General features: G+C 66.2%; 52 protein-coding genes and 1 tRNA gene (2 of these 53 running past the window's edge). 23 read left to right on the forward strand and 30 right to left on the reverse strand.

The genetic code is table 11. From position 1 onward, the window contains the following. From ASC92_RS28865 to ASC92_RS01520, 8 genes are all read left to right on the forward strand, one after another. Window positions 1-338: the 3' end of a hypothetical protein gene (locus tag ASC92_RS28865; protein WP_162245693.1), read on the forward strand. Its footprint begins 379 nt before the window's first position; only the last 338 of its 717 coding nucleotides appear in the window; its start codon lies beyond the left edge, outside the window; its stop codon occupies window positions 336-338. Window positions 339-464: 126 nt separating this feature from the next. Beyond that, a complete protein-coding gene (locus ASC92_RS01490) occupies window positions 465-1,118 on the forward strand; it encodes a response regulator transcription factor (protein ID WP_235505641.1) in 654 nt (217 codons plus the stop codon). 199 nt (window positions 1,119-1,317) lie between these two features. Continuing rightward, on the forward strand, window positions 1,318-1,935 hold the full coding sequence (gene petA / locus ASC92_RS01495) for a ubiquinol-cytochrome c reductase iron-sulfur subunit (RefSeq protein ID WP_056509624.1): 618 nt from the start codon (window positions 1,318-1,320) through the stop codon (window positions 1,933-1,935). A gap of 14 nt (window positions 1,936-1,949) precedes the next feature. Continuing rightward, window positions 1,950-3,386, forward strand: a complete 1,437-nt coding sequence (locus tag ASC92_RS01500) for a cytochrome b (RefSeq protein ID WP_056509626.1) — start codon at window positions 1,950-1,952, stop codon at window positions 3,384-3,386. Between the two features lie 35 nt (window positions 3,387-3,421). Beyond that, complete coding sequence (locus tag ASC92_RS01505) at window positions 3,422-4,198, forward strand: cytochrome c1 (RefSeq protein ID WP_056509630.1); 777 nt, start codon at window positions 3,422-3,424, stop codon at window positions 4,196-4,198. 95 nt (window positions 4,199-4,293) lie between these two features. Next, window positions 4,294-4,905 carry a glutathione S-transferase N-terminal domain-containing protein gene (locus ASC92_RS01510; RefSeq protein ID WP_007835362.1) on the forward strand — a complete coding sequence of 204 codons (612 nt, stop codon included), beginning with the start codon at window positions 4,294-4,296 and terminating at the stop codon, window positions 4,903-4,905. Between the two features lie 41 nt (window positions 4,906-4,946). Continuing rightward, complete coding sequence (locus tag ASC92_RS01515; RefSeq protein WP_056509633.1) at window positions 4,947-5,522, forward strand: ClpXP protease specificity-enhancing factor; 576 nt, start codon at window positions 4,947-4,949, stop codon at window positions 5,520-5,522. Between the two features lie 51 nt (window positions 5,523-5,573). Then, window positions 5,574-5,649: transfer RNA gene (locus ASC92_RS01520), tRNA-Thr, on the forward strand. A gap of 88 nt (window positions 5,650-5,737) precedes the next feature. Here the strand turns inward: ASC92_RS01520 and ASC92_RS01525 are convergent. The 8 genes from ASC92_RS01525 to ASC92_RS01560 form a co-directional block, all read right to left on the reverse strand. Beyond that, window positions 5,738-10,387: a rhamnan synthesis F family protein gene (locus tag ASC92_RS01525; protein WP_162245694.1), complete on the reverse strand. Its 4,650-nt coding sequence runs from the start codon at window positions 10,385-10,387 to the stop codon at window positions 5,738-5,740. An 11-nt stretch (window positions 10,388-10,398) separates the two neighbouring features. Further along, window positions 10,399-11,085: a class I SAM-dependent methyltransferase gene (locus ASC92_RS01530; RefSeq protein WP_082519446.1), complete on the reverse strand. Its 687-nt coding sequence runs from the start codon at window positions 11,083-11,085 to the stop codon at window positions 10,399-10,401. Window positions 11,086-11,194: 109 nt separating this feature from the next. Next, window positions 11,195-11,959 carry a WbqC family protein gene (locus ASC92_RS01535; protein ID WP_056509644.1) on the reverse strand — a complete coding sequence of 255 codons (765 nt, stop codon included), beginning with the start codon at window positions 11,957-11,959 and terminating at the stop codon, window positions 11,195-11,197. A gap of 8 nt (window positions 11,960-11,967) precedes the next feature. After that, complete coding sequence (locus ASC92_RS01540) at window positions 11,968-13,158, reverse strand: DegT/DnrJ/EryC1/StrS family aminotransferase (RefSeq protein WP_082519448.1); 1,191 nt, start codon at window positions 13,156-13,158, stop codon at window positions 11,968-11,970. Then, a complete protein-coding gene (locus ASC92_RS01545) occupies window positions 13,148-14,296 on the reverse strand; it encodes a methyltransferase (RefSeq protein ID WP_056509647.1) in 1,149 nt (382 codons plus the stop codon). The genes ASC92_RS01540 and ASC92_RS01545 overlap by 11 nt, the downstream gene beginning before the upstream one ends. 40 nt (window positions 14,297-14,336) lie before the next feature. Then, window positions 14,337-15,302 carry an NAD-dependent epimerase/dehydratase family protein gene (locus tag ASC92_RS01550; RefSeq protein ID WP_056509651.1) on the reverse strand — a complete coding sequence of 322 codons (966 nt, stop codon included), beginning with the start codon at window positions 15,300-15,302 and terminating at the stop codon, window positions 14,337-14,339. A 606-nt stretch (window positions 15,303-15,908) separates the two neighbouring features. Continuing rightward, entirely contained in the window at window positions 15,909-17,720 is a 1,812-nt protein-coding gene (recJ, locus tag ASC92_RS01555) for a single-stranded-DNA-specific exonuclease RecJ (protein ID WP_056509653.1), read from the reverse strand. After that, the gene (locus ASC92_RS01560) at window positions 17,717-18,679 is read right to left on the reverse strand and encodes a hypothetical protein (protein WP_056509654.1); all 963 of its coding nucleotides are present in this window, start codon (window positions 18,677-18,679) and stop codon (window positions 17,717-17,719) included. The genes recJ and ASC92_RS01560 overlap by 4 nt, the downstream gene beginning before the upstream one ends. Window positions 18,680-18,734: 55 nt before the next feature. Here ASC92_RS01560 and ASC92_RS01565 point away from each other — a divergent pair, with 55 nt between their 5' ends. The 3 genes from ASC92_RS01565 to ASC92_RS01575 all read left to right on the forward strand — a co-directional run bounded on the left by ASC92_RS01565 (window position 18,735) and on the right by ASC92_RS01575 (window position 21,526). Further along, window positions 18,735-19,991: a lipoprotein-releasing ABC transporter permease subunit gene (locus tag ASC92_RS01565; protein ID WP_056509656.1), complete on the forward strand. Its 1,257-nt coding sequence runs from the start codon at window positions 18,735-18,737 to the stop codon at window positions 19,989-19,991. Then, the gene (lolD, locus tag ASC92_RS01570) at window positions 19,984-20,661 is read left to right on the forward strand and encodes a lipoprotein-releasing ABC transporter ATP-binding protein LolD (RefSeq protein ID WP_056509658.1); all 678 of its coding nucleotides are present in this window, start codon (window positions 19,984-19,986) and stop codon (window positions 20,659-20,661) included. The genes ASC92_RS01565 and lolD overlap by 8 nt, the downstream gene beginning before the upstream one ends. A 265-nt stretch (window positions 20,662-20,926) precedes the next feature. Continuing rightward, window positions 20,927-21,526 (forward strand): ATP-dependent Clp protease proteolytic subunit, encoded by a 600-nt coding sequence (locus ASC92_RS01575; protein ID WP_056511755.1) that lies wholly within the window; start codon window positions 20,927-20,929, stop codon window positions 21,524-21,526. A gap of 9 nt (window positions 21,527-21,535) precedes the next feature. Here ASC92_RS01575 and ASC92_RS01580 read toward each other — a convergent pair whose 3' ends face one another. After that, window positions 21,536-21,925 carry a RidA family protein gene (locus ASC92_RS01580; RefSeq protein WP_056509661.1) on the reverse strand — a complete coding sequence of 130 codons (390 nt, stop codon included), beginning with the start codon at window positions 21,923-21,925 and terminating at the stop codon, window positions 21,536-21,538. A 188-nt stretch (window positions 21,926-22,113) separates the two neighbouring features. Here ASC92_RS01580 and ASC92_RS01585 point away from each other — a divergent pair, with 188 nt between their 5' ends. The 9 genes from ASC92_RS01585 to ASC92_RS01625 all read left to right on the forward strand — a co-directional run bounded on the left by ASC92_RS01585 (window position 22,114) and on the right by ASC92_RS01625 (window position 31,958). Continuing rightward, complete coding sequence (locus ASC92_RS01585; protein WP_056509663.1) at window positions 22,114-23,691, forward strand: ABC transporter substrate-binding protein; 1,578 nt, start codon at window positions 22,114-22,116, stop codon at window positions 23,689-23,691. Window positions 23,692-23,704: 13 nt separating this feature from the next. Continuing rightward, window positions 23,705-24,646, forward strand: a complete 942-nt coding sequence (locus ASC92_RS01590; RefSeq protein WP_056509665.1) for an ABC transporter permease — start codon at window positions 23,705-23,707, stop codon at window positions 24,644-24,646. 3 nt (window positions 24,647-24,649) lie between these two features. Next, window positions 24,650-25,489 (forward strand): ABC transporter permease, encoded by an 840-nt coding sequence (locus ASC92_RS01595; RefSeq protein WP_056509666.1) that lies wholly within the window; start codon window positions 24,650-24,652, stop codon window positions 25,487-25,489. A 290-nt stretch (window positions 25,490-25,779) separates the two neighbouring features. Then, the gene (locus ASC92_RS01600; RefSeq protein ID WP_056509669.1) at window positions 25,780-26,817 is read left to right on the forward strand and encodes an ABC transporter ATP-binding protein; all 1,038 of its coding nucleotides are present in this window, start codon (window positions 25,780-25,782) and stop codon (window positions 26,815-26,817) included. 157 nt (window positions 26,818-26,974) lie between these two features. Then, window positions 26,975-27,958: an ABC transporter ATP-binding protein gene (locus ASC92_RS01605; RefSeq protein ID WP_056509672.1), complete on the forward strand. Its 984-nt coding sequence runs from the start codon at window positions 26,975-26,977 to the stop codon at window positions 27,956-27,958. Continuing rightward, window positions 27,955-29,256, forward strand: coding sequence for an amino acid deaminase (locus ASC92_RS01610; RefSeq protein ID WP_056509676.1), 1,302 nt, complete (start codon window positions 27,955-27,957; stop codon window positions 29,254-29,256). Before ASC92_RS01605 ends, ASC92_RS01610 begins: the two co-directional genes overlap by 4 nt. A 10-nt stretch (window positions 29,257-29,266) precedes the next feature. Further along, window positions 29,267-30,178, forward strand: coding sequence for a MurR/RpiR family transcriptional regulator (locus ASC92_RS01615; RefSeq protein ID WP_007837465.1), 912 nt, complete (start codon window positions 29,267-29,269; stop codon window positions 30,176-30,178). Next, a complete protein-coding gene (locus ASC92_RS01620) occupies window positions 30,175-31,683 on the forward strand; it encodes an N-acyl-D-amino-acid deacylase family protein (protein ID WP_056509680.1) in 1,509 nt (502 codons plus the stop codon). Before ASC92_RS01615 ends, ASC92_RS01620 begins: the two co-directional genes overlap by 4 nt. Before the next feature lie 89 nt (window positions 31,684-31,772). Further along, complete coding sequence (locus ASC92_RS01625; RefSeq protein ID WP_007837463.1) at window positions 31,773-31,958, forward strand: hypothetical protein; 186 nt, start codon at window positions 31,773-31,775, stop codon at window positions 31,956-31,958. Window positions 31,959-31,981: 23 nt separating this feature from the next. On the opposite strand, the gene ASC92_RS01630 is transcribed toward ASC92_RS01625, so the two are convergent. After that, complete coding sequence (locus ASC92_RS01630; protein WP_056509683.1) at window positions 31,982-32,905, reverse strand: LysR family transcriptional regulator; 924 nt, start codon at window positions 32,903-32,905, stop codon at window positions 31,982-31,984. A 115-nt stretch (window positions 32,906-33,020) separates the two neighbouring features. Between ASC92_RS01630 and ASC92_RS01635 the strand changes: the two genes are divergently transcribed. Both ASC92_RS01635 and ASC92_RS01640 read left to right on the forward strand, forming a co-directional pair. Continuing rightward, entirely contained in the window at window positions 33,021-33,917 is an 897-nt protein-coding gene (locus ASC92_RS01635) for a transporter substrate-binding domain-containing protein (protein WP_056509685.1), read from the forward strand. 3 nt (window positions 33,918-33,920) lie between these two features. Then, window positions 33,921-35,216 (forward strand): aminotransferase class V-fold PLP-dependent enzyme, encoded by a 1,296-nt coding sequence (locus tag ASC92_RS01640; protein ID WP_056509686.1) that lies wholly within the window; start codon window positions 33,921-33,923, stop codon window positions 35,214-35,216. Window positions 35,217-35,319: 103 nt separating this feature from the next. Here the strand turns inward: ASC92_RS01640 and ASC92_RS01645 are convergent, their stop codons facing one another. Next, complete coding sequence (locus ASC92_RS01645) at window positions 35,320-35,655, reverse strand: sodium-independent anion transporter (protein WP_235505642.1); 336 nt, start codon at window positions 35,653-35,655, stop codon at window positions 35,320-35,322. A 17-nt stretch (window positions 35,656-35,672) separates the two neighbouring features. Between ASC92_RS01645 and ASC92_RS01650 the strand changes: the two genes are divergently transcribed. Continuing rightward, the gene (locus ASC92_RS01650; RefSeq protein WP_056509691.1) at window positions 35,673-36,287 is read left to right on the forward strand and encodes a DUF4337 domain-containing protein; all 615 of its coding nucleotides are present in this window, start codon (window positions 35,673-35,675) and stop codon (window positions 36,285-36,287) included. Window positions 36,288-36,342: 55 nt separating this feature from the next. Here the strand turns inward: ASC92_RS01650 and ASC92_RS01655 are convergent, their stop codons facing one another. From ASC92_RS01655 to paaK, 19 genes are all read right to left on the reverse strand, one after another. Beyond that, window positions 36,343-37,863 carry a tripartite tricarboxylate transporter permease gene (locus tag ASC92_RS01655; RefSeq protein WP_056509693.1) on the reverse strand — a complete coding sequence of 507 codons (1,521 nt, stop codon included), beginning with the start codon at window positions 37,861-37,863 and terminating at the stop codon, window positions 36,343-36,345. Between the two features lie 31 nt (window positions 37,864-37,894). Continuing rightward, entirely contained in the window at window positions 37,895-38,317 is a 423-nt protein-coding gene (locus ASC92_RS01660; RefSeq protein ID WP_414820385.1) for a tripartite tricarboxylate transporter TctB family protein, read from the reverse strand. A gap of 190 nt (window positions 38,318-38,507) precedes the next feature. Then, on the reverse strand, window positions 38,508-39,338 hold the full coding sequence (locus tag ASC92_RS01665; RefSeq protein ID WP_056509697.1) for a ChbG/HpnK family deacetylase: 831 nt from the start codon (window positions 39,336-39,338) through the stop codon (window positions 38,508-38,510). Further along, window positions 39,331-40,911, reverse strand: coding sequence for an ArnT family glycosyltransferase (locus ASC92_RS01670; protein ID WP_056509698.1), 1,581 nt, complete (start codon window positions 40,909-40,911; stop codon window positions 39,331-39,333). The genes ASC92_RS01665 and ASC92_RS01670 overlap by 8 nt, the downstream gene beginning before the upstream one ends. Then, on the reverse strand, window positions 40,908-41,960 hold the full coding sequence (locus ASC92_RS01675) for a glycosyltransferase family 2 protein (protein WP_200935930.1): 1,053 nt from the start codon (window positions 41,958-41,960) through the stop codon (window positions 40,908-40,910). Before ASC92_RS01675 ends, ASC92_RS01670 begins: the two co-directional genes overlap by 4 nt. Continuing rightward, complete coding sequence (locus ASC92_RS01680; RefSeq protein WP_056511761.1) at window positions 41,957-42,553, reverse strand: phosphatase PAP2 family protein; 597 nt, start codon at window positions 42,551-42,553, stop codon at window positions 41,957-41,959. The genes ASC92_RS01675 and ASC92_RS01680 overlap by 4 nt, the downstream gene beginning before the upstream one ends. 159 nt (window positions 42,554-42,712) lie before the next feature. Beyond that, entirely contained in the window at window positions 42,713-43,162 is a 450-nt protein-coding gene (locus ASC92_RS01685; protein ID WP_056509700.1) for a hypothetical protein, read from the reverse strand. Between the two features lie 92 nt (window positions 43,163-43,254). Continuing rightward, window positions 43,255-43,815, reverse strand: a complete 561-nt coding sequence (locus ASC92_RS01690) for a methyltransferase family protein (RefSeq protein WP_056509702.1) — start codon at window positions 43,813-43,815, stop codon at window positions 43,255-43,257. Window positions 43,816-43,855: 40 nt separating this feature from the next. Then, window positions 43,856-45,916, reverse strand: coding sequence for a phenylacetic acid degradation bifunctional protein PaaZ (paaZ, locus tag ASC92_RS01695; protein ID WP_056509703.1), 2,061 nt, complete (start codon window positions 45,914-45,916; stop codon window positions 43,856-43,858). Between the two features lie 151 nt (window positions 45,917-46,067). Further along, on the reverse strand, window positions 46,068-46,799 hold the full coding sequence (locus tag ASC92_RS01700; RefSeq protein ID WP_056509705.1) for an ABC transporter ATP-binding protein: 732 nt from the start codon (window positions 46,797-46,799) through the stop codon (window positions 46,068-46,070). After that, a complete protein-coding gene (locus ASC92_RS01705; RefSeq protein ID WP_056509707.1) occupies window positions 46,796-48,700 on the reverse strand; it encodes an ABC transporter permease subunit in 1,905 nt (634 codons plus the stop codon). The genes ASC92_RS01700 and ASC92_RS01705 overlap by 4 nt, the downstream gene beginning before the upstream one ends. Continuing rightward, complete coding sequence (locus ASC92_RS01710; protein ID WP_056509709.1) at window positions 48,697-49,725, reverse strand: branched-chain amino acid ABC transporter permease; 1,029 nt, start codon at window positions 49,723-49,725, stop codon at window positions 48,697-48,699. Before ASC92_RS01710 ends, ASC92_RS01705 begins: the two co-directional genes overlap by 4 nt. A gap of 167 nt (window positions 49,726-49,892) precedes the next feature. Continuing rightward, complete coding sequence (locus tag ASC92_RS01715; RefSeq protein ID WP_056509710.1) at window positions 49,893-51,041, reverse strand: ABC transporter substrate-binding protein; 1,149 nt, start codon at window positions 51,039-51,041, stop codon at window positions 49,893-49,895. A 34-nt stretch (window positions 51,042-51,075) separates the two neighbouring features. Next, the gene (gene paaE, locus ASC92_RS01720; RefSeq protein ID WP_056509712.1) at window positions 51,076-52,161 is read right to left on the reverse strand and encodes a 1,2-phenylacetyl-CoA epoxidase subunit PaaE; all 1,086 of its coding nucleotides are present in this window, start codon (window positions 52,159-52,161) and stop codon (window positions 51,076-51,078) included. Window positions 52,162-52,164: 3 nt separating this feature from the next. Further along, the gene (gene paaD / locus ASC92_RS01725; RefSeq protein WP_157608962.1) at window positions 52,165-52,692 is read right to left on the reverse strand and encodes a 1,2-phenylacetyl-CoA epoxidase subunit PaaD; all 528 of its coding nucleotides are present in this window, start codon (window positions 52,690-52,692) and stop codon (window positions 52,165-52,167) included. Further along, on the reverse strand, window positions 52,689-53,462 hold the full coding sequence (paaC, locus tag ASC92_RS01730) for a 1,2-phenylacetyl-CoA epoxidase subunit PaaC (RefSeq protein WP_056509715.1): 774 nt from the start codon (window positions 53,460-53,462) through the stop codon (window positions 52,689-52,691). The genes paaD and paaC overlap by 4 nt, the downstream gene beginning before the upstream one ends. A gap of 140 nt (window positions 53,463-53,602) precedes the next feature. Continuing rightward, window positions 53,603-53,902, reverse strand: a complete 300-nt coding sequence (paaB, locus tag ASC92_RS01735) for a 1,2-phenylacetyl-CoA epoxidase subunit PaaB (protein WP_056509717.1) — start codon at window positions 53,900-53,902, stop codon at window positions 53,603-53,605. Continuing rightward, window positions 53,899-54,909: a 1,2-phenylacetyl-CoA epoxidase subunit PaaA gene (gene paaA / locus ASC92_RS01740; RefSeq protein ID WP_056509718.1), complete on the reverse strand. Its 1,011-nt coding sequence runs from the start codon at window positions 54,907-54,909 to the stop codon at window positions 53,899-53,901. Before paaA ends, paaB begins: the two co-directional genes overlap by 4 nt. A gap of 36 nt (window positions 54,910-54,945) precedes the next feature. Next, a protein-coding gene (gene paaK / locus ASC92_RS01745; protein WP_056509720.1) for a phenylacetate--CoA ligase PaaK crosses the window boundary here: on the reverse strand, window positions 54,946-56,199 show its 3' portion. The gene runs 57 nt beyond the window's last position; the window shows 1,254 of its 1,311 coding nt (coding positions 58-1,311); the start codon falls outside the window, past its right edge — the gene reads right to left on this strand; its stop codon occupies window positions 54,946-54,948.

Genomic DNA, 56,199 nt, shown 5'->3' on the forward strand with positions numbered 1-56,199 from the left:
GCGGAGAGCTTGAAAATCGTCATGCTGATCCCTTGAAGTTCGATGTTTATCGCAATGAGGTTAACAGCATCGCAAATGTGCCGCAACAATTCCCCCGCCTTGTACAGAGGGAGACGGACGCAGTCGTGACTTTCGCCCAGGCGTGTTTCGCGGTGCTACGTAACGCCTTCGATGCGCCCGACGTAACGACGATGGCGCGGCAAGCCCGCCGCTGCTGTTTGCTGCTTGAAATTCACACCGGCAGCATCGCATTTCTCAATGAAATCAAGGCATTCGACGTGGCGGAGGTACTTGCAATTCAAAGTGTTCCGCTTAGGCATTGTTCCTGCAATGGCTGAAACGAAAGTGGGCATTTCTAGTTCGGAGTTGTCGTCATGAGTGTTGTTTGTCATCCGTTGCTTTCGCCCAGGAATTCCTGCGGCAGCACTTTTCGCAGTGCGTTGATCGTCGAGGAAGACATCGCCATGGCCGAGCGCATGCGCCGCATCCTCGGCGGCCTTGCACCGGGGCGGCGCGTGGTGGTCGCGTCCACTCGAGCCGAGGCCCGCAACCTGCTGGCATCGCTGCCCTATGACCTGATGCTGATCAACATGAATCTGCCGAGCCGCGACGGGGTGTCGTTGATTCAACATGCCTGCCAGGCCTATCCGTGGATCGAGAGCGTTGCCATGTCGGCGGCCGACGACCGCGAACTGGTGGATGCCGCCATTGCTGCGGGAGCCGTGGGCTACTTGCTGACCGAGGCGGACGACGCCGAACTGGCTTTTCAACTGCGTTCGATCGAGCGTGGTGGCGCACCGATGGACTCGCGCGTCGCGCGCCGTCTGCTGGGCACGATCGCGGCATCGGCCAGGCCGAAGGGCACTGTTCCAGTCGTGGCCAGTCCGCCCCCGCAGCCCCGGCCGCAGCCGCAGCCGCCGTCCGGGTTGTTGTCGCCGCGGGAACTCAACGTGCTGCGGCTGATCGCGCGAGGGTGGAGCAACCGGCAGATTGCCGAGTCGGTCTTCCTGTCGATCAACACGGTCGAGTTTCATGCCAAGAGCATCTACCGCAAGCTCTCGGTGAAGTCCCGGACCCAGGCGGTTCACGAGGCGACGCAGCACGGCCTTCTGAACTGAGGCCGGTGCGCCTGTGCCGCCTGCTTGCGGGTGGCGGGCGGTCCCCACCATGGCGCGCAACGCCTGGTCGCGCGCCTGTGCGCCGCTTCCTCGGGTTGGGACCCGTTGAAAATCCATCCGGCGCCCCGCTACAATCCTTGGTTGACCTTGCTACGGTTAAGGTTGGCCCTGCTCCAGCGAAGAAGACAAGAGGATCCCCATGAGTGACATGACCTCCGGCTCGCCCCGGATCGACACAAGCAAGCGGACGTGGTTGATCGCATCCAGCTGTGCCGGCGTAGCGGGCGGCGTGGCCACCGCCATTCCCTTTGTGAGCACTTTCCAGCCTTCCGAGAAGGCCAAGGCTGCGGGTGCCGCGGTCGAGGTCGATATCTCGGCACTCAAGGTCGGCGAGAAAATGACCGTCGAATGGCGGGGCAAGCCAGTCTGGATCCTCAAGCGCACCCCCGCGCAGGTCGCGGAACTCCCCAAGCTGGATGGCCAGCTGGCCGATCCCCTCTCCAAGCGCCACCCCGACGAGTTCACCCCCAAGTACGCGCAGAACGAGCACCGCTCGATCAAGCCCGAAGTGCTGGTCGTGGTCGGCATCTGCACCCACCTGGGCTGCTCGCCGAGCGACCGCTTCCAGGCCGGCCCGCAGCCCTCGCTGCCCGCCGACTGGGAAGGCGGCTTCCTCTGCCCCTGCCACGGTTCCACGTTCGACCTGGCCGGCCGGGTCTTCAAGAACAAGCCCGCGCCCGACAACCTGCCGGTGCCGCCGCACATGTACCTGTCGGACACCAAGCTCCTGATCGGTGAAGACTCCAAGAAGGCCTGAGGCGGAACAAGAACATGGCTGAATTCCACGAGATTTCCCCCAACGCACCCGCCGGCGAGAAGCTGCTGAACTGGGTCGACAACCGCTTCCCCCTCACCAAGCTCTGGAACGACCAGTGGGGCAAGTACTACGCGCCGAAGAACTTCAACTTCTGGTACATCTTCGGCTCGCTGGCGATGCTGGTGCTGGTGATCCAGATCGTCACCGGCATCTTCCTCGTGATGCACTACAAGCCCGACGCGAACCAGGCGTTCGCATCGGTCGAGTACATCATGCGCGACGTGCCGTGGGGCTGGCTCATCCGCTACATCCACTCGACGGGCGCCTCGGCGTTCTTCATCGTGGTGTACCTGCACATGTTCCGCGGCCTCATGTACGGCAGCTACCGCAAGCCGCGCGAGCTGATCTGGGTGTTCGGCTGCGCGATCTTCCTGTGCCTGATGGCCGAGGCCTTCATGGGCTACCTGCTGCCCTGGGGCCAGATGTCCTATTGGGGCGCCCAGGTGATCGTGAACCTGTTCGCCGCCATCCCCTTCGTCGGCCCTGACCTGGCCCTGCTGATCCGCGGCGACTACGTGGTGAGCGACGCCACGCTGAACCGCTTCTTCAGCTTCCACGTGATCGCCGTGCCGCTGGTGCTGCTCGGCCTGGTGGTGGCCCACCTGATCGCATTGCACGAAGTGGGTTCGAACAACCCCGACGGCATCGAGATCAAGGCCAACCGCGGCCCCGATGGCCATCCGCTGGACGGCATTCCGTCGCATCCGTACTACACGGTGCACGACATCTTCGGCGTGGTGGTGTTCCTCACGATCTTCTCGGCGGTGATCTTCTTCGCCCCTGAAGCTGGCGGGTACTTCCTCGAGTACAACAACTTCATTCCGGCCGATTCGCTGAAGACGCCGAACCACATCGCACCGGTGTGGTACTTCACGCCGTTCTATTCGATGTTGCGCGCGACCACCGACGACATGGTCAACGTGTTCGCGCTGATCATCGCTGCAGCCGCCATCTGGAACTTCGTCAAGGGCAAGTCGGGCATGGGCCTGAAGATCGCCGGCGTGGTCGTTGCGGCAGTCGTGATCTTCCTGCTCAAGAATTTCGACGCCAAGTTCTGGGGCGTGGTCATCATGGGCGGCTCGGTCATCATCCTGTTCTTCCTGCCGTGGCTCGACCACAGCGAAGTCAAGTCGATCCGCTACCGTCCGGGCTGGCACAAGTACGTGTACGGCCTGTTCGTCTTCTTCTTCCTGATCCTGGGCTACCTGGGCATCCAGCCGCCCGGCGTCTGGGGTGAGCTGGCCATCGGCTCGTTCAAGCTGGACATCGCGCAGACCATCTCGCAGATCGGCACGCTCGTGTACTTCGGCTTCTTCCTGCTGATGCCGTGGTGGAGCCGCAAGGGCGAGTTCAAGACCGTGCCCCAGCGCGTGGTCTTCGCCGCCCATTGAGAACCACAAGCGCCAAGAGAGCTGAGAGAAACACGATGAAGAAGAAAAGCATTTCCGGCTGGCTCGCGGTCCTGGGTCTTGCACTGGGCCTGACCTTCTCCGCGGCGGCATCGGCCGAGTCCGAGGGCATTGCGTGGGACAAGGCACCCAACAAGACGACCGACGTGGCCGCCTTGCAGAACGGCGCCAAGCTGTTCGTCAACTACTGCCTGAACTGCCACTCGGCTGCCTTCATGCGCTACAACCGCCTGCAGGACCTCGGCATCACCGAGCAGCAGATCAAGGACAACCTCCTGTTCTCGACCGACAAGGTCGGCGAGACCATGAAGGCCAACATCGACGCCCGCCAGGCCAAGGAATGGTTCGGCACCACGCCCCCTGACCTGACGCTGGTCGCCCGCTCGCGCGCCGGCCACGGCGGCACCGGCGCCGACTACCTCTATACGTACCTTCGCACCTACTACCGCGACGACACCAAGGCCACCGGCTGGAACAACCTCGTGTTCCCGAGCGTCGCCATGCCGAACCCCCTGTGGGAACTGCAGGGCGAGCGCCGCCCGGTCTACACCAAGATCGAACAGCACGGCCACGAGGCCGAGGTGTTCAAGGGCTGGGAGCAAGTCACTCCCGGCACCCTGACGCCCGTGCAGTACGACCATGCGGTCGGCGACCTGGTGAGTTACCTGCAATGGATGGCCGAACCGGCACAGAACACCCGCGTCCGCATCGGCGTGTGGGTGCTGCTGTTCCTGGCCATGTCGGTGGTTTTCGTGTGGCGACTGAACGCCTCGTACTGGAAAGACGTCAAGTAGTTCCGTCCACGCCGACCGGGCGCCTCGTGCATCCGGTCCCACAGAGTGGGTTGCCAACGCGACCCACTCTTTTTGATTTTTAGGAGTCTCTCGCCATGATGGTCTTGTATTCAGGAACGACCTGCCCCTTTTCCCACCGCTGCCGCTTCGTGTTGTTCGAAAAGGGCATGGACTTCGAGATCCGCGACGTCGATCTCTACAACAAGCCCGAAGACATCAGCGTGATGAACCCGTACGGCCAGGTGCCGATCCTGGTCGAGCGCGACCTGATCCTGTACGAGTCGAACATCATCAACGAGTACATCGACGAGCGCTTCCCGCATCCCCAGCTGATGCCCGGCGACCCGGTCGACCGCGCCCGCGTGCGCCTGTTCCTGCTCAACTTCGAGAAGGAACTCTTCGTGCACGTCTCGACGCTCGAGAACCGCACCACCAAGGGCAACGAGAAGGCGCTGGAAAAGGCCCGCTCGCACATCCGCGACCGCCTCACGCAGCTGGCCCCCGTGTTCCTCAAGAACAAGTACATGCTGGGCGACAACTTCTCGATGCTCGACGTGGCCATCGCTCCGCTGCTGTGGCGCCTGGACTACTACGGCATCGACCTCAGCAAGAACGCGGCACCGCTCTTGAAGTACGCCGAGCGCATCTTCTCGCGCCCGGCTTACATCGAAGCACTGACGCCTTCCGAAAAGGTCATGCGAAAGTAAGTAAGCTTCGTGCCTGCTTCCATCGCTTTTCGCCGTCTTTCATGATCAACGCGCTCGAGTCGTCCTCCACCCGCCCGTACCTCATCCGGGCGCTGTACGAATGGTGCACCGACAACGGGTTCACGCCCTATGTCGCGGTGCAGGTCGACGAGACCGTCCAGGTGCCGCGCGAGTACGTGAAGAACGGCGAGATCGTGCTCAACATCAGCTTCGACGCGACCAGCTCGCTCAAGCTCGGCAACGATTTCATCGAGTTCAAGGCCCGTTTTGCGGGCAGTGCACGCGAAATCAGCGTGCCGGTGGGGCGCGTGATCGCGATCTACGCGCGCGAGAACGGGCAGGGCATGGCGTTTCCGGCGCCGGCGCCATCGCTCGGCACCGAGCAAGGCGATGTGCCGTCGTCCGCCGCATCGTCGTCGTCCCAGGGCCAGGCTCGCATGCCCTTGCGTGACGCCTCGCGCGGCACGGAAGGCGACGCGGGCAAGGTCGTCCATCTGGTGACGGGCGAGGACGCCGACGAAGCCATCGACACCGGCTTGCCCGCCGATCCCGACGACGAGCCGCCGCGCCCGCCGGCTGGTGGCGGGGCCCGGCCGTCGCTCAAGCGCATCAAGTAGCAGCGGCCGGCCACCCTGGCTGGCGCTACTAGAATCACGCATTGGAATTTCGCCGCTTTAGCTCAGTTGGTAGAGCACCCGCCTTGTAAGCGGAAGGTCGTCCGTTCGATTCGGACAAGCGGCACCACCCCCCTGTAATGCGCCCCATCCGGCGAACGACCTGGTGCCTTCGACGAGGCCGGTCGGTCCGGATTCAGCGCGGGTGTAACACCCGGCTAGCGCGTGACACCGTCCACGTGCGTCAGCACGACACGGGTCGATCGACCCTCGGCAACGAGGGGCAGCAATCTTTCGATGGCGTGCAGCATGGAACCGTCGTGGGGCAGGGGCTCGGACGGGTAGTCGGCCCAGTCCAGCTTCAAATCCACGAGGGGGCGTATCGCCTCGGTCCGGGCCCAGAACATCGATCCGACCGGAAACACAGGGTGCCGTGGCAATGCGCCCAAACCTAGCCGAGGGGCCAGTGCTTCGGCATGCGACTTGTTGGCGCCCCAGTCGACAATGTGCGGCTCATCGGGAAAGACCAAACCGATGGAAGGATCCGCCGCCATCCGGCCCGTGATGATGTCGGTCATGGGGGCCTTGCCGCCCAGCAGGTTTTCCATGAGGAAACGGTGCCACGTGATGCCGGTGGCCGCGTCGGCGATGTCCAGGGACTTTTTGGTGTGGATGTGGCCGACGATGTCGTAGTTCTCAACCAGTTCCTCGCCGAAAGCCGTAAGGAAGGGGCCAAGGTCGCGGCCCACGTTCGGGACCACGCGAATCTGGACGACATTCCCGGTGTATGTGCGCGCAAGGGCGCGGGCGGCCTGGGCACCCTCCTCGTTGGGCACGCTGATGAAAAGGTCCGGACGAGCCCGATTCGTGCCGAGGCGCTTCAGGATCTCCTGCAGCAACTCGGGGTAGTAGCCGTGCAGGTGCAACGCCGTCCGAAGATCGCCCGGGGTCGCGACGGCCCGATCTCCGGAGCGGATGAGTTCGAAGTTCCAAGGCCCCTCGGGTTGCCCGGCTTGCAGATAGGCCGCCAGGGGATCGAGACGGTTCTTGCCGGCTTCGTTTTTCTCCAGATAGATGCCCGGATGAAATCCCGGGAAGAGCTTGCGCTTGTCGATGCCCGTGGCCCAGGAGCGCACGTAGTCATGGCGCACGATGTCGCCGAGTGACCTGTCATCCTGGGGCGCGCGCAGGAAGAAATCCGGCTTCAACAGGTCTGACTTCGCAATGATCTTCGAGGACTCGAGTTCGCGAGCCAGGCGATCCCCTGCGCTCGACGCCAGCTGCTCCAGCTTGTGGATGTAGGCAGCCATGTCGAATTGCTCGTCGGCGAGCCGTTTCAGGCGCGCGCCCAGATCGTTCCTGGCTTGCGGTGAGCGCGCCAGCTTCAGGATCAGCTCGGCCATGGCTGCCGTGTCGTGATAGGGCGCGACGCAGGGCTCGCCAAGACCGTTCTGCTCCAGGATGTCGGCGATGCCCGATGCGTTGGCGAAGCAGACGACGGGCAGGCCATGCGTCATGGCGTCGATGGCGACATTGGGCAGCGGGTCCAGCCGAGAACTCAGCAGCAGGGCGCCGGCCATGGCGTAGGCGTCGTCGATGGCGGGCGTTTCTGTCATGAAGAAGAACCGGGTTTCCAAGCCCGACCTGTGCAACTGTTCGGCCAGGTAGGACGAGTACCCGATGTCCTTCTCCGGGTCGTAGCCGTTGCCGATCCAGACAAAGCGGCAGACTTCTCCGCCCGGTGACCGGATTACCCGCGCGGCGCATTCCATGAACAGGTCCACGCCCTTTCTGTATTGGACGGACCCTGCGCCGATGATGACGAAGCCGTTCTTCTCCTTCAATTCGTCCGGGCGAAGATATTTCGTCACCCGCGCGCGCTCCGCCGCCTGCCTGGCTGGATCGATCTCGGCGGCCGGGGGCACGCAGCGCCCCTGCGGAAGAATGTGGCAATGGGTGTGGGCCAGCGCCGGAAGCTCGGAGATGGCGTTCTCGTAGGTGATCCTCGTCGAAAACACCGTTTCGCCCGCCCATCGCATCGCAAAGGGGAACGCATCGCGCGGCCTCGTATAGGCTGCGAATTCGTGGATCAGGCAGACCGCCGGGACTGAAGATTTCGTCAGGCCGCGAAGAACGACCCGCGATTCGATGCTGTTGACGATCGCGAACTCGAAACTGGTGTGGGCACAAAGCGCCGCGATGACGAAGTCGGCGTCCTGGGGCGCACCCCTGACGGCCTCGGGCCCCGCTACGGAAGTCGCGGCCCCGCAGAAATCAGCAACCAGTTCGCCGCCGCCCAGCAGCAGGACGACGACGTTGTAGCGCTTCTGCAATTCGCTTGCGATGTTCAAGCTCAGGATCGGAGCGCCCGTGCGTGAAGCCTCGTGGCTGACGACCAGCACCGAACGCCTGGTCGGGTCCACGGCGTGCGCGCCCTGCTGGATCCTGGGTTGGGGCCTCGCCGCGACCCGGCCTTCGGCGCGCCCATGGTTGATGAAATGCTCGTAGGGCGGCATGCCGGCATCGCGAATATCGGGATATCGGTGCAAGTAGTAGGCCTCGTCGAAGTCGGGATCGACGAAAAGGGCCGAGGCGTCGGCGCTGGAAACTGATGCGCTCGCCATATTCAGGCTCAGGATCGGCGCGCCCGTGCGCGACGCCTCGTGGCTGACGACCAGCGTCGAACGCGTGGCCGGGTCCACGGCGTGCGTGCCCTGCTGGATCCCGGGTGGGGGCCTCGTCGCGACCCGGCCTTCGACGCGCCCGTGGTTGACGAAATGCTCGTACGGCGGCACGCCGGCATTGCGAACGTCGGGATACCGTTGCAGGTAGAAAGCCTCGTCGAAGTCGGGGTCGACAACGAGAGCCGGGGCCTCTGCCCGGGAAGCTGGTGTGTCGGCCAGCACCGTCTGCTCGCGGTTGGTACTGTCGGCAACGGCCGGGGGGCGAGCGCCCAGCCGGCCTTCGGCGGCCCCGCTCAGGACGAAGTGCGAGTAGGGATCGACCCCTGCTTCGACCACATCCGGATAGCTTTCGAGATAGAAGGCCGCGTCGAAGTGCTCCCGGGCAGGGATGGCCGTTCCGTCGGGCGTCGCCATCGGGCGCGGCTCCGGCAAAGGGGGCATTGCGGGCGACGCCGCGGGTCGTTTCGCGAGCACGCGTTTGCCGCGGCGCGCCAGCTGGCCGAAAAAGCGCAGGGGGCGCGTTATGCGCCAGGACTGCGAGCTCCTCAGCGCATCGACCTCGACACCGCGCTGCGCAAGTTGCCGCTGAAGCTCCGCGGCGTCTTCGTCCTGCTTGGCCACTTGGTGGTGCAATGCGCCGAGCTGGTGAGCCAGCATGCCGATCCGGTGGTCGCGCGTCGCGACCCCGCCGTCCAGCGCGCTGACTTGCAGATCCAGCGCTTCGACCTGTTGATCCAGCGTTTCAACTTGTTGATCCAGCACGCAGACCTGTTGATCCAGCGTTTCGACCTGTTGATCCAGCGCGCCGATCTGGCGATCCTTCTCGGCCATCTGCACATGGAGGTCGGCGATGAGCATGTTGCCGTCGACCAGCCGGCCATCGCGCTCGGCGATGTTCTTGCCGGCCTCGGCCAGCATGGCATTCCTGTCCAAGAGGGCCTGGGTCAGTTCTCTGATCTGGTCGTTGCGCCTGCCGGCCTCGGCGTCCCGTGCCTGTACCTCCCCCGTCAGTTGGACGATCGTGCCGTCGTGCGCGGAAAGCTTTCGGTCCAAGTCGAGGATCAACTGGTCGCGCTCGGCGACGCCGAGGTTGAAATTCTTCAACTGCTCGGCGTCTGACGAGAGTTTCTCCTGTATCTCGCCGATCTGCCGGCTGCGCTCCGCAGCAAGCTTGTTCAGCTCGGACAATTCCTCCAGCGAGAAAACGTCGTGACGGCCCGTCAATTCCATCAGGTTGCCGATGTCGAAATCGTAGGCGGCCTTGATGGATTTCGACCTGACAGGATCGATCAATGCCTCCTGGATCAGATTGAGCGAAAAAAGCTGTGCAAAAGGTCGAATCGCGACTTGCAGCGACGCCAGGCCCAGCGCAAACAGGATGTCGGTGTGATCTTCGCGATAGTATTTGCGTGCCTCGGGAAATATCTTGCACAGATCCTCGAAATTTTCGATCGACCGGTAATTGTCGAGCATCCTGTGGTACTCGTAGAAATTGCGGATGCGGGCCGTCCGGTAGTTTCCGCTGACATTGGCTTCGTTGTTTCGCACGCGAAAGCGTGTAAGCTTTTCCGGCAAAACGTGAATTTCATATTTCATCAGAAGCCGGATCCACATATCGAAATCATCGATTTGCCACAACCACGGGCGGTAATAGCCGCACTCGTTGAAGCATTGCTTGCGGATCAATGCGCTCGGATGGCACAAGGCGTTGCCGTGGTTGAAAAAATGGCGAAGCCATTCCTGCCGCGTGCGATTGGGCTGCGAAAATATTCCGCTGTAGAAATGCCCCTCGATGGGCAAGCTCTCTTCCGAAATCGCTCCGGCATCCGTGAATACGGCTCCAGTCTCCGGATGGGTGTCCAGGTAGGCGACCTGTTTGCTTAGTTTCTCCGGCTCCCATATGTCGTCGGAATGATGGACCGCGATGTATTCGCCCGACGCGACGTTGGAAATGACATCGATCACCCTTGACGTGATTTCGCCCTTCTTCGAATTGCGAATTGCCTTGATCCTGGGGTCGGTGTTGCTCTTGCTCTTGATGATCCACCAGGATTCATCGGTCGAAGCGTCATCTAGGATCAGGAGTTCGAAATCTCTGAATGTCTGGCTCAATACGCTGTCGATCGCTTCGCCAATGAACTGCGCGTGATTGAACGATGTGAGGAGAATGGAAATCTTGGGCATCGAAGCGGATGTCATTTTTCAAGCAGAACATCGAATCGGTAATAGGACGTCACCATCGATGGTTTCTGGGGCACGATGGTGGCCTTGAAGCCCCGATCATTTGCAGTCGTGGAGATTTCCGGACGCAACCACCACTTGCCCATATGCGGGCGTCCTTCGCGTTCGCGGCTCTCGTAGAACGCGAGCTTTTCGGGCGTGTCATAGTAGATTTCGAGTTTTTCCCGATCCGGTATTCCACCGAAATAGATCAGCGAGCCGCTTTCGAGCCGGGTCATTTTTTCGAGCAACAGGCCGAGATCGCTCTTCGAAAAATGCTGCAGCGATTCGTTCATCAGGATCTTCCTGGTTCCGGAGAAATATTTTTCATCCAGGTTCAAAACGTCGCCATGCGCGTATTCGATGTTGCTTGCACTCGAATTCTTTTGGGCCACCTCGATGAGACCCTCCGACAAATCGACGCCCCATGCCTTGTCTACCAAGGGTGCAATGCGCTCGGTAATGACGCCGTTGCCACAGCACAGATCGATGAACAAGTCCTGCGACGTCAGTTTCAGGGCCTCGGCGGCGCTGCGGGCAATCAGTTCGACCTGATCGTCGGGAAGCGCCTGCCCGTTCAATGTTTTTCCGACCTGCTCCAGAAGCGAGCTGCCCGGTCTTCTACTCACTGTGTCGTAGAGGTTTTTCCAGTAGTCCTTCATCTCAAGCTCCGCTGTATCTGAGTTCTGGTGATCCGGACGCCCTGGGCCGTGCACGACGTCCACGAAGTGCGCGATCGCCCGGTCCCCCGGCTGCGATCGTGCGGCGTGGCTAGCCTGCTGTTTCCGGTGCCTCGCGCGCAAGGTAGGTGTTGTTTTCGGACAGGTCGAAACGGCTCAGGGTGGGTTCCGCCAAGAGACGGCGGGTTCCTTCCATCCCATTGAACATCATCACGTCGATGATCGAAAGGGCCGGCTCGAAAGGCGCGCTGCCCTGCCCATAGACCTCCGTGGGCGGGTGCAGTGCACTCAGGCCGATCTTGTGAGCCGCCAATTTCCTGGGGCTCTGCAGGGAGATGCCGTTGAGCGGATTGATGATCTCGGTCGCGCCCAACTGCAGCGCATGGGCCAGCGCCCAATCGCCCGGCTCGGCCACACCGGCGTAGTCGAATCCGTGTTCCGACGAGACGATGATCTCGCTGCGAATCGACAGCGCCTCGCACACCAAGCGAACCACGCGGCAATTGAGCGCCCCGATGCTGTGTTCCCGGCTTCCCAGCAGGCAGGCTTCGACGAGTTCCATCGTCTCGGCGAAATGGGGCGCGGTGGATCTGTAGTGCGCGAGCTTGTTCAGAACCCTGTGTTGCCACTCTGCGTCTGGCGCGATCCGCACATCGTGGATCGTCGCCTCCATCGGATGCCTGGCGACAGGGACCTGGATGTACTGCCAGCCGCCGCCCTGCTTCAGAACGCGGTTGCGATTGACCCAGCCCTGCTTGATGTACTGGGCCTCGTCGAACAGCACGAAGCAGTCGACCGCGCCGATGAGTTGCCAGTAACCCAGGTACGGGAAGAAGTAAGGCTGCATGCCCGCCATCCGCTTAGTCATGGCCGTCGGCGTGCTGATGCAATCAGGCTCACGACGCGCTCGACCTGGTCGTCGCGCAATGCCGGGTGGATGGGAAGGCAGATCACTTGTGCGGCCGCTTCCGTGGCCACGGGCAGGTTCTCTTCGCGCGAGGACGCTAGCTGGCTGTACATCGGGAAGCTGCTGATCAGCGGATAAAAGTAGCGCCGCACGAGTACGCCGTTGTCGCGCAGCGCGTGGTACAGCGCGTCGCGGGTCATGGGGTATCCGGGGCGGACCAGGATCGGGAAGTAGGCGTGGTTGGCGAGCGCCTCGCCCGAGAACCCGACGCATTCGATGCCCTCGACGGCGCCCAGCATGTCGCGATAGCGCCGGTCGATTTCGCGCCTGCGGTCGATGGCCCGGTCGACGTCCTTGAGCTGCAGCAGGCCCAGCGCGGCGTTGAACTCGCTCATCTTGCCGTTGATGCCGGGCGTAACCACCGTGACGTCGTCGACGAAACCGAAGTTCTTGAGCTGGTCGACATAGAGCTTGGTCTGCGCGTCCGGCGACACGATGGCGCCGCCCTCGAAGGTGTTGAACACCTTGGTTGCATGGAAGCTCAGCACCGACAGGTCGCCGTGCTTCAGCAGGTTGCCTGCGGGCAGGCGCACGCCGAAGGCATGGGCCGCGTCGTAGATCACCTTCAGACCGTGCTTGTGCGCGATGCGTTCGATTGCCTCCACGTCGCAGGGATGGCCATAGCAGTGGATCGCCATGATGGCGGTGGTCGACGCAGTGATGGCCGCTTCGATGCGTTCGGGGTCGATGTTCAGCGTGTGGGGGTCGATGTCGACGAACTTGGGCGTGATGCGGTTCCACAGCAAGGCATGGGCCGTTGCGACGAAGGAGTAAGGGCTGGTGATCACTTCTCCCTGGATGTCCAGCGCTTGCAGGGCCGTGACCAGGCCGATCGTACAGTTCGTAAAGAGGGAGATGTGTTCGACACCCAGGTATTCGGTCAATGCCGTTTCGAAGCGCTGATGGAACGGGCCGCCGTTGGTCAGCACCTTGCTGTCCCAGATCTCCTGAAGAGAGGGAAGCAGATCTTCGAGCGGCGGTAGCACCGGCTGCGTCACGAGGATGGGCTCGTGCGCAACGCTGCGAATAGCGTCGCTGTCCGCACCCGGAGGGAGGCCAGCGCCCAGTTCCGAAGCCCTATTTCGCATGGCAATGCAGGAGCGCCCAATGGCCTCTTCGCCGATGGTCGCTGCTGTGCGCCGCGAACGGGGTGACTTTGGAGAGCGCAAGTCCGCTGCGCTCGAGCAGTGCCCGGTACTCGTCCCGGCTGCGCTCCAACCCGCCCGTGAGCAGCAGCATCGAATAGTCGTTGGCCACCGTGGATGGGGAATCGAGTACCGACGCGGGCATCGTTTCCTCGATCAGGAGGAGTTCGCTGTTGCCGCGCATGGCTCGGGCGCAGTGACGAAGGATCGATTCAGCCTGCGCGTCGTTCCAGTCGTGGATGATGTTGGAAAGGATATACATGTCGGCGCCGGCTGGATAGGGGCCGGAAAACAGGTCTCCTTCGACGAAGCCGACGCGCGAGGCCGACGCCGTGCCGGCGAGCTGTCGACGGGCCTGCGCGATGACTGTGGGCGTGTCGAAGATCGTGCCTGAACTCCCCTTCGTGTTCGCCAGGATGGCCGACAGCAGTGCACCGGTACCGCCACCAAGATCGACGATGTGGCGGGCATTCGAGAAGTCGTGTGCGCCCAGCACCCCTGCAACGCGCGCCTCGACGGCCCGCCGCATGAGTCCGTTGAATGCCCGGCCAAGCTCGGGTTGTTGCGCCAGGTGATCGAAGAAGGGCATGCCAAAGACATGCTCGAACGCGGTTTCGCCCGTGCGCAGCGAATGGATGGCTGCGCTGGCCACTGGGTAGTTGACGGCTCCGATGTAGGCGATGCGCTCGCGCATGGATTGGGGATGGTCACTGCGCAGGAGTTGCCCGGCGTCGGACAGGCAGAAGGTCTCCGGGCCCACCTGCACCAAGAGATCGAGCACGACCATCATTCGCAGAAATCGGTTGAGCGCGCGCACGTCGAGATGCAGTGACTGGCCGATCTCCTCGGCCGTGCAGTTCTTCTCGCCCATGAAGTCCGCTATGCCGGCCTGCACGGCCGTATGGAGGATCTGGGTCATCGCGAAACCGCCAGCCATCCTCGACACGGCCTCGGCAGGCGATTCGCTCGCTGCGCGCACATGCTGCTGCGAAGGGTGATTCTCGACCAAGCCCTTGTTCTTGGTGCTGCTGGAGTCAACGATCATTTCAAGGCGAGCGCCTTCGACGGTGGTGGCTGGCATAGAGGAATGACCGAGCGTCGCTCCATTGTTAGCGGCTCTTTCAAGCTAGTGCAAGCTCTTCCGGCGGCTTGATTCCCAGCAGGTCGCAGTAGAGCGAGCAGCCTCTCTCCAACGAGTACTCGGGTTTCCAGCCAAGTTCCTCTCTCGCCAGGCTGACGTCCAGGTAGATGCGCTCGACGTCGAATTTCCGATGAGGCAGGTACCGAACCGTGCCGGTGAGGCCGGTGCGTTCCTGAAGAATCCGCAGGATGTCGCTGACTCTGTGCCCGACCCCGCTGCCGATGTTGAAGGTGCCCGACTTCTGGCGTTGGCCCGCCAGCAAAAGAGCCCTGCTGACGTCTGTGACGTAGACGTAATCGCGCACCATCGATCCGTCGCCCCAGATCTCGATCGGCTCGTCTTTTATCAACCGGTCCAGGAAGGTCGAGATGACGCCCTGCGTGCCGATGCGCGTCTGGTGCGCCCCGTAAGGGTTCGAAATGCGCAGCACATTCGAGACCAGACCATGCAGCTTGGAATGAAGTCCGAGATAGTGCTCGATGGCGACCTTGACCACGCCATAGGAGCAGATCGGGCCCAGCGGATGGTTTTCGGGCACCGGAAGCGCGTAAGGATTGCCGTAGATCGTGCCGCCCGACGACGCGTACACGATGCGCTTGACTTCCGCAGTGCGCATCAGACTCAGAAGGCGCAGCGTGCCCAGCAGGTTGCTGTTGACGTCGCCGATCGGGTCCGCATTCGAATCGCTGGGGACCGTGGTGCTGATCAGGTGAAACACAACATCCACTCCGACAAGCGCTTGCGCAAGACCTTCGCCGCGGATGAAGTCCCCTTCGAACACTTCGACCGTCGGCGGGCAGCCCTCACGATCAACGGCGCAGCGGTGCGGCCGGTCGAAGATCCGGACCGAGCATCCCTCCTTGACGAGGAGATCGACCAAGTGACGCCCGAGAAAGCCGCGTCCACCGAGCACCAAGACCTTAGAGCCAGCAATACCAAGAGCCATTTGAGAGTCTTTGAGTAAGCGTTGATCGAAGTGAGTTGGCGTGAGCAAAAGCGGACCCCGGTTCTACTGCCGCAACAGAATCAATCGGAGCACGGCGTGTCCATCCACTCGAAGATGCAAATCGCATGACGTCTGCGCCTCCCGGTGAGCTTGCGCAGGCGCAATGTGTCTTTGTTTTTCACATTTGTAACCAATTTGTAGTCCACATAGTACTTTTTATTGACGTTTGTCGCAATATTCTTCTGATTTGGTGAAAAAATGCACAAAACAAGGACTAAATGGCGTTCCGGTTTGGCTGGTGATTCCGCATATGTCCCCTGTAGGGCTTTCCGCAGGGTCGAAATGCTGTGACTTCTGTTTGGGCACTGCACTGCAGGAACAGTGCCGACGCGAAGGACTACCAAGGCAATGGCCCCGCCATTGCATGTAATCCTTTGATTTCAATAGAAGAAGTGCGTCTGGCCGAGAGTGCGGCGCCTCTCGGAAAGGGCCCTTGCGAGCCCGGTTTTGCCATTTGTTACGGACGCGCGAACGTAGGCGTTACGTAACAACGCCTGTCTGTGGCCCGCCATGGCATGCGATTGCCGGCTTTTTCAGGGACAGCCGCTAAAACTCCGCCCCTTCGACCAGCAACCGCAGCCGCCGCACGCCCTGCCATTCGTCCGCATCGAGCCGGAACGCGAGCTTCACGCGCGGCGGCAGCGGCTCGGTGTGGCTGAACCAGATCGCATCGATCGGCTGGCCCTGGTGCCTGAGTTTCAGCGACAGGTGCTTCTCGCCCACCAGCCGCTGCGACACCACTTCCACCTCTTCGCTGAAGGTCGGCGGCGCGAAGCCCTGGCCCCACACCTCGCGGTGCAGCGTGTCGACGAGGTCGATGCGCATGTACTCGCGCGAGATCGGCCCGTCGGTCTCGATCTGCCGCGTGAGCGCGGCCTCGGCCAGCCATTCGCCGGCGACCTGCGCGAAGCCCTTCTCGAAGGTCTCGAAGTGCTCGCGCGCGACCGTGCAGCCGGCCGCCATCGCGTGGCCGCCGAAGCGCAGCAGCACGCCCGGGTGGCGCTTGGCCACGAGGTCGAGCGCATCGCGCAGGTGGAAGCCCGGAATCGAACGGCCCGAGCCTTTCAGCTCCTGCTCCTTGCCGGGCGCGCCGCTCGCGGCGAAGACGAAGGTCGGCCGGTGGAAGCGGTCCTTGATGCGCGAGGCCACGATGCCCACCACGCCTTCGTGGAAGCCCGCGTCGAACACGCTGATGGCTGGCGGCGGCGCTTCGATGCCCTCGCCGTCGGTGGCGAACAGCGACTCCGCCAGCAGCAGCGCCTGGTCGCGCATGCCGCCTTCGATGTCGCGCCGCTCGCGGTTGATGCCGTCGAGCATGCGCGCGAGTTCCTCGGCGCGGCCCGCGTCGTCGGTCAGCAGGCATTCGATGCCCAGCGTCATGTCGGCCAGCCGGCCGGCGGCATTGATGCGCGGGCCGAGTGCGAAGCCGAAGTCGAAGGTGGTGGCCACCGATGCATTGCGGCCCGCGGCCTTGAACAAGGCGGCCACACCTGCTGGCATCGCACCGGCGCGGATGCGGCGCAGGCCCTGCGCCACGAGGCGGCGGTTGTTGGCATCGAGCTTCACCACGTCGGCCACGGTGCCGAGCGCGACCAGCGGCAGCAGCGCGTCGAGCTTGGGCTGCGGTTTGCCTGCCCCCCGGCTTGCCACTTCGTGTGCTTCGCCACCCCCCGAGGGGGAGGCTGGCCCGCCTTGGGGCGGCCCGGCGGCGGGCGCAGGCGTGTCGAACACACCACGCCTGCGCAACTCGGAGCGCAGCGCAAGCAGCACGTAGAACATCACGCCGACACCGGCGATGCTCTTGCTCTCGAATTCGCAGCCGGGCTGGTTCGGGTTGACCATCACGTCGGCTATCGGCAGCTCGGGGCCGGGCAGGTGGTGGTCGGTCACCAGCACCTGCAGGCCGCGCACCTTGGCGGCGGCCACGCCTTCGACGCTGGCAATGCCGTTGTCGACGGTGATCAGCATGTCGGCGCCGCTGTCGGCCACGCGCTCGGCAATGGGTGGCGTGAGGCCGTAGCCGTCGACCACGCGGTCGGGCACGAGGTAGCTCACGTGCTTCGCGCCCAGCAGGCGCAGGCCGCGCACGCCGACCGCGCAGGCGGTGGCGCCGTCGCAGTCGTAGTCGGCGACGATGCACAGGCGCTTGTCCTGCGCGATGGCGTCGGCCAGCAGCACCGCGGCCTCTTGTGTGCCGCGCAGCGTGTCCGGCATCAGCAGGCGCGCGAGGCCGTCGTCGAGCTCTTCCTTGGCACGCACGCCACGGGCGGCGAACAGCCGGGCGAGCAGCGGATGCACGCCGGCCTGCTCCAGCGCCCAGACGGTGCGTGGCGGGATCTCCCTGGCGATGATTTTCATAGCGACTCCAGCGCGGTCGATGCGCGCTTGCGGTCGAACAGGCTCTTCGCCCAGCGGGCCAGACCGCGCGGCTGCACGGTGTAGCGCTGCGCGGCGCGGTCGCCGCACAGCGTGAGGGATACCTGGGCGCCTCGCGTGTAGTCGGCCAGCAGAGAGGCGACAGGCCCCGCGTCCAGCGCCTGCCAGGCGGTGGCCCAGCCGATGCCGTCGTCGCGCAGGGCGGCGACGCGAAGCTCATCGCTCACTGTCGCAGCCGCTGCGGGCTCGACTTCATTCTTCAGCGCACCGGTCCCGCTGAGCCAGAAGGAGTTGATCGGCGGCACGCCGCGCGCGGCGCGGTCGTCGTTCACGCGCTGGGTGTACAGCAGCATCTGCATTTCGTTCTGCAGGCGGCGCAGCGGCCGTGCCGAGTCGCCGAGCGGCGACCACTGCGAGATCGGGTAGCCCACCGCGCGGTCGATGGAGGCGGTGGCCAGACCGTCGAAGATGGGCGCGCGCGCCAGCCATCGGCCGGGCGCGGAGGAGGGGTGCAGCGCGATGCCGTCTTCCTCGAAGAAGGGGCGCGCGGCTTGCAGCAGCGCGGCCGATTCGGCGGCGTCGATCTCGATGGCGGACGGGTCGCCCAGCACCACGTCGTCGATGCCGACCTGCCAGTTGCACAGCGTGACGAGGCCCCAGGCTTCATGGTCGTTGGGCGCGGCGATGCCCAGTTGCCGTGCTTCGAGCGCGGCCCAGGGGATGCAGCCGTCGGCCGAGGCGATGCCCATTGCCCGGGACAGCGCGCGTTCGTGCGGAGGCGAGCGGGTGCTTTCGTCCTGCGTGTCGGTATCGGCCAGTGTGAGCCGCGTCAGCAAGGTTTCGAGATTGGGGAGCCGCAAGGTGGGCAGCGCCGCGCGGCATGCCGGGGAACCGCGGCCGGCAAAGGGAATCAACAGGTGACGTGGGGAGGTTTCGGCCATTCCCCTATTGTCCGGGAAGCCCCCAGGGAATCCGGGATGCCACAATTCCGCCCCTATGCGACTTCCTTATGAACTGCAGCTCGGCTGGCGCTACACGCGCGCGGGCCGGGCGACTCGGCGCAACGGCTTCATCTCCTTCATCTCCGGTGTCTCGATGCTCGGCATCGCGCTGGGCGTGGCGGCGCTGATCATTGTGCTCAGTGTGATGAACGGCTTCCAGAAGGAAGTGCGCGACCGCATGCTCGGCGTGGTGTCGCACATCGAGATCTTCTCGCGCGACGGGCAGGCGCTGCAGAGCCTCGACGAGATCATGGCCGCGGCGCGCAAGAACCCCGAGGTGGTCGGCGCAGCGCCCTTCATCAACACGCAGGCGCTCATTGCGCGCGGCGAGGACATGAAGGGCACCATCGTGCGCGGTATCGATCCCAAGCTCGAGCCCGAAGTCACCGACACCAACGGCATCGCCACCAAGGGAACCTTCGACAAGCTGGTGCCGGGCGAGTTCGGCATCGTGCTGGGCGCGGAACTCGCGCGCTCGCTTTTCGTGCAGCCGGGCGACCAGGTCACGCTGGTGGCGCCGGGCGGGCAGGTCACGCCGGCGGGCGTGGTGCCGCGACTGAAGCAGTTCACCGTGGTCGGCACTTTCGACTCGGGCCACTACGAATACGACTCGGCGCTCGCCATGGTCCACGAGCAGGACGCGGCCAAGGTGTTCCGCCTGGAAGGGCCAACGGGCATCCGCCTGAAGCTCAAGAACCTCAACGAGGCGCGCGACGTGGCCGATCAGCTCGCAGTAACCCTGCCGGGCGAGTTCCTCATCCGCGACTGGACGCGCCAGAACAAGACCTGGTTCGCGGCCGTGCAAGTCGAGAAACGCATGATGTTCATCATCCTCACGCTGATCGTGGCGGTGGCGGCCTTCAACCTCGTTTCCACGCTGGTGATGACAGTGACCGACAAGCGCGCCGACATCGCCATCTTGCGCACGCTGGGCAGCTCGCCGCGCAGCATCATGGGCATCTTCGTGGTGCAGGGCGCGATGGTGGGCGTGATCGGCACCGTGGCCGGCCTTCTGCTGGGGCTGGGCATTGCCTACAACATCGACGTGATCGTGCCCTTCCTCGAGCAGCTGTTCCACGCGAGCTTCTTGCCGAAGGACATCTACCTGATCAGCAAGATGCCGAGCGATCCGCAGCAAAGCGACATCGTGCCGATCGCGATCATTTCCCTGGTGCTGGCCTTCGTCGCCACGCTGTACCCGAGCTGGCGCGCCAGCCGAGTCAATCCGGCCGAGGCCTTGCGCTATGAGTGAAGTTGTATTGAAGGCCCGTGGACTGACGAAACGGTTCCACGAAGGCCGCCTCGACCTGACCGTGTTGCACGGCGTGGACCTCGACGTGCATGCCGGCGAAACGCTCGCCATCGTCGGCGCCTCGGGCTCCGGCAAGAGCACGCTGCTCCACCTGATGGGCGGGCTCGACGCACCCACGGCCGGCAAGGTCGAACTGCTGGGCAAGGACATCGCGCACGCCGACGCGGCGGAGCAGGGGCGGCTGCGCAACCAGCACCTGGGCTTCGTCTACCAGTTCCATCACCTGCTGCCCGAGTTCAGCGCGCTCGACAACGTGGCCATGCCACTGAAGATCCGCCGCGTGGAGCCGCATGCGGCCGCGCAGTCGGCGGCGAAGATTCTTGAAAGCGTGGGGCTGGGCCAGCGTTTGCACCACCGTCCGGCCGAGCTGTCGGGCGGCGAGCGCCAGCGCGTGGCGATCGCGCGTGCGCTGGTCACGCAGCCGGCCTGCGTGCTGGCCGACGAGCCCACCGGCAACCTCGACCGCAGCACGGCGGACACGGTGTTCGCGCTGATGCTCGACCTGGCGCACCGGCATCGCACGGCGTTCGTGATGGTCACGCACGACCAGGACCTGGCGAAGCGCTGCGACCGGGTGCTGCAGCTGGTGGCCGGGCGCCTGTCGGGCTGACTCCCGGCTTTTCTCCCTCCCCTTCCGGGGGAGGGCCGGGGTGGGGGCTCGACGGCGTTGAATGCCATGCAGCCTCGAAGGCCGCGCTGCCCCCATCCCAACCTTCCCCCAGAGGGGGAAGGAGCCAAGGCAGCAGCGCCGGGAATTGCGAGAGATCGCGTTCATGCTTGCCACAGCGGCCCCGATGTCACGAAACTGTGGACTTGTCCGCCAGGACAGTTCAACCACAGGAGCTTTCTGCATGTCCACGCTGCCCATGTTCTCAATGGAATCCGAAGACGACACCAAGCCCGCGGCCACCGCCGAGCCGCGCAACTCCTATCTGGAGGAGAAAGCGTTCAACTCGCGCACGCTGCTGATCTTCGGCTCCATCACCGACTCGGTGGCCGCCGACGTGACGCGCCGGCTCATTGCGCTCGATGCCGACAGCGCCGACAAGCCCATCGACATCCTCGTGAGCTCGCCCGGCGGCCATCTGGAGTCGGGCGATGCCATCCACGACATCGTGCGCTTCATCAGCGCGCCGGTGAACATGATCGGCACCGGCTGGGTCGGCAGCGCCGCCACCCATCTGTTTCTTGCCGCGCCGCGCGAGCGCCGCGTGTGCCTGCCCAACACGCGCTTCCTGATCCATCAGCCCAGCGGCGGCGCGGGCGGGCAGGCGACGGACATCGCGATCCAGGCGCAGGAAATCATCAAGGCCCGCCAGCGCATCGCGCACGAGATCGCGCGCGAAACCGGCAAGCCCATCGACGTGGTGCTGGCCGACATCGAGCGCGACCGCTGGCTGTCGGCCACGGAGGCCGTCGAGTACGGCCTGGTCTCGCGCATCATCCAGCGCAAGACCGAGTTGCGGCCCGCCTGATCGGCCTGATCAGGCCTTGGGCTTGTAGGCGACGACGTCGATCTCGACCTTGGCGTCGACCATCAGCCGCGCCTCGGTGGTCGAGCGCGCCGGCTTGTTCTCGCCGAAGTAGCCCATGTAGATGCGGTTGAAGGCACCAAAGTCGCGCGCGTCCTGCAGCCAGACGGTGCTCTTGCACACGTCGTCGAGCGTGGCGCCGGCCAGTGCGAGCACCGCCTTGAGGTTTTCCATCACCTGACGCGTCTGCGCCTCGATGCCGCCCACCACGATCTCGCCGTCCTTGTTCGCCGGCACCTGGCCCGACACATAGATGAAGTCGCCGGCGCGCACGGCCGGGGAGAAGGGGCGGGCCTGGCGGTCGGACGCGACGGGCGGGGCGCCGAGGTATTCGAGGGGCATGGAGACTCCTGAGAGGTGAAGTAGTGAAAGAAGGGATCTGCGAGTATCGCGCCCAATCTGAAAATCTCTTTCAAATTAACCTTCAATCAAGGGTTAACACGGATGATTTGGCATGAATACTGCTTCAAAGTCTAGGCCGAAGAGAAATTTTCTTTCACAAACTCGCACGCCCCATGAAGGAGTTCCCCATGCCCCACGTCGGTCCTGTTGTCCAGCGCCTGCCCAAGCTGTCGAAGCGCAGCCTGCTGGGAGCCTCCCTGCTCGCGATGCTGTGCGCCGCGCTGCCCCATCAGCAGGTCCACGCCCAGGGCCCGCGCAACTTCGCCACGCTGGCGATGGTGGCGGAGCCGCAGACGCTCGACCCGATGGCCTCCACGGCCGACCTGGTCGGAACCATCATGCAGCACGTGTACGAGACGCTCTACACCTTCGACGCCAAGTGGAACGTGGTGCCGATGCTGGCCGAAGGCATGCCGAAGATTTCGGCCGACGGCAAGACTTACGCCATCACCCTGCGCAAGGGCGTGATGCTGCACAACGGGCGCGAACTCAACGCCGACGACGTGGTGGCGAGCCTGCAGCGCTGGATGGACCAGTCGCCGCGCGGCAAGGCCGTGGGCAAGGAGGTTGCCAGCCTCAAGGCCAAGGGCCCGCTGGCGGTCGAAGTGGTGCTGAAGGAGCCCTACGCGCCGCTGCTCTCGCAGTTCGCGCTGCCCAGCGGCATGGCCGCCATCATGGCCAAGGATTCGATCGCCTCGCCGCTGAAGGACTTCGTCGGCACCGGCCCCTACAAGTTCAAGGAGCGTCGCCCCGACCAGTTCGTGCTGCTCACGCGCTTCGACAAGTACAGCGCGCGCAAGGAACCGGCGAGCGGCTACGGCGGCAAGCGCGAAGCTGCGATCGAGGAGCTGCGCTTCGTGCCCGTGCCCAACGCCAGCACGCGTGTCGAAGGCGCGCTGGCCGGCCAGTACGACTTTGCCGACCTGCTGCCGGTGGAAGCATTGCCGCGGCTGGAGAAGTCGGGCGGCAAGACGGTGCCGATCATGACGCCGTCGTTCGGCTTTCCCTACCTCGTGCTCAACACCAAGGAAGGCGTGGCCGCCAGCCAGCCGGTGCGCCAGGCGATCCAGACCGCGCTCGGCGAAGGCGAGATGCTCGCGGCCGGCTTCGGCGACACGCGCTTCTTCGTGGCCGAGGGCAACCACTTCCCGAAGGGCTCGCCGTTCTATTCGGCGGCCGGTGCAGACCAGTACAACCAGCGCAACGCCGCCAAGGCGAAGGAGGCTGCGGCCAAGGCCGGCTACAAGGGCGAGCCGATCCGCGTGCTCACCAGCCGCCAGTACGACTTCCACTACAACATGGCGCTGCTGATGGCCGAGCAGCTCAAGCGCGCCGGCTTCAAGGTCGACCTGAACGTGGTCGACTGGGCCACGCTGGTGCAGCGCCGCAACGACGCGAAGCTGTGGGACATCTACGTGACCCACTCGGGCCAGTTCCCCGAGCCCATGCTCTCGCCGCCGCAGCTCGGCGACGGTGCACCCGGCTGGTGGGACACGCCCGCCAAGAAGACGGCACTGCAGGCCTTCAACGTCGAGAGCGACCCGGCCAAGCGCGGCGCGCTGTGGGGCAAGGTGCAGCAGGTGGTCTACGACGAGGTGCCGTACATCAACGTCGGCAAGTTCAACGGCCTGTCGGCCAAGAGCCCGGCGCTCGATAACTACCAGCCCGCTACCTGGCCGTTCTTCTGGAACGCAAAAATCAAGTAGGCCTCGCCGCGACATGGTCCGCTATCTCTCCTCCCGCCTGGCCGGCATGCTGGTGGTGCTGGCCATCGTGGCCGTGCTCGTCTTCGTGCTCACGCGCGCCGCATCGGGCGACCCGGTCTCGGTGCTGCTGGGCGACCAGGCCACCGCGGCCGACATCGCCCGCGTGCAGAAGGAGTACGGCCTCGACAAGCCGCTGCCCGTGCAGTTCGGCTACTGGCTGCGCGAGGTGCTGCAGGGCAATCTCGGCACCTCGATCTTTCTTCAGCGCCCCGTGACGCAAGCGCTGTGGGAGCGCTCCGAACCCACCACGCTGCTCGCGCTGATGGCCGTGGCCATCGCGGCGCTGATCGGCGTGCCCTGCGGCATCGTCTCGGCCGTGTTCCGCGGGCGCGTGGTCGACCAGCTGTTCACCGGCATCGCGATGTTGGGCGCGAGCATTCCGAGCTTCTGGCTGGGCATCGTGCTGATCCAGATCTTCGCGGTGTCCTTCGGCTGGTTCCCGGTGTCGGGCTACGGCGCGCCCGATGCGGCGCTGGCCGAGCGGCTGCATGCGCTGGTGCTGCCGGCCACGGTGTTGGGCCTCTTGAACTCGGCGCTCATCATCCGCTTCACGCGCGCCTCGATGCTCGACGTGCTCGGCGAAGACTACGTGCGCACGGCGCGCTCCAAGGGCCTGAGCGAAAGCACGGTGGTGCTCAAGCACGCGCTGCGCAATGCGCTGGTGCCCATCGTCACGGTGATCGGCCTCACGGTCGCGCTGATGATCGGCGGCGCCGTCATCACCGAAACGGTGTTCGGCCTGCCCGGCGTGGGCAACTTGGTGGTCAGCGCCGTGCTGCGGCGCGACTACCCGGTCATTCAAGGTGCATTGCTCGTGATCGCCGCGATCTATGTGCTCATCAATTTCTCGATCGACCTGCTGTACGCAGTGGTCGATCCGCGCGTGAAGGTCTGAGCGATGCGCATGCCTCGAATGCTCCGCCAGCTGATGCATCGCCGCATCGTGATGGTTTCCGCCCTGGTGCTGCTGGTGATCGCCATCCTGGCGATCGGCGCACCGCTGTTCGCCTCCATCGACCCCAACGACACGGCGGTGCTGCAACGCCTGAAGGCGCCGAGCGCCGAGCACCTGCTCGGCACCGACGAACTGGGCCGCGACCTGTACTCGCGCATCGTGCACGGCGCGCGCTACTCGCTGGCCATCGCGGCGCTCACCGCGCTGGGTGCGGTCATCGCGGGCACGGTGCTGGGTTTGATGGCCGGCTTCTTCCGCCGGCTCGACGCGCCGCTGATGCGCGTGGTCGACGCGATGATGTCCTTCCCCGACATCCTTCTGGCCATCGCGCTGGTGGCGATCCTCGGGCCCTCGCTCATCAACACGGTGCTTGCGCTGGTGCTGGTCTACACGCCGCGCGTGGCGCGGGTGGTGCGGGCCTCGACGCTGGTGGTGCGCGAGCTGCTGTTTGTCGAAGCGGTGCGCGCGCTGGGTGTGCGCACCTCGCGCATCCTGTGGCGGCACATACTGCCGAACCTGATGTCGCCGATCCTGGTGCAGGTGTCGTTCATCTTCGCGTATGCGATCCTGGCTGAAGCTGGGCTCTCATTCCTCGGCGTCGGCGTGCCGCCCGAGATCCCGACCTGGGGCACGATGGTCGCGGGAAGCCAGCAGTACGCGCACCAGGCCTTCTGGGTGGTGCTGTTCCCGGGGCTTGCGATCATCTTCACGGCGCTGTCGCTGCAACTGCTGGGCGATGGTGTGCGTGACCTGCTCGACCCGAAGCTGAAGAAGACGGCATGACGAATTTGAGCTGCACGATTTGTTTTGTGCGCTGTTCAGGGCGCGCTCACGCCGACGGGGTACCTTGCTCCGCGAATGTCCCCCGCTTCGCTCCTCCTTTATTTCGCTGCGCAAGGCACCCCGCCGTCGTCTCGTGCACAGGGCACCGGGTGCTCCCCGCAGCGAAATAAAGGAGGAGCGAAGCGGGGGACATTCGCGCAGGGGAGTACCCGGTGGCCTGTGTACGCGCCCCGAACAACAACGCCACGAATACAAGCAGCCCGCCCAAAACCCACCCCGGAGCCACGCGCATGAATGACCATCCCAGCCAGCCGCGTCTCACGGTCAGCAACCTGAGCACCAGCTTCCCCACCGAAGACGGCCTCGTGCGTTCGGTGGCCGACGTGAGCTTCTCCATCCAGCCCGGCAAGACCACCGCGCTGGTCGGCGAATCGGGATCGGGCAAGTCGGTGACCAGCCTCACGCTGATGCGCCTTCTGCCCAAGACCGCGAACGCGCAGGTCAGCGGCAGCGCCTCGTTCGTGACGCGCGAAGGCAAGACGCTCGACCTGCTGCAGATCGGCGAACGCGAGATGCGCTCGCTGCGCGGCAACCAGCTGTCGATGATTTTCCAGGAGCCGATGACCAGCCTGAACCCGGTGTTCACCATCGGCGAGCAGATCGCCGAGAGCGTGCGCCTGCACAAGGGGCTCGACCGCAAGGCGGCGCTGGCCCATGCGCTGCGCATGCTGGAGCTGGTCGAGATCCCCGCCGCCGCGCAGCGCATCCACGAGTACCCGCACCAGCTTTCGGGCGGCATGCGTCAGCGCGTGATGATCGCGCTGGCCATGGCCTGCGACCCGACGCTGCTGATCGCCGACGAACCCACCACTGCGCTCGACGTGACCATCCAGGCGCAGATCCTCGAACTCATGCGCCGGCTGCAGGCCGAGACGGGCATGAGCATCCTGTTCATCACGCACAACCTCGGCGTGGTTGCGCACCATGCCGACGACGTGGTGGTGCTGTACGCGGGCCGCGTGGTCGAAAGCGCGCCCGTGCGGCCGCTGTTCGCGCAGCCTGAGCATCCGTACACGCAGGGCCTGCTGGCCTGCCTGCCGGGCAAGGCGCGGCTGCCCGGCCAGGCCAAGCCGAAGCGGCTGTTTGCCATTCGCGGGCAGGTGTCGAGCCCGCTGGCGCCGCCGCCGGGGTGTGCCTTCGAGCCGCGCTGCGACCTCGCGCTGCCCGAATGCAGCGCCGCGATGCCGTCGCTGATCGAGACGCACCATGGCCGAGAGGCGCGCTGCGTTCGCGTGCAGCCGGCGCAACCGCTGGTGAGAGCCGCATGAGAAGCGCACTGCCTGGCGTGTTGCTCCTTCCCCTTCCGGGGGAAGGCTGGGATGGGGGCAAGCGGCGTTCGTTCGGCGCAGTGCTTCATCCAGTGCCGTCGTGCCCCCACCCCAACCCTCCCCCGGAAGGGGAGGGAGCCAATACCCAAAGCCCACGATGACCACCGCAGCCCCCCTCATCGAAGTCCGCGGACTCAAGAAATACTTCGGCAGCAGCGATCGCCCCGTGCGCGCGGTCGACGACGTGTCGTTCGCGATCCAGCCCGGCGAGACGCTGGGCCTCGTCGGCGAATCGGGCTCGGGCAAGAGCACCATCGGCCGCACCGTGCTGCGCCTGCTCGAACGCACAAGCGGCCAGGTGCTGTACCGCGGCGACGACATCGGCACGCTGTCGGGCGAGCGCATGCGCAAGCTGCGCAGCAAGCTGCAGATCATCTTCCAGGACCCGTACGCCAGCCTGAACCCCAAGATGCGCATCAGCGCCATCCTCGGCGAGGCGCTGTCCACGCACGGCCTGCACAAGGGCGCGGCCGCACGCGACAAGCGCATTGCCGAACTGCTCGAAACCGTGGGCCTGCGCGCCGAGCATGCGAGCCGCTTTCCGCACGAGTTCTCGGGCGGGCAGCGCCAGCGCATCGGCGTGGCGCGCGCGCTGGCGGTGGAGCCCGAATTCATCGTCGCCGACGAGCCGCTGTCGGCGCTCGACGTGTCGATCCAGTCGCAGGTCATCAACCTGCTGGCCGACCTGCGCGAGCGGCTCGGCCTGACGATGCTCTTCATCTCGCATGACCTCGACGTGGTCGAGTACCTGTGCGACCGGGTGGTGGTGCTGTACCTCGGCAAGGTGATGGAAGTCGCCACCACCGACGAGCTGTTCGCACGACCTTCGCACCCCTACACCCAGGCGCTGCTGGCCGCGAGCCCGAAGCCCGACCCGGAGGTTGCGACCGAGCGCATCGCGCTCAAGGGCGACATTCCCAGCCCCATCTCGCCGCCCTCTGGTTGCGTGTTCCGCACGCGCTGCCCGCACGCCATCGAGGCCTGCGCGCAGACCGTACCGCCCTTGGACGAAATTTCGGCAGGACACTACAGCGCCTGCATCCGCAAAGAACTGCTCTCCAATATCGCCGCACGACCATGACCGATACCACCGCCAAGAACTTCAACGACCCGCTGCTGGACAGCAATTTCAAGGGCTACCCGCGCACGCAGGCGCCGAGACTGCGCAGCGAAGTCGGTACGGCCGGCTGGAACGTGCTGGCCGGTGACCTGCCGCTGCCGCTGGCCGTGCTCAAGCGCGAGGCGCTCGAGCACAACCTCGCGTGGATGCAGTCGCGCGTGCGCGAATGGGGCATCGACCTCGCACCGCACGGCAAGACCACCATGTCGCCGCAGCTGTTCCAGCGCCAGCTCGACGCCGGCGCCTGGGGCCTGACCTTCGCGACCGTCACGCAGCTTGCCGTGGGCGTGGCGGCGGGCGCGCGCCGCACGCTCATCGCCAACCAGGTGGTGAGCGACGAAGACCTCGCGGGCATCCAGATGCTGCTGAAGGCGAACGCGGGCCTGCGCATCGTGTTCCTGGTCGATTCGCTGGCGCAGCTCGCGCTGATCGAGGACTGGTCATCGCGCCATCCCGCGAGCGTGCCTTTCGAGGTGATGATCGAGATCGGCGTCGACGGCGCACGCACCGGCTGCCGCACGTACGAGGAAGCCATCGCGCTCGCCACGAAACTGCGCGCGTGCGGCGTGGCCAGGCTCGTGGGCATCGAGTGCTACGAAGGGCAGGGCGCCACCGGCCAGAGCGAGCCCGACGCCGCCTACGCGAAGACGCTGATGGACCGCGTGGAAGCCGTCGCCCGTCATTGCGACACCGAAAAACTCTTCGAGACCGACGAGGTGCTGGTGTCCGCCGGCGGCTCGGCCATCTTCGACCTCGTGGCCGGGCGCCTCAAGCCCGCCCTTGGGGCGCCCGTGCGCGGCCTGCTGCGCTCGGGCTGCTACGTCACGCACGACCATGGCTTCTACAAGCGCATGGTGAGCGCAGTGGACGAGCGCCTGGGCTGTGGCTGCGGCGAAAGCCTGGTGCCCGCGATGGAAGTCTGGGCCACGGTGCAATCGCGCCCCGAGCCGGGCCTGGCGATCCTGGCGGTCGGCAAGCGCGACATTTCCTTCGACCTCTCGCTGCCCGTGCCCATCGCGCGTGCCGCGCGCGGCGTGCTGCAGCCGCGGGCCGTGCCCGCCGGCTGGAAGATCACCGCACTCAACGACCAGCATGCCTACCTGCGCTGGGACGCGAGCGAGGAAGCCGAGGCGCCCAAGGTCGGCGACCGCGTCGGCCTCGGCATTTCGCACCCCTGCACGACCTTCGACAAATGGCACTGGATGCCTGTCGTCGAGCAGGACTACCGCGTGAGCGACGCCGTCGCCATGCACTTCTGAACACGCACCGATGACTCCTTCCCTGCTTCAGAAAATCGGCGAGATCCGCAGCGACGCCCCGGCGACGCGGCGCGCGATTCTCGACCTGATCCTCGAAGACCCCGACCGCGTGCTCGAGGAAAGCTTCGAGCAGCTGGCCGAGCGCTCGCGCAGCTCGGTGCCGACCATCATGCGCACCTGCCGCGACCTCGGCTTTGCCGGGCTGCGCGAGTTCAAGCTCGCGCTCGCACAGGAGCTGGCGCTCGGCGGCTCGCCGCTGCACCGTCGCGTGAACATCGAGGACGCGGCCGACGAAGTGGTGGGCAAGATCGCGCGCAGCGCGGCGGCCTCGGTCTCGGGCGTGCGCGGCCAGCTCGACATGCAGGTGCTCGACGGTGCCGTGGCCGCCATCGCAGCCGCGCCGCACGTCGACCTGTACGGCGCGGGCGCCACCTCGTGGTTCATGGCCAACGACCTGCAGGCGCGGCTGTTCCGCCTCGGCCTGTCGGCCAACGCCTGGGCCGACTACCACCTGCAGCAGGTGGCCGGCGCGGCGCAGCGCCCCGGCGGCGTGGTCATCGCCATCTCGCACGTGGGCGGCATGCCTTCGCTGCTCGACGCGGTGGACATCGCGCGCGGGCAGGGTGCCAAGGTGGTCGCGATCACCCGGCCCGGCACGGCGCTGGCGGCCAAGGCCGACTTCCTGCTCGGGCTCTCGGTGCCGGACGACGCGGTGATGCACGTGGGCATCGACGCCTACCTGACGCACCTCACGGCCATCGAGATCCTCACCGTGCTGGTGGCCCAGCGCCGCGGCGAGCCCGCGGTGCAGCGCCTGCAGCGCGCGCGCGAGGCCTTCCAGCGCCATGGCATCGACGCCACCACGCATCCGCTGCAGAGCTGGGATGGCGGCGGCATCAGCGGCGGAGGGCGCGCATCGTGAGCCAGGACTGCAAAGCCATCCTGCTCGAGGCCGGCCTCGTGGTCGACGGCTCGGGCGGCCCCTCGTGGCCCGGCGACGTGCTGCTGCAGGGCGACCGCATCGTCGCGCTCGGCGAAGGCCTGCGCGAGCGGCTGCCCGATGGCCTCGCGCTGGCCGACGTCGAGGTTGTCGACTGCCGCGCCAAGGTCATCGCGCCCGGCTTCATCGACGCGCACACGCACGACGACGCCATCGTGCTGCGCGACCCGCTGTGCCTGCCCAAGGTGTCGCAGGGCATCACCACCGTGGTCACGGGCAACTGCGGCATTTCGCTCGCGCCGTACCGTACGCCGCAATCGAAGCCGCCGCTCACGCTGTTGGGCGCCGATTCGTTCAAGCACGCGACCATGGCGGAGTACCGCGCGGCCGTCGATGCGACGCAGCCCGCGCTCAACGTGGCCGCGCTGGTCGGCCACACCACGCTGCGCTTCGCGACCATGCAGGCGCTGGACCGTCCCGCCAGCGCCGATGAACTGGCGCGCATGGAAGCGCTGCTCGACAGCTGCATGGCCGACGGGGCGCACGGCATGTCGTCGGGCCTGTTCTACGAAGAAGCCTTTGCCGCGCCCGCCGAGGAAGTGACGGCGCTGGCGCGCGTTGTGGCCCGTCACGGCGGCGTCTACGCCACGCACCTGCGCAGCGAGATGCAGCAGATCATCGAAGCGCTGCACGAGGCCGGCGACTCGGCCTTCGACGCCGGCGTGCCGCTCGTCATCTCGCACCACAAGTGCGCCGGGCCGGCCAACTGGGGCCGCACGAAGGAAACGCTACCGCTGATCGAGTCGCTGGCGCAGCGTCAGCAGATCGCGATGGACGTGTACCCCTACGTGGCCGGTTCGACCGTGCTGCGCGAGGACCTGGTCGACGGCGTGATCGACGTGCTGCTCACCTGGTCCGACCCGCATCCCGAGATGATGGGCCGGCTCATTTCCGACGTCGCGCGCGAATGGGGCACCACCGAGCAGGAGGCCTGCCTGCGCCTGAAACCGGGCGGCGCCTGCTATTTCCAGATGCAGGAGGAGGACGTGGAGCGCGTCATCGCGCACCCGCTCACCATGATCGGCAGCGACGGCCTGCCGCACGACCGCCATCCGCACCCGCGCCTGTGGGGCGCCTTTCCGCGCGTTTTTGCGCGCTATTGGCGCCAACGCCGCCTTTTCACGCTCGAACAGGCGGTGCACAAGATGACCGGTATGACGGCGCGCAACCTGCGCATTGCCGACCGCGGCCTGCTGCGCGCGGGCGCCATGGCCGACGTGGTGGTATTCGACCCCGAGACCATCGCCGACACCGCCACCTACGAGCAGCCGCACGGTGTGAGCCTGGGCGTGGAACGGGTGTTCGTGAACGGCGTGCTGGCCTATCGGGGCGGCGAGGCCGAAGCCCGGGTGCTTGCGCGGGCGGGTCGGATGCTGGCGCGGGGGCCTGAAGAGCAGGGCGGGGCCGCCGTATCTGACCGGGAATAACCTCAAGACCTCTAAAGTTCTAACGCTCTCGGCAAAAATCAGTCAAACTTGTACATCTTATTGGCCGTCGAATTCCGACAGGAGCAAAGATGGACAAGGACGCTGAAGGCCTTGGTGCTGATTTCGAGCTGTGGCAGCAGCTCACGGACGACTACGAAGCCGCATTGGGCGCACTGGCCCGGGGCGAGCCGGGCGCGCGAGAGCGGGTGGTCCGGTTGTCGTTGGCACTTCAGCAACTGCATCCGGACCTCTCTCCCGTCGACCACGACTGCTGAGGCACTGCACAAGGCCAGCAAGCTCAGTCCCGCGCCGGCTCCTCTTCCGCCTGCGCCTGGAACATGCGCGCGAAATCGCAGCACTCCTGCGCCAACATCACGATGGACGAGGTGAGCGCGCTGCGGTGCTCGCCCTTGTGCATTGCCACGTAGCGCACCACGGGCAGCGCCGGCGCCACGTCGATCACCGCCAGCATGCCTGCCGCCACCAGCGGCTGCAGGCACTGGCGCGGCAGGTAGCTCACGCCCAGCCCCGACACCGTGAGCCCCGTCAGCGCCACCAGGTTGCTCACCACGATCACGTTGGCGGGCTGCACGCCTTGCTCCTTCATCCAGGCGTCATAGGCGCGGCCGGTGCCCGAGTTGTTGCCCTGCACCAGCATGCGATGCCGCGCGAGCTCGTGCAGTCGCACGGTGCCGCTGGCCGCAACCACGCCGGGCTTGCACATCCATGCGCTCGTCACTTGGCCGATGGCCTTGTGCTGCAGCCGCGAGTCGGCGAAGGTGTCGGGCACGATGACGAGGTCGAGTTCGTCGGCCAGCAGCTTGTCGCGCAGCTGCAGGCTGTCGTCCACGTCGGGCTCGAGGATCACCTTGGGGTAGTGCTGCTGGATCAGGCCGACCAGCCGCGGCAGCCACGTCATGGCGGTCAGCTCGGTAACCCCGATGCGGATGCGCCGTTCCACCACGCCGGGCTTGCCGAACTGCTCGACGGCCGCGTCGCGCTGCGCCAGCAGCTTCTGTGCGAGCACGTACATCTCCTCGCCCTTCTCGGTGAGCCGCGCGGTGCGTTGGCTGCGGTCGAACAGCTCGGTGTCGAACAGCTGCTCCAGCTCGTGCACCCGCTTGGAAATGGCCGACTGCGAGGTGTTGAGCTGGTTGGCCGCCTGCGCAAAGCCGCCGAGGCGGGCGATCCAGTACAGGGCTTCGAGTTGCTTGAAGGTCATCACGGTCAGAACGCTTTTATTCATGCGATTCCATCACAAAAAATCGCTTTTAGAAATTCATCGCGAAGCCGAAGATTCGCCCGAGCCAACGTCATCGACTCTTCAAGGAACCACCATGGACCTCAGGAAACTGCCTCTCGCACTCGGCCTCACCCTTGCTTTCGCCTGCGGCGCCGCCAGCGCACAGGACGGCGGCACCCTGCAGAAGATCAAGGAGAGCGGCACGATCCAGATCGGCGCGCGCGACAGCCAGATCCCGTTCTCGTACAAGCTCAGCGCCGACAGCGCGCCCATCGGCTTCACCAACGACATCTGCCTGAAGATCGTCGACGCGGTGAAGGCCAAGCTCGGCCTCGCGAAGATCGAGGTGCGCTACACGATGCTGAATTCGACCAACCGCATCCCGCTGCTGCAGAACGGCACCGTCGACCTCGACTGCGCCACCACCACCAACACCACGCAGCGCCAGCAGCAGGTCGACTTCGCGCCCAGCCACTTCGTGACCAACATCACCGCCGCCGTGAAGAAGGCCTCGGGCATCAACGCGCTGGCCGACCTCAACGGCAAGAACGTGGCCACCGTCTCGGGCAGCACCTCGATCCAGCTGCTGCGCGGCGCGCGCAAGAACGGCACCATCGAAGTGAACGAGATCGCCGGCAAGGACACCTCTGACGGCTTCCTGCTGCTGTCCACCGGCCGCGCCGATGCCTATGTGCTCGACGACGTGCAGCTCGCCGGCATGGTCGCCAGCGCGACCAACCCCGGTGACTACAAGCTGCTGAAGGAGTCGCTGCGCCAGGAGCCCTACGGGATCATGCTGCGCAAGGACGACCCGCAGTTCAAGGCGCTGGTCGACGAGACCGTCACCGGGCTGATGAAGTCGGGCGCCATCGAGCAGCTCTACACCAAGTGGTTCCTCTCGCCGATTCCGCCGAAGAACGTGAACCTGAACTTCCCGATGTCGGACGCGGTGCGCGAGATCTACAAGAACCCCAATAACAAGGGCGTCTGAGCGATGGATTCCAAACTGTCTTCGAACCACCCCCACGGATTGGCCTTTTCCGACGCGCTGATGCGCGAGGTGAAGAGCCGCTTCCTGCAGGTCGACCACGACCACAACGGCCGCGAGCGGCTGTACTTCGACAACGCCGGCGGCTCCTTCCGCCTGAAGGCCGCGGCCGAGCGCTTCGCGCAGATCGACGCCATTCCCGACAACGCCGAGCGCATCCACGCCACGGCCGTCGAGCTGCAGGACATCCAGGCGAAGGGAAGCGCCGACCTGCGCACCATCCTCAACGCCACCGGCGGCAGCGTGTACGCCTCGCTCACCGCATCGGGCGCAATGTTCGACATGGTTCGCGCGGTGGCCGAGAACGTGCCGGGCACGAACATGGTCACCACCGTGCTGGAGCACCCCTCGGCCTTCGATGCGATGAGCCTGTATGCCGAGCGCCTCGGCCGCGAGCTGCGCGTGGCGAAGAGCAACCCCGCCACCGGCGGCATCGACGTGGACGAGATCGTGCGGCTGGTCGATGAGAACACCTGCCTGCTCAACGTGATCTACGCGTCGAACATCTCGGGCGCCAAGCTCGACATGGCCGAGATCGTGCGCCGCGCACGCGAGATCAAGCCCGACCTGTACATCCTGGTGGACGCCGTGCAGCATGCGCCGCACGGCCTCATCGACCTGCAGAAGACGCCGGTTGACGGCATCAACCTCGCGCCCTACAAGTTCTTCGGTTGCCGGGGCTCGGGGCTGTCGTGGATGTCCGAGCGCGCGGCCGTGCTGCCGCACCACAAGCTCGCGGGCAAGAAGCCCGGCTACTGGGACCTGGGCAGCGCCGCGCCGTGGCAGTTCGCGGTGCTCACCGAGATCGTCGACTACGTGTGCTGGCTCGGCGGGCACTTCGTCGACGCCACCGACCGGCGCGCGTTGTTCGCGGCAGGCATCACGCACATCGAACTGCACGAGCGCGCACTGCTGGCAATGCTTCTGGACGGCAACGAGAACGCCACCGGCATGCGCAAGCTCGAGGGCGTCAATGTGTTCCTCGACTACCAAGACCTGAGCAAGCGCGACCTGATCCTGGGCATCGGATTCGACCGCATCGACTGCACGCAGGCCGTGGTCGAGTACGGCAAGCGCGGCGTGACCGTCTACGAGCGCGTGGCGACCAGCATTTATTCGAAGCGCATGCTCGAATCCTTCGGGCTCGCGGGCACGGTGCGGGTGTCGCCGCTGCATTGCAATTCCGTCGCAGACGTGGAGAAATTCCTGCGCATCACGCGGGAGATCGCCGCTGACATTTGACCGTCATGAGCCGTCATAGTCAGCAGTCGGCATGTTTTGGGAGGGTACGCCCCGCGAAGCTGCACCGCGTCGTCCACGCTCCACGGCGCATAGACCTCCGCCTTCAGATCGGGGCGAATCCACCCTGGCCAGCAGGTCGCGCACGCCGTCCTTCACGCGCGCCACGCATGCGCACATAGGACGCAAAGTCGCACAGCGCCTCGATGCTGGTTGCGTCGAGGTCCGGCGATTCCTCCAGGCTCAGCACCATGCGTTGCAGGCCCGGCGTCGCGTCGATGCGCGCGCGGATCGACGCAAACACCGCATCTGCGTTGCCGAAGAACAGCGGCACCTCGGGCCGCGCGATGAGCACGCCCGGCGGTGGCGGACCGGAGCCTGACGGCGGGGCGCCGGAAGTGCCGCGCGACCGGGCATACTCGCGCGCGCTCCACTCCAACACTTCACAGCAAGGACCTCATGTCAGGACACGGCTTTCACGTGCATGGCCCGCACGACCACGAACTCGAACACGCCGCAACCGGCGGCCACGGCTCCGAAGATGCCTCCGCGGGGCATTCCGGCGGCATGAACATGACGAGCAAGATCGCGGTGTGCACCGCCGTGATCGCCACCGTCGGCGCGATCTTCTCGTACATGGGCGGAGCCACCCAGGCCAACGCCGGCCTCTACAAGAACAACGCCGCGATCAAGAAGACCGAGGCGTCGAACCAGTGGAATTACTTCCAGTCGAAGAGCACCAAGCAGGCGCTGGCCGAGTTCGCACGCGACACCGCGACCGACGACGAGCGCAAGCAGGGCTGGCAGGTCAAGGTGGCGCGCTACGAACAGGAGAAGACCGACATCCAGGCCGCCGCGAAGAAGCTGGAGGCCGAGGCAAGCCAATGGGATGCCCAGTCGGACGTGCAGATGCACCAGCACCATCGCTGGGCCCAGGCGACCACCGTGCTGCAGGTGTCGATCGCGCTGGCTGCTATTGCATTGCTGACGAAGAAGAAATGGCTCGAGCGCGCGATGTTCGGGGTGGCGGCGGCGGGGCTTGCAGTGGGCGGGCTGGCGGCGTTTCACGTTTAGGTGTGGCAGGGCGGGCGGGCATGGCCCGCCGTCGTCTCACCAGGCGCCGCAACCGCTACTCCTGCGGCTCCAACGCAACCGGCGGCTGGATCCCGTTCTTCTTCCGGGCCTGGAGCATGAACGAAACCACCTGCCACACGACGAAGATCCCGATCAGGCTCAGCAGCGTGCCGCTGATGGGCCGCGAGACGAACGTGCCGAAGCTCCCGCGGCTCAGCAGCATCGCGCGGCGGAAGTTCTCCTCCAGCATCGGGCCGAGGATGAAGCCGAGCATCAGCGGCGCGGCGTCCATCTCCAGCCGCATGAACATGTAGCCCATGAAGCCGAAGGCGGCGGTGATGAAGATGTCCTCCATGTTGTTGTTGACGCTGTAGGTGCCGATGCAGCAGAAGAACAGGATCGACGGGAACAGCACGGCGTACGGAATCTTGAACACCGACAGCCAGTAGCGCACCAGCGGCACGTTCAGCACGAGCAGGAACACGTTGCCGATCCACATGCTGGCCACCAGGCCCCAGAACAGCTCGGGGTGGCTGCCGATCATGTTCGGGCCCGGCTGGATGCCCTTGATGATGAAGGCGGCCAGCATCAGCGCCATGACGGCGTTTTCCGGAATGCCGATGCTCATGAGCGGAATGAAGCTGGTGCGCGCGGCGGCCTCGTCGGCCGCGGCCTGGCCGGCCACGCCTTCGATGCAACCGGTGCCGATCTCGTCCTTGTACTTGCTGACCTTCTTGTCGATCGCGTAGGCCGCAAACTGGGCGATGGTCGGGCCGCCGCCGGGCAGGATGCCCAGGAAGGAGCCGACCACGCTGCCGCGCAGGGCGCTCGGAATGATCCGCTTGAACTCCGCCCAGGTCGGAATCAGGTTGATCTTGCCGTTGAAGGGCGAACGCTCCTCGCGCGAGTCGAGGTTCTTCGTGATCTCGGCGATGCCGAAGCAGCCCAGCGCGATGCTCACGATGCCGACGCCGTCCACCAGGAACGGCAGGTCGAGCGTGAAGCGCTGCGCACCGCTGTTCACGTCGGTGCCGATGGTGCCGAGCAGCACGCCGATCATGCACATGGCCAGCCCGTTGAGCAGGCTGCCGGTGGTCACGAAGCTCACGCACACGAAGCCCACGAGCATCATCGCCACGTAGTCAGCGGGGCCGAAGAGGAATGCCACCTCGCCGAGCATGGGCGCCAGAAACGTCAGCACGAGGATCGCGACCGTGCCGCCGATGAAGCTGGAGAAACCCGCCGTGAATAGTGCCAGCCCCGTCTGCCCTTTGAGCGTCATCGCATATCCGTCTATGCAGGCCACGATGCTGCTCGCATGCGGGATCTTCATCGTGATGGCGCTGACGCTGTCGCCGTACTGCGCGCCGTAGTAAATGCCGGCCAGCATGATCAGCGCCCCGGTCGTGGGAATGGAGTAGGTCAGCGGCAGCAGCAGGCTGATGGTGGCCAGTGGGCCCAGACCGGGCAGCAAGCCGACCAGCGTGCCCACCGTACAGCCGATTGCGCAGAACATGAGGTTCTGCCAGGTGAGGGCGTGCGAAAAACCGAACGCCAGGTTGTTGAGGACTTCCATGGTCTTTCCTTTTTCTCTCTTTTTCTTTTTCTCAGTAGAGCGGCAGGTTGAGACCCAGCAGCTTCTGCAGTGCCAGCGCCATGACGATCAGGCCGGCGGAAACCTTGACGTTGCGCACCCACGAATAGGTGGATGCGGCGAAGCCCGAGCAGAAGACCATGAAGACGATGCCCGCGATCATGTTCAGATACATCGAGATCACCGCCAGGCCGCAGAGGCTGGCGAGGATCACCGAGATGTTCCTGAAGTTGAACTCCAGCGGCACGCTTTTCACGATGAACGACCGGATCACGGTCGCCACGGCAATGATCAGCAGCATGCCGCTGATCATTGCGGGGAACAAGCCAGCCCCTGCGCGGCTGAGGTCTCCGATGGGGTAGCGAAGCGCGGTCAGGCCGAAGGCCAGCGCGATTGCCATGAGGAAGAGTCCCCTGACAAGGTTTCTATTTTTCATACGCTCACGATGTTGTGGGTTGAATGCGCCCGGCTCCGCTCGAACCGGCCCGGGCCTGTCTCCATCCGGATGTGATTCCGGACGCCCCGATGGTCTGGGGCCGGGCTGATCGGAATCTGACGCGTGCGTGAGGGGAACTACGTATGAAGGGAAGGGGCGCGGAGCAACGGCGGCGCGCACGCCGTGGCCGTCAGGACGGCCGCGGCAGGCACCGCGAGAGCGGCGCGAGCGCAATCCCGCCACTCCCGGTGCGCGCCGCAAGCACCAGCCCGCGCAGCACGGCGTACTCGCGCAACCGGGCGCCGCCGTGCGGGTCGCCGGGCAGGATGCCGGCGGACGGATGGCACATGAGCACGTCGCCGGTGCGGCAGGCCGAGAGCCATTCGGACAGGCGCTGTTCGTGGCGCTGCATGTCGCCCGAGAAATCGTAGACGCCGAGCAGGCGGCTGCTCATGGGAATGCCGCGTTGCGCGGCCAGCGCGGCCAGCCGCGCGCCGCCCAGTGCGTGGATGACCCGGGCCTTCAAGCGGCCGGGGCCATGCTGCGCGCCCGGCGCCGTGTTGCGGATCCAGGGCGGCGACGCCGCATAGCGCCGCACGATCTCCTCCACCAGCAGTTCTCGCACCACCGGGAACTGGTGCACGTGCCGGTGCCCGTCGACGAAGGCGGGTGCGCGGCCCATGGCGTCCTCGAAGCGCGTCAGCTGGTCGCGGATGTCGGCCCGGAGCCCCGGCGCGAACACCGTGCGCGTGTACGTCCGCGCGAGCAACCCGAGCAGGCCGGGCTCGGGGCCGCCGGCGAGCGCGGGCCGCGTGAGGTCGAGGTGCAGGCCGACGTCGAGCCGTACCGGGTCGATGAGCTTCAGCACCTTCGCCCCTTCCTCCCAGGCGTCGCGGCGCACCATGCCGCTGGTGGCGGAGATCTTTCCCTGCTCGGCCAGGTCGAACACGGCGGAGTTGATGCCCGCGCTCATGCCGAAATCGTCGGCGCAGATGCAGAGGCAGCGCGTCGCCTCAGTCATCGCCGTTCGTTCCGGAAACCGGGGCGGGCGCTGCGTCCAGGCAGTGCGGATCGCGCGTGGCGCTGCCCGCGAAGCGCCAGGCGGCGGCGCTTTCGTTCACCGCCACCAGCTGCGCGCGAAACAGCCACGGGTTGGCGAGCTGTGCCGTGTTCGAGCCGACGAGCCAGGTGACGCGCGGCACGCACAGTGTGGCCGCGAGCTGCGTGCGGTCGAGCAGCGTGGCTGAGGCGCGCGCGGGCTCGAAGCGGCCGGCGTCCGAGATCTCCTTGCGCCAGTTGTCGCGGGTGTCCCGTGCCGCAGCCTGCCAGTCGTCCGACACCAGCACGGGCTCGCGCAGGTTCCAATAAAAGGGAATCTCGTAGTAGTAGCTGTCGACCATCAGCACCTGGTCGCCGGGCGCGACCGCCTGCCCGGCCGGCAGCCTCAGCCGCGCGCCCGGCGGCGACGCCAGGACCGTAACGGCGCCCACGCAGGCGATGCACACGGCGGCGGCCGCCAGCGTCATCGCGCGCACCTTCGGCAGCAGCGCTTGCGTTGCGCGGCCTGCGAGCACGCGCCCGGCGATCAGGCAGGCCAGCGGCGGCAGCGCCGGCAGCACGTAGCCGATGAGCTTGGAGCGCGGCAGCGAGAAGAACACCACGATGACCGCGAGCCAGATCCACATCAGCCATTCGACATCCGAGCGCCCGGGCCGCGCGGCGTCGTCCTTGCCCCGCGGCACGAACACCCACGCGAACCACGGCAGCGTGAGCCCCGCCAGCACCGGCAGGTAGAACCAGAAGCCGTGCTCGTTGTTGAAGCCCGAGGATGCAAAGCGCCGGAAGTGCTGCGTGACGACGAAGTAGTCGAAGAACTCCGGGTACTTCATCTGCATGGCGACGAACCACGGCCCGGCCACGGCCAGCAGAACCGCCCAGCCGGGCAGCCATAGCGCGAGCCGCAGCGCCGCGAACCTGCGCGTCGCCCCGCACCAGATCGCGATCACCATCGCGGGCAGCACGAGGCCGATCAGCCCCTTGGCCAGCAACCCGGCTGCCGCGAACAGGTAGGCGCCCGCCAGCAGCGCCCGCCAGGGCTCCTCGCGCTCCTTCGCCAATGCGGCGCCGGCCGCCAGCAGGATCGTGGCCGAGATGCAGCCAGCCACCAGCATGTCGAGGTTCGCGAACTGCGCGCCCAGGAAGAAGAAGGGCGTCGTCACAAGCACCACGGTCGACAGCAGCGCCAGCCGCACCGTCGACCACCGGCGCAGGAACAGGAACAGCGCTGCCGCCGCCGCGCCCGCGCCCAGCACGGATGGCAGCCGCGCGGCCCATTCCACCGGCCCCGCTACCGACATCGCGGCCGCGCCGATCCAGTAGAACAGCGGTGGCTTGTGGAAGAAGGGCAGGCCGTCGAGTCGCGGCACCAGCCAGTCGCCCGAGCGCAGCATCGCGAGCGCGACGCCGCCGTAGCGGCCTTCGTCGGGCGCCATCAGCGGGCGCACCCAGGCCGTGGCCAGCAGCCATGCGAAGAGGGCGGCAATGAGCCACAGTGGCTGCGGCGCAGTCCACCATGCGGGAACAGGTCGTTTCATGGTTTTCCGCCCGCGATCCCCGTGCCGCGCTCGTGGCGCACCACGTACAGCGGGCGGCCCTTGACCTCCTCGTAGATGCGCGCGATGTACTCGCCCACGATGCCGGTGGAGATCATCTGGATGCCGATGAAGAACATCAGGCTCACGACGATGGTGGTCCAGCCCGAGACCGTGTTGCCGAACAGCAGGTGATCGATCGCCACGAAGGTGCCATAGGCGAAGGCCGGCAGCGCCAGCAGCAACCCCGCCACGCTGACCAGGCGCAGGGGCCAGGTGGTGAAGGCGGTCAGCCCGTCGATGGCCAGGTGCACCAGCCGCCGGGCATTGAAGGAACTGTTGCCCGCCGCGCGCGGCGCTGGCGTGTAGGGAAGCGCCACGGCGCGAAAGCCCACCCAGGCGTACAGGCCCTTCATGAAGCGGCTGCGTTCCGGCAGGTTCATGAGCGCGTCGACCACCTTGCGGTCCATCAGGCGGAAGTCGCCAGCGTCTCGGGGCACGGCGAAGCGGTCCGAGGAATTGACGAGGCTGTAGAAGAGCTTGCTGCCGATCTGCTTGAAGCGGCTTTCGTCGCTGCGTTTCTCGCGCACCGCGTATACCACCTCCGCGCCGGCCACCCATTGCGCGACCATCTTGTGGATGAGCTCGGGCGAGTGCTGCAGGTCACCGTCGAGCAGCACCACCGCGTCGCCGGTGGTCGCGGCGAGGCCTGCGGTGAGCGCGGCTTCCTTGCCGAAGTTGCGCGACAGCGAGATGCAGCGAAAGCCGGAGAGCTCGCACCACGCCTCGGCCACGGCGGCGGTGTCGTCGGTGCTGCCGTCGTCCACCACGATGATCTCCCAGCGCATGTGCGTGGCCCAGAGGATGTCTTCGAGCAGCGGCAGCAGGTGGCGCAGGTTGGCCGCTTCGTTGAAGCACGGAATCACGCAGGAAATGCTGCGCGCCCCTGCCTCCGGCGCGAGTGGCGGGGCCGTGCGCGGCGCGGGAGCCTCGGCCCGCGGGAGATCGGCGGGTACACGTGAATGTCTGGTGGTGTTGGTCGAGGAGATCATGGATGCCTCCAGAAACACGTGGCCGTCGTCTTGTCGTCGCGCGTGCGGCCGGCGTGCGACGCCCGAAAAGGGAGGAGATGGCGCACGAGCCATTGCGCGGCGGCGAACACTCCCGTGATCGCGCACGCGAGCAGCAGGCCGGCGGCGATGTCGAGGGGGAAATGAACGCCCACGTACACGCGCGCCCACCCGGTGACGGCCGCCAGCACCAGCAGAAGCACGCCCAGCCTGCGCAGGCCGGGACGCAGCAGGAAGGCCAGCGCCAGCAGGAACATCACCGTTGCGTGCGTGCTGGGCAGCGAGCCGCGGCCCGAATGCTCGATGTACGACGGTGCCAGCCCCAGCATGAAGGGCCGCGGCTTGTTGAGCGACAGCGCGATGGCATGCGAGGCCAATGAGGCGAGACCCGCAAGCGCAGCGACGATGCACAGGTAGGCCCGTTCGGGGCGATGCAGCCACAGCGCCAGGGCGAGGATGCCCGCGCACAGCCAACTGCTCCAGAGCGCGAAGGCCGAGGCCACGGCCAGCACCCACGGCGTCGGCTGGCTGCCGGCCGTGAGCCATTGGAACAACGCGAGGTTCGTTGCGTTCACGACGCCGCCTTCAGCAAACTGGAGAAAGCAACGGGCGCGCGACAGCACCCAGTGCGGCGTGCGCAACAGAAAAAACCGGACATGGTCAAACCTTTCGGCGGGAACGAGAGAGCCCGCTGCGTGGCGCAGCGAACGGCCCGACGCGCGAGGCGTCGTGTCTCAGATCCCGGAAGGTGGCGCGGCAGTGGGCGGCAGGCGCCGCCAGGGTTGCGCAGGGGGTGGAGCACCGCCGTGCGGCGGCACGTAGTCGGTCGCTTTGCGCACGATGGGCACTGCCAGCCGCGCGAGTGCAATGGCAAGCGGCAGCAGCGCCAGCACCATCGCCATCAGCGTGTTCAGCGCGAAGTCGAAGGCATCGGGGTGGTCGATGCTTGCCGGCGCCTGGGCGAACACGGTGGTCTCGCGGTCGGACGGATGGTCCGCGCGGTCGTCGGCTTCGAACTGGGTGGTGTCGCTGGCGCTGCGCACCCGCAGCATCGGCTCGTCTTCCAGGCCGTCGCAGCGGAAATGGACCGCGATGAAGGGCTGCAGGAAGATCAACAGAATGCCTGCGATGCACCACGCCCTGTGGTGCATTTCGGCGAAACGGCGGATGCGTGCGAACAGCATCCGCGAATGCTAGGCCGCTCTTGTGAACGGAACCTGATCGGGCGGGTCAGCATCCCGCAAGGTAGCGGGTGACGCGCGTGTGAACAGAGACCCTAGAGCACGAACGGAATGAAGCGCCGCGTGCCGCGCATGTAAGCGCGGTAGGCGTCGCCGAAATGCGCGATGCATTCCTTCTCGTCGCGCAGGGCAGTCAGGAACAGCAGCACCGTGGCCGCGAGCACCAGCGCCAGCGTGAGCCAGGTGAACTGCTTGAGAAAGGCGCCCCAGGCCAGCAGCATCAGCGCCGTGTACATCGGATGGCGGATGTAGCGGAAGGCGCCGGTGGTGACGATGGACGAGGTTTTCTCGAAACCGTACAGCGCGGGGTCGTCGCTGCGAGCCTCGGTTGGCTTGCCCTGCGCCTTCAGCAGCCGCACCGCGTGGATCGGCAGCCAGATCGACAACATGAAGAAGAGCGAAGAAACGATCTGCCTCGCCGAAAACGGATCGTCATGCCACACGGGCAGGTTCACCACGACCAGCAACAGCATGCATTCCCATGCGAAGAAGCGATAGAAGCCATGCGAGCCGGGCTGGCTCAGCGGGCCGCGCGACACGTACAGCAGCGCTGCGGTGCCGGCGACGAGAAGGAAGAGCTGGAACCAGAGGAGCATGGCGGGCGAATTTACACGGCATTGCCCGCTTCATGGCGCATCAAGAGGCCGCTGCCGCGGGTTTCTTGGAGACCAGCGTCAGGATGTCGTAGCTGGCGACCAGCTCGCCGTCCTGGTTCGTTACCTCCACGTCCCACGCGACCACGCCCTGGCCCTGGCCGCTCGCGTCCTTCCTGTTGCGGTCGATCTTGCGCTTGCAGGTCAGGCGTGCCTGGATGGTGTCGCCGATGCCCACGGGCTTGGTGAAGCGCAGCGCGTCGAGGCCGTAGTTGGCGAGCACCGGGCCCGGCGACGGCGACACGAACAGGCCTGCCGCCGCCGACAGCACGAAGTAGCCGTGCGCGATGCGCTTGCCGAACGGCGACTGCTGCGCGGCCACCTCGTCGAAGTGCATGTAGAAGTAGTCGCCCGAGATGCCGCCGAAGGCGACGATGTCGGCCTCGCCCACGGTGCGGCGGTGCGTGAGCAGCGAGTCGCCGATGCACAGGTCCTCGAAGTAGCGACGGAAGGGGTGCACCTCGCTCTCGCGCACGGCCGCGCCGCGCACGTGTTCGCCGGTGATGGCGGCCAGCATGGTGGGCGAGCCTTGCACCGCGGCGCGCTGCAGGTAGTGCTTCACCGCGCGCAGGCCGCCTAGCTCTTCGCCGCCGCCCGCGCGGCCCGGGCCGCCGTGCTTGAGCTGCGGCAGCGGCGAGCCGTGGCCGGTCGATTCGGCGGCGGCCTCGCGGTCGAGCACCAGCAGGCGGCCATGCCACGCGGCAGCCACCGGAATGGCCTTGGCCGCGATGGCCGGGTCGCGCGTGACCAGTGTGCCGACGAGGCTGCCGCGGCCGCGTGCGGCCAGGGCCAGTGCTTCGTCGATGCCCTCGTAAGGCATCAGCGTGCTGACGGGGCCGAAGGCCTCGACGTCGTGTGCAGCGTCGTGCTCGAGCGGCTTGCGGCTCAAGAGCAGCGTGGGCGCGAAGAACGCGCCATCGGCCACGCCGTCGCCAATCGGCGAGAAGCCGTCGCGCTCGCCGTAGACCAGCTCGGCGCCCTGCAGCAGCGTGGCGACTCGCTCGGCCACGTCGGCCTGCTGGTCGCGCGAGGCGAGCGCGCCCATGCGCACCTCTTCGCGCGACGGATCGCCGACCACCGTCTTCGCGAGCCGCGCCCGCAGCCGTTCGGCCACCGCATCCAGATGCCGGCGCGGCACGATCGCGCGGCGGATGGCCGTGCACTTCTGGCCGGCCTTGGTCGTCATTTCGCGCGCCACTTCCTTCACGAAGAGATCGAACTCCTCGTCGTCGGGCGTTACGTCGGGCGCGAGGATCGCGCAGTTGAGCGAGTCGGCCTCGGCATTGAACGGGATCGACTGGCGCACGATGTTCGGGTGCACGCGCAGCTTTGCGGCGGTGTCGGCCGAGCCGGTGAAGGTGACCACGTCGGGCCCTTCGAGCCGGTCGAGCAGGTCGCCCGTGCCGCCGATGACGAGCTGCAGCGCGCCCGCCGGCAGGATGCCCGACTGCACGATGAGCCGCACCAGCGCCTCGGTGAGGTAGCTGGTGGCCGTGGCCGGTTTGCCGATGCAGGGCATGCCCGCGAGGAAGCTGGGTGCGAACTTTTCGAGCAGGCCCCAGACGGGGAAGTTGAACGCATCGATATGCACCGCCACGCCGCCGCGCGGCACCAGGATGTGCGTGCCTGCGAAGCCGCCCTTCTTGCCGAGGGGGAAGGCCGGGCCTTCGTGCACGAGGTTGCCGGAGGGCAGCTCGTTGGTGCCGATGCCGGCATAGGCGCTCAGCGTGCCCGCGCCGCCTTCGATGTCGATCCAGCTGTCGGCGCGCGTCGCGCCGGTGTGGGCCGAGATGGCGTAGAGCGTTTCCTTGTTCGCGGCGATGTACTTGGCCAGCGCCTTCAGGCGCTCGGCGCGCTGCTGGAAGTCGAGCGCCATCAGCGCGGGGATGCCGGTGCGGCGTGCGTAGGCCAGCGCTTCGGCGAAGTCGATGGCCTCGGCGTGCGTGGCCGCCACGGGCTGGCCGTTGACGGCGCTGCGCAGTTGCTGCGCGGCCTGCTGGCCGATCCAGCGGCCGGCGATGTAGCTTTGGAGAGTGGTGGTCATGAAGGGTGTCCTTGTGTGGCTCCTTCCCCCTCTGGGGGAAGGCTGGGATGGGGGCAGCGCCCAACGAGCGTTGCTCTTCGTTCGAGGCCGTCGTGCCCCCACCCCAACCCTCCCCCGGAAGGGGAGGGAGCAAGAAGGGGAGGCACGTCGGTCATTCCTTCTTTCCTATGCCGAGGTACGTGTCGATGATCCGCTGGTCGTGCAGCAGGTCGCGCGCCTTGCCCTCGAGCGCCACCGCGCCCATTTCGAGCACGTAGGCGCGGTCGGCCACCTGCAGCGCCGCGCGCGCGTTCTGCTCGACCAGCAGCACCGACACGCCATGGCTGCGCAGTTGCGACACCACGCGCAGCACCTCGCGCACCACCAGCGGGGCGAGGCCCAGCGAGGGTTCGTCGAGCATCAGCAAACGTGGCCGCGCCATCAGCGCGCGGCCGATGGCCAGCATCTGGCGTTCGCCGCCCGAAAGCGTGGAAGCCATCTGTGGGCGGCGCTCGCGCAGGCGCGGGAAGATCCCGAAGACTTCGTCCATGCGCGCGCGCTGGTCGCGCTTGCCCTTGCGCCACTGGTAGAAGCCGCCGAGCAGCAGGTTGTCTTCCACAGACATCTCGCCGAACAGCTCGCGCCGCTCGGGCACCAACGCCACGCCGCGCGCCACCATGGTCTCGACACTGGGGCGCGCGATGCGATCGCCGTTCAGCGACAGGCGCCCGCTCGACTGCAGCAGGCCCATGGCCGCGCACAACAGCGTGGTCTTGCCGGCGCCGTTGGGGCCGATGACGGTGACGATCTCGCCTTCGTTCACCTGCAGGCGCACGCTGTGCACCGCTTCCACGGTGCGGTAGGCGACGCAGAAGTCTTCCAGTTGAAGGATGGGGTGGCTCATCGGGCGTCTTCCAGCAGTTCGTCGTCAGCGCCGCCCAGATAGGCTTCGAGTACGCGCGGGTTGGCCTGCACCTCGGCCGGCGTGCCGGTGGCGATCACGGTGCCGAACTCGAGCACCGTGATGCGGTCGGCGAGGTTCATCACGAACTCCATGTCGTGCTCCACCACGAGGATGCCGAGGCCCTCGGCGCGCAATTGGCTCAGCAGCACCGAAAGCGCGCGCTTTTCAAGATGGCGCAGGCCGGCGGCGGGTTCGTCGAGCAGCAGCACCGAAGGCTGGCCGGCGAGCGCGCGGGCGATTTCGACCACGCGCTGCTGGCCTAGAGAGAGCGATGCCGCAGGCGTGTCGGCATGCGCGCCGAGGCCGCAGCGTTCGATCTGCCTGCGGGCCTCGGCCATCAGCGCGGCTTCTTCGGCACGGTCCAGCCGCAGCATGGCGGCGAGCCAGCCACGCTTCGCACGCAGGTGAGCGCCGAGCGCGACGTTCTCGGCCACGCTGCGCTGTCCAAGCAGGCGCACGTGCTGGAAGGTGCGGCCCAGGCCCAGCGCGGCGAAGGCGCGCGAGGGCTTGGCCGCCATCGGCTGGCCGGCGAGCTTCACCTCGCCCGAGGTCGGGTCGTCGACGCCCGAGATCATGTTGAAGAAGGTGCTCTTGCCGGCACCGTTCGGGCCGATCAGCGCATGGATCTCGCCGGCCTTCAGCGTCATCGAGATCGCGTTGTTGGCCACGAGCCCGCCGAATCGCTTGCTCACGTCGCTGGCTTGCAGCAGCAGTTCGCCGCTCGCGGGCAGCGTGCGCTGCGCGAGCTGCACGGTCGGCGCCTTCGATGCGGGAGCCGGCGCCTTGCGCGCCGCAGCGTTGCGCACCCAACGGCGCGTGATGCGCGCCAGCGTGGGCCACAGGCCGTCGGAAAAACGCTGCAGCACGAAGAGCATCAGCAGCCCGAACACGATCACTTCGAAGTTGCCGCTGCTGCCGAGCAGCGAGGGCAGCACGTCCTGCAGCTTCTCCTTCAGCAGCGTGATCAGCGCGGCGCCCAGCACCGCACCCCACAGATGGCCCGCGCCGCCGACCACCGCCATGAACAGCAGCTCGATGCCGATGTTCAGGTTGAACGGCGTCGGGTTCACGAAGCGCTGCAGGTGCGCATAGAGCCAGCCCGACACCGCCGCGAGCAGCGCGGCCAGCACGAACAGCTTGATGCGGTGGCGCGCCGTGTCGACGCCCATCGACTCGGCCATCAGCCGTCCGCCCTTGAGCGCGCGGATGGCGCGGCCTTCGCGCGAATCCAGCAGGTTGTGCAGCGCCCACAGCGCCAGCAGCAGCACCGCCCAGATCACGACGCCGAGCGCGCGCGGCGTGGCAAGCGATAGCCCCGCCACCACCAGCGGCGGCACGCCCGTGATGCCGGTCTGCCCGCCGAGGAAGTCCATGTTGCCCAGCAGGTAGTACAGGCTCAGGCCCCAGGCGATGGTGCACAGCGGCAGGTAGTGGCCCGACAGCTTGAGCGTGACCGCGCCGAGCATCCAGGCCAGCGCGAAGGTGAAGGCCAGGCCCAGGAGCAAGCCGGCCCACGGCAGCAGGGCAGGGCCGACCGCGCCGCCCAGCCATGCGGCTGCCGTGGGCGAGGTGCAGATCCACGCGGTGGCGTAGGCGCCCATGCCGACGAACGCGGCTTGGCCGAAGGAGGTCATGCCGCCCACGCCGGTCAGCATGACCAGCCCGGCCGCGACCAGCGCATACAGGCCGATGTTGCTGAGCACCGAGACGGTGAACTCGGGTAAAAAGCCCCAGGCCAGCGCCAGCAGCACCACGCACACCAGCGTGAGCTGGCGCGGCGTGATCAGCGGCTTGCCTTCGGGTTGCGCGGGGGTGGCGATGTGGTTCGAAGACGCGCTCATTCCTCGTCCTCCACATGATGGCTGTGGAGCGAACGCCACCACAGCACCGGAATGATCAGCGTGAAGACCAGCACCTCCTTGAACGGGCTGGCCCAGAACGAGGCGAATGCTTCGAGCTGGCCGACCAGCAGCGCGCCGGCCAATGCCAGCGGATAGCTCGCGAGCCCGCCGACGATGGCGGCGACGAAGCCCTTCAGGCCGATGAGAAAGCCGGTGTCGTAATAAACCGTGGTGATCGGCGCGATCAGCAGCCCCGAGACGGCCCCGATGAGCGCCGCGAGCGCAAAGCTCAGGTCGCCCGACAGCTCGGTCGGAATGCCCGACAGCCGGGCGCCCACGCGGTTGATGGCGGTGGCGCGCAGCGCCTTGCCGACCATCGAGCGGCCGAAGAACAGGAACATGGCAATCACCAGCAGCAGCGTGACGCCGACCACCACCAGCGACTGGCCGCCGACCGGAATGCCGCCGATGTCGAAGCGCGCTTCGGAGAACGCCGCGGTGCGCGAACCTTCGGCGCCAAAGAACAGCAGGCCCAGCCCGACCAGCACGCCATGCAGCGCGACCGAGACGATCAGCAGCATCAGCACGTTGGCATCCGCCAGCGGCCGGTAAGCCAGGCGGTAGAGCAGGGGGCCGAGCGGCATGATGAGCACCAGCGTGGTGAGCGTCTGACCCGTCATCGACGTGGGCTTGAGCAGCAGCACCAGCGCGGCCGCCGCTGCCGGCAGCACCACGCACCATGCGAGCGCGGAGGCCCAGTCGACCACCGCGCCGCGCTTCCAGCGCCAGGCTTCCACCAGCAGCACCGCGACCGCCAGCACCAGCAGCAGCCACAGCGTCGCCGGCACGCGGCCGGCCTGCAGCATCGCCATCGAGAGCGCCCCGAAGGCGACGAACTCACCCTGGGGAATGAAGATGACGCGCGTGACTGAAAACACCAGCACCAGTGCGAGCGCCATCAAACCGTAGACGGCACCGTTGACGATGCCGTCCTGCCCAAGAAGAAGGGCGATCTGCGAATCCATAAAGAACCTTTGGGCTTGGCCCATGTGTCGATGCACTGTCTTGCTCCTTCCCCCTCTGGGGGAAGGCTGGGATGGGGGCTGCCCCCGCATTCACGGCCGCGCGGCGGTCAATGCTGTCGTGCCCCCACCCCAGCCCTCCCCCGGGAGGGGAGGGAGCAAGGCCGGAATCAGGGCTGGTATTTCCAGGTGCCGTTCTCGATCTTCACCATCACGCGCGCGCGCTGGTCCAGGCCCAGGTGGTCCTTCTCCGTCATGCTGAACACGCCATGCGCGCCCGACACTTCCTTGACCTGCTCCAGCGCATCGCGCAGTGCGGCGCGGAATTCCGGTGTGCCGGGCTGCGCCTTCTTCAGTGCGACGGGCACGGCCGAACTCATCAGCAGGCCGGCGTCCCAGGCGTGCGCGCCGAAGGTCGACACGGTGCCCTTGCCGTAGGCGGCTTCGTAGGCGCTGACGTAAGCCAGTGCAGATTTCTTCACCGGGTTGCTGGCGGGCAGCTGCTCGGCCACCAGCACGGGGCCGGCGGGCAGGAAGGTGCCTTCCACGTCCTTGCCGCCGACGCGAAGGAAGTCGGCATTCGCCACGCCGTGCGTCTGGTACATCTTGCCGGCGTAGCCGCGCTCCTTGAGCGTCTTCTGCGGCAGTGCGGCCGGGGTGCCCGAGCCCGCGACCAGCACCGCGTCGGCCTTGCTGGCCATGATCTTCAGCGCCTGGCCCGTCACCGATGTGTCGGTGCGCGCATAGCGCTCATTGGCCACGACGGTGATCTTCTTCAGCGCGGCCGCCTTCGCGAATTCTTCCGACCAGCCTTCGCCGTACGCGTCCGAGAAGCCGATGAAGGCAACGGTCTTCACGCCGTTGGCGGCCATGTGCTCGGCGATGGCGAGCGACATCATGATGTCGTTCTGCGGCGTCTTGAACACCCACTTCTTCTTGGCGTCCACCGGCTCGACGATGCGGGCCGAGGCGGCGATGGAAATCATCGGCACCTTCGCTTCGCTGACCACGTCGATCATCGCAAGCGAATTGGGCGTGGTGGTGGAGCCCAGCACGACGTCGACCTTGTTCTCCGCGATGAGCTTGCGCGTGTTGGCCACGGCCGCGGTGGTGTCCGACGCGTCGTCGAGCACGATGTAGTTGATCTTCTGGCCGCCGATGGTCTTGGGCATCAGCGCGATGGTGTTCTTCTCCGGAATGCCGAGCGAGGCCGCCGGGCCGGTGGCTGAGAGCGTCACGCCGACATTCACGTCGGCCCAGGCCGCGGCGGCGGTGGCGCACAGCGCGGCGATCAGCAGGGGCTTGAAGAAGGGTTTCATTGGTCTTGTCTCCGGTTGAAAAATCTTTGATGTTCTAGCGCTCGTCGAATGAGAGCGTGACGCGTTCGGTCAGGGGGTGTGCCTGGCAGGTCAGCACGAAACCTGCTGCCACTTCATTCTTGTCGAGCGCGAAGTTTCTTTCCATGCGGACTTCCCCGTCCACGCATTTGGCGCGGCAGGTGCCGCACACGCCGGAGGTGCACGAGAACGGCACTTCGAGCCCCGCGGCCGAAGCCGCATCGAGGATGCTCGGCTGGCCTTCGGTGTAGGTGATCTCGCGCTGCAGCCCGTCGCGCACGATGATGATGCGCGCCTGCCTGGCGTCGCCCGGCTGCGCCTCGTGCACCACCGCGCCGACCTGCGTGGCCGAAGGCAGCGCCACGCCGAAGCGTTCGATGTGGATGCGTTCCTCGGGCACGCCGGCGGCCAGCAGCGCGGCCTCGGCTTCGTCGTTCATCTGGAACGGACCGCAGACGTAGACATGGTCGATCGTCTTCGCGGGCACCACCGAGGCCAGGAACTCGCCGATCTTCTCGCGGTTCATCACGCCGAAGCCCAGCGGCGAATCGGTGTGCTCGTCGGAGAACACGTGCTGCAGCACCAGCCGCGTCATGTAGCGGTTCTTCAGGTCCTCGATTTCTTCCTTGAACATCGTGGACTGCAACTGGCGGTTGCCGTAGATCAGCGTGAAGCGGCTCCGCGGCTCGCGCGCCAGCACCGTCTTCATGATCGACAGGATCGGCGTGATGCCGCTGCCGCCCGCAATGCCGACGTGATGGCGCGCCAGGCCCGGCTCGATGGGCACGAAGAAGCGGCCCTGCGGCGCCATCACCTGCAGGGTGTCGCCCGGCTGCAGATGGGCGTTGATCCAGTTGGAGAACACGCCGCCGCGCACCTTGCGCACGCCGACGCGCAGCTCGCCATCGTCGAGGCCGGCGCAGATCGAATAGGAGCGGCGCAGGTCCTGGCCGTCGATGTCGTGGCGCAGCGTGAGGTACTGGCCCTGCGTGAAGCCGAAGACCTGCTGCAGATCGATGGGCACTTCGAACGAGACGACGACGGCCTCGGCCGTGTCGGGTTCGATGGCCTTCACGCGCAGGGGGTGGAAGAGGGTGCTCATCGCTTAGATCGGCTTGAAATGTTCGAAGGGTTCGCGGCAGGCCATGCAGCGATAGAGGGCCTTGCAGGCGGTGGAGCCGAAGGCGGAGAGGCGTTCGGTGCGCTCGCTCGCACAGCGCGGGCAGGCGATGCGTTCGCCTGCGATGCGGCCGAAGAGCTTGATTGGCATGACGGTGCCGGCGGACTGCTCGGCATTCAGATGCGCCGGCGGTGCGATGCCGTAGGCCTTGAGCTTGGCGCGGCCTTCGTCGCTGATCCAGTCGCTCGACCAGGCGGGCGCGCGGCGCAGCGTGGCGCGCGCGCGGCCGAGGCCGGCCTGCTCGATGGCGGCCAGCACGTCGTGCTCGATGGCTTCCGTTGCCGGGCAGCCCGAGTAGGTCGGCGTGAGCACGATCTCCAGCCCGTCGTCATGCTCGATCACGTCGCGCACGATGCCGAGGTCGCAGACCGACACGGCCGGGACCTCGGGGTCGAGCACGGTGTGCAGCACGGCCCACGCCGCGTCGATGCGCGAGGCGAGGGCGTTCGTCACCACACGCCTCCGGGAAAGCTGCGCTGCAAGTGCTGCATCTCCGCGAGGATGTAGCCCATGTGCTCGCTGTGCGCGCCGTGCTTGCCGGTGCTGCGGAAGGCGGCTTCCTTCGGCATGGCGAGGCCTGCGGCGTCGAGCACCTGTTGCATCTCGGCGAGCCAGGGTTCGCGCAGCTCACTCCACGCCGGGCCAAGGCCGCTGGCGCTGGCTTCGGCATCGACCGCATCGTTGAAGAACAACTCGGGCATGTAGAGCCACAGCTGCTTGAGCGCTTTCTCGGTGCGGCGGCGCGATTCGTCGGTGCCGTCGCCCAGGCGCACCACCCAGTCGCCCGAATGCTGCTGGTGGTAGCGCGCTTCCTTCACGGCCTTGCCGGCGATGGCGGCCACTTCGGGGTCGTTCGATGCGGCCAGGCGCTGCCACAGCAGCTTGAGCAGGGTCGACACCATGGTGTTGCGCACCACTGCAAAGGCGAAGTCGCCGCGCGGCAGTTCGGCGATGGTGAGGTTGAAGTAGTCGCGCTCGTCGCGCAGGTAGGCGAGTTGGTCTTCGTTGTGCTCGCGGCCTTCGATGCGGCCCGCGTGTGTCAGCAGTGCGCGCGCTTGGCCGACGAGGTCGAGCGCGATGTTGGCCATCGCGATGTCTTCCTCCAGCACGGGTGCGTGGCCGCACCATTCGCCGAGGCGCTGCGCGAGCACGAGGCAGGTGTCGCCGATGCGCAGCAGGTATTGCACGGCGGGTGTTCGGTTCAGTTCGATGGAGGCTTGCATGTCATGGTCTCTGTCTTGCTCCCTCTCCCCTCGGGGAGAGGGTTGGGGTGAGGGCATGGGCGGTGGATGAGGTCCGGTGGTGGCGAAGGCCGAAGCCCTCACCCCAACCCTCTCCCGCAAGCGGGAGAGGGAGCAAGACCTCACATGTGATCGACCGATTTGGGCAAGGCATAGAAAGTCGGATGCCGATAAACTTTGTCCTCCGCCGGATCGAAGAACATGTCCTTGTCCCCCGGATCGCTTGCCACGATCTGATCCGAGCGCACCACCCAGATGCTGCTGCCTTCCTGGCGGCGCGTGTACACGTCGCGCGCCATCTGGATCGCCATCTTCGGATCGGCCGCGTGCAGGCTGCCGCAATGCTTGTGGTCGAGCCCGGCCTTGCTGCGCACGAACACTTCCCACAGGGGCCATTCTTGTTGCTGGGTATCGGTGCTCATGCTGCTTCCTTGAGGGGTTGTTTGTTGGCGTGGGCCATCGCGGCTTCGCGCACCCACGCGCCTTCTTCCCAGGCGTCGACACGGGCCTGCAGCCGCTCGCGGTTGCAGGGGCCGTCGCCGCCGATCACGCGCCAGAACTCGCTCCAGTCGATCGCGCCGAAGTCGTGCGCCTGGCGCTCTTCGTTCCACTTGAGGTCGGGGTCGGGCAAGGTCACGCCGAGGATGGCGGCCTGCTCGACGGCAGCGTCGATGAACTTCTGGCGCAGCTCGTCGTTGCTGAAGCGCTTGATACCCCAGCGCATCGACTGCGCGCTGTTGGGCGACTGGTCGTCCGGCGGGCCGAACATCATGATGGAGGGCCACCACCAGCGGTCGACCGCGTCCTGCACCATTGCCTTCTGCGCGTCGGTGCCGTGCGTCATCATCGTCAGCAGGGCCTCGTAGCCCTGGCGCTGGTGAAAGCTCTCCTCGCGGCAGATACGGATCATCGCGCGCGCATACGGCGCGTATGAGCAGCGGCAGATCGGCACCTGGTTCATGATGGCCGCGCCATCCACCAGCCAGCCGATGGTGCCCATGTCGGCCCAGGTCAGCGTGGGGTAGTTGAAGATCGAGCTGTACTTGGCCTTGCCGCTGTGCAGCGCGTCGAACATCTGGTCGCGCGAGGTGCCCAGCGTTTCTGCGGCGGCATAGAGGTAGAGGCCGTGGCCGCCTTCGTCCTGCACCTTGGCCAGCAGGATGGCCTTGCGCTTGAGCGTGGGCGCGCGGCTGATCCAGTTGCCTTCGGGCAGCATGCCGACGATTTCCGAATGCGCGTGCTGGCTGATCTGCCGCACCAGCGTCTTGCGGTAGTGCTCTGGCATCCAGTCCTTCGCCTCGATGAAGTCGCCGGCGTCGATGTGCGCGTCGAAGCGCTCCTCGAGCCGCATTTCCTCGGCGGAGCGCACGGCTTTCTGTTTGCCGTCGCCCGCGTCCTTGCCCATGGTGTCCATTGCCTGGGTGTACATGTGCGTGTCCTTTCGGTGAATGGATGTGGAATGGCTTCAGCGCGGGCGCGTGTCGATCACGCGGCGGGCCTTGCCGGTCTGCGTGCGCTCCATCTCGTCGGGGCCGTGCACGACCACACGGGCGGAGATGCCGATCAGCGTCTTCACGCGGTGCTGCACCCAGTCGGAGATGGCGCTGCGGTCGGCCGCAGCAGCCTCGTGGGGCGTCAGTTCGCAGTGCACCTCGACCTGGTCGAGCAGGCCCTCGCGGCTCACGCGCACCTGGTAGAGGCCGGTCAGGGCGCTGTGTGCGAGCACGATCTCTTCCACCTGCGTGGGGAAGACGTTGACACCGCGGATGATCATCATGTCGTCGCTGCGCCCGACGATCTTGCCCATGCGGCGGAACGAACGCGAGGTGGGTGCCAGCAGTCGCGTGAGGTCGCGCGTGCGGTAGCGCACGATGGGCATGGCCTCCTTGCTCAGCGAGGTGAAGACGAGTTCGCCTTCCTCGCCATCGGCCTTCAGCTCGCCGGACTCGGGGTCGATGATCTCGGGGTAGAAGTGGTCTTCCCAGATGACGGGGCCGTCCTTGCTCTCGACGCATTCGCTGGCCACGCCGGGGCCCATCACTTCCGAGAGGCCGTAGATGTCGACCGCGTCGATGCCGGCCTTGGCCTCGATGTCGCGGCGCATGGCTTCAGTCCACGGCTCGGCGCCGAAGATGCCGACCTTGAGCGAGCTGTCTTTCGCGTCCAGGCCCTGGCGTTCGAACTGCTCGATGATCACCTGCATGTAGCTGGGCGTGACCATGATGATGTCGGGCCTGAAGTCCTGGATCAGCTGCACCTGCTTCTCGGTCTGGCCGCCCGACATCGGGATGACGGTGCAGCCCGCGCGCTCGGCGCCGTAGTGCGCGCCGAGGCCGCCGGTGAAGAGGCCGTAGCCGTACGACACGTGCACCATGTCGCCGGGCCGGCCGCCCGCGGCGCGGATGGAGCGGGCGACGAGGTCGGCCCAGGTGTCGATGTCCTTCAGCGTGTAGCCGACCACGGTCGGCTTGCCGGTGGTGCCCGACGAGGCGTGGATGCGCGCGATCTTTTCGCGCGGCACGGCGAACATGCCGAAGGGGTAGTTGTCGCGCAGGTCGCTCTTCACCGTGAACGGAAACTTCGACAGGTCGCCGAGCGACTTCAGGTCGTCCGGGTGCACGCCCTTGGCGTCGAAGGCCTTGCGGTAGTGCGGCACGTTGTCGTAGGCGCGCTGCAGCGTGGCGCGCAGGCGCTGGATCTGCAGCGCGGTGATTTCGTC

The organism is Variovorax sp. Root411, from assembly GCF_001425205.1.
GTDB lineage: Bacteria > Pseudomonadota > Gammaproteobacteria > Burkholderiales > Burkholderiaceae_C > Variovorax.

Bases quoted from the DNA above. Each gene is read 5' to 3' on its own strand.
- ASC92_RS01535 (WP_056509644.1), bottom strand. From the start codon at position 11,959: ATGGCGGGCATGCAGCCTTACTTCTTCCCGTACCTGGGTTACTGGCAA.
- ASC92_RS01560 (WP_056509654.1), bottom strand. From the start codon at position 18,679: ATGGCCGAAACCTCCCCACGTCACCTGTTGATTCCCTTTGCCGGCCGC.
- ASC92_RS01670 (WP_056509698.1), bottom strand. From the start codon at position 40,911: ATGAAACGACCTGTTCCCGCATGGTGGACTGCGCCGCAGCCACTGTGG.
- ASC92_RS01500 (WP_056509626.1), top strand. From the start codon at position 1,950: ATGGCTGAATTCCACGAGATTTCCCCCAACGCACCCGCCGGCGAGAAG.
- ASC92_RS01715 (WP_056509710.1), bottom strand. From the start codon at position 51,041: ATGAAACCCTTCTTCAAGCCCCTGCTGATCGCCGCGCTGTGCGCCACC.
- ASC92_RS01655 (WP_056509693.1), bottom strand. From the start codon at position 37,863: ATGGAAGTCCTCAACAACCTGGCGTTCGGTTTTTCGCACGCCCTCACC.
- paaE (WP_056509712.1), bottom strand. From the start codon at position 52,161: ATGAGCACCCTCTTCCACCCCCTGCGCGTGAAGGCCATCGAACCCGAC.
- ASC92_RS01640 (WP_056509686.1), top strand. From the start codon at position 33,921: ATGGATTCCAAACTGTCTTCGAACCACCCCCACGGATTGGCCTTTTCC.
- ASC92_RS01565 (WP_056509656.1), top strand. From the start codon at position 18,735: ATGCGACTTCCTTATGAACTGCAGCTCGGCTGGCGCTACACGCGCGCG.
- ASC92_RS01635 (WP_056509685.1), top strand. From the start codon at position 33,021: ATGGACCTCAGGAAACTGCCTCTCGCACTCGGCCTCACCCTTGCTTTC.
- ASC92_RS01580 (WP_056509661.1), bottom strand. From the start codon at position 21,925: ATGCCCCTCGAATACCTCGGCGCCCCGCCCGTCGCGTCCGACCGCCAG.
- ASC92_RS01665 (WP_056509697.1), bottom strand. From the start codon at position 39,338: ATGACTGAGGCGACGCGCTGCCTCTGCATCTGCGCCGACGATTTCGGC.
- ASC92_RS01625 (WP_007837463.1), top strand. From the start codon at position 31,773: ATGGACAAGGACGCTGAAGGCCTTGGTGCTGATTTCGAGCTGTGGCAG.
- ASC92_RS01675 (WP_200935930.1), bottom strand. From the start codon at position 41,960: ATGATCTCCTCGACCAACACCACCAGACATTCACGTGTACCCGCCGAT.
- ASC92_RS01530 (WP_082519446.1), bottom strand. From the start codon at position 11,085: ATGAAGGACTACTGGAAAAACCTCTACGACACAGTGAGTAGAAGACCG.
- ASC92_RS01690 (WP_056509702.1), bottom strand. From the start codon at position 43,815: ATGCTCCTCTGGTTCCAGCTCTTCCTTCTCGTCGCCGGCACCGCAGCG.
- petA (WP_056509624.1), top strand. From the start codon at position 1,318: ATGAGTGACATGACCTCCGGCTCGCCCCGGATCGACACAAGCAAGCGG.
- ASC92_RS01490 (WP_235505641.1), top strand. From the start codon at position 465: ATGGCCGAGCGCATGCGCCGCATCCTCGGCGGCCTTGCACCGGGGCGG.
- ASC92_RS01515 (WP_056509633.1), top strand. From the start codon at position 4,947: ATGATCAACGCGCTCGAGTCGTCCTCCACCCGCCCGTACCTCATCCGG.
- ASC92_RS01510 (WP_007835362.1), top strand. From the start codon at position 4,294: ATGATGGTCTTGTATTCAGGAACGACCTGCCCCTTTTCCCACCGCTGC.
- recJ (WP_056509653.1), bottom strand. From the start codon at position 17,720: ATGAAAATCATCGCCAGGGAGATCCCGCCACGCACCGTCTGGGCGCTG.
- ASC92_RS01505 (WP_056509630.1), top strand. From the start codon at position 3,422: ATGAAGAAGAAAAGCATTTCCGGCTGGCTCGCGGTCCTGGGTCTTGCA.
- ASC92_RS01550 (WP_056509651.1), bottom strand. From the start codon at position 15,302: ATGGCTCTTGGTATTGCTGGCTCTAAGGTCTTGGTGCTCGGTGGACGC.
- ASC92_RS01595 (WP_056509666.1), top strand. From the start codon at position 24,650: ATGCGCATGCCTCGAATGCTCCGCCAGCTGATGCATCGCCGCATCGTG.
- ASC92_RS01545 (WP_056509647.1), bottom strand. From the start codon at position 14,296: ATGCCAGCCACCACCGTCGAAGGCGCTCGCCTTGAAATGATCGTTGAC.
- paaZ (WP_056509703.1), bottom strand. From the start codon at position 45,916: ATGACCACCACTCTCCAAAGCTACATCGCCGGCCGCTGGATCGGCCAG.
- ASC92_RS01685 (WP_056509700.1), bottom strand. From the start codon at position 43,162: ATGCTGTTCGCACGCATCCGCCGTTTCGCCGAAATGCACCACAGGGCG.
- lolD (WP_056509658.1), top strand. From the start codon at position 19,984: ATGAGTGAAGTTGTATTGAAGGCCCGTGGACTGACGAAACGGTTCCAC.
- ASC92_RS01610 (WP_056509676.1), top strand. From the start codon at position 27,955: ATGACCGATACCACCGCCAAGAACTTCAACGACCCGCTGCTGGACAGC.
- ASC92_RS01540 (WP_082519448.1), bottom strand. From the start codon at position 13,158: ATGCGAAATAGGGCTTCGGAACTGGGCGCTGGCCTCCCTCCGGGTGCG.
- ASC92_RS01525 (WP_162245694.1), bottom strand. From the start codon at position 10,387: ATGCCCAAGATTTCCATTCTCCTCACATCGTTCAATCACGCGCAGTTC.
- ASC92_RS01705 (WP_056509707.1), bottom strand. From the start codon at position 48,700: ATGAGCGCGTCTTCGAACCACATCGCCACCCCCGCGCAACCCGAAGGC.
- paaB (WP_056509717.1), bottom strand. From the start codon at position 53,902: ATGAGCACCGATACCCAGCAACAAGAATGGCCCCTGTGGGAAGTGTTC.
- ASC92_RS01660 (WP_414820385.1), bottom strand. From the start codon at position 38,317: ATGAAAAATAGAAACCTTGTCAGGGGACTCTTCCTCATGGCAATCGCG.
- paaA (WP_056509718.1), bottom strand. From the start codon at position 54,909: ATGTACACCCAGGCAATGGACACCATGGGCAAGGACGCGGGCGACGGC.
- ASC92_RS01600 (WP_056509669.1), top strand. From the start codon at position 25,780: ATGAATGACCATCCCAGCCAGCCGCGTCTCACGGTCAGCAACCTGAGC.
- ASC92_RS01650 (WP_056509691.1), top strand. From the start codon at position 35,673: ATGTCAGGACACGGCTTTCACGTGCATGGCCCGCACGACCACGAACTC.
- paaC (WP_056509715.1), bottom strand. From the start codon at position 53,462: ATGCAAGCCTCCATCGAACTGAACCGAACACCCGCCGTGCAATACCTG.
- ASC92_RS01615 (WP_007837465.1), top strand. From the start codon at position 29,267: ATGACTCCTTCCCTGCTTCAGAAAATCGGCGAGATCCGCAGCGACGCC.
- ASC92_RS01630 (WP_056509683.1), bottom strand. From the start codon at position 32,905: ATGACCTTCAAGCAACTCGAAGCCCTGTACTGGATCGCCCGCCTCGGC.
- ASC92_RS01710 (WP_056509709.1), bottom strand. From the start codon at position 49,725: ATGGATTCGCAGATCGCCCTTCTTCTTGGGCAGGACGGCATCGTCAAC.
- ASC92_RS01605 (WP_056509672.1), top strand. From the start codon at position 26,975: ATGACCACCGCAGCCCCCCTCATCGAAGTCCGCGGACTCAAGAAATAC.
- ASC92_RS01700 (WP_056509705.1), bottom strand. From the start codon at position 46,799: ATGAGCCACCCCATCCTTCAACTGGAAGACTTCTGCGTCGCCTACCGC.
- ASC92_RS01590 (WP_056509665.1), top strand. From the start codon at position 23,705: ATGGTCCGCTATCTCTCCTCCCGCCTGGCCGGCATGCTGGTGGTGCTG.
- ASC92_RS01575 (WP_056511755.1), top strand. From the start codon at position 20,927: ATGGAATCCGAAGACGACACCAAGCCCGCGGCCACCGCCGAGCCGCGC.
- ASC92_RS01585 (WP_056509663.1), top strand. From the start codon at position 22,114: ATGCCCCACGTCGGTCCTGTTGTCCAGCGCCTGCCCAAGCTGTCGAAG.